Here is a 55,985-nt window from a genome sequence, read left to right as displayed (position 1 = left end):
CCAGGCAGACGGTCTCGATCTCCGGGCGGATGAACTGCATGGTGTCGTAGATCGCCATGAGCGAGGTGAACGAGCCGCCGGGTGAGTTGATGTAGAGCGAGATCTTCCGGTCCGGGTCGGCGGACTCCAGGTAGAGCAGCTGGGCCATGACGTCGTTGGCGGAGGCGTCGTCGATCTGGACGCCGAGGAACACGATCCGCTCCTCGAACAGCTTGTTGTAGGGGTTGGACTCCTTGACCCCGTAGCTCGTCCGCTCGACGAAGGACGGCAGCGTGTAGCGCATCTCGGGCATCAGACGGCCTGCCCGGCCCGGGCGACGACGTGGTCGACGAAGCCGTACTCCAGGGCCTCCTGGGCGGTGAACCAGCGGTCCCGGTCGAAGTCGGCCAGGATCTGCTCCTGGGTCTGCCCGGTGTGCGCGGCGATCAGGCCCGCCATCTCCTCCTTGTTGCGCCGCAGCAGCTCGGCCCGGATCCGGATGTCGGTCTCCTTGCCGCCGACGCCCGCGCTCGGCTGGTGCATCAACACCTGGGTGTGCGGCAGCACGTACCGCTTGCCCGGGGTGCCCGCGGACAGCAGGACCTGACCCATCGAGGCCGCCAGGCCCATGCCGTAGGTCGCGACGTCGCACGGGATGAACCGCATGGTGTCGAGGACGGCGAGCCCGTCGTGCACCGACCCGCCGGGCGAGTTGATGTACAGCGAGATGTCCGCCTCGGGGTCCTCCGCGGCGAGCAGCAGCATCTGACCGGCGATCCGGTTCGCGATGTCGGCGTCGACCTCCTGCCCCAGGACCACGATCCGGTGGGTCAGCAGACGCTCGAAGACCGAGTCGCCGAGCCCCGGCACCGAGGCGGTCGCGCTCATCCGCGTGGGCGGCAGGGCCTGGTCCAGCGGGGTGGCCGGCATCCGGAACGGCGGGTTCGCCTTCGGGGTCGGAACGGGCACGGTGTCCTCCTGGCGCTCGACGCTCCGCCGAGATGAACCTGAAGGCGATTCCGCGGGCGGTCGCATCGCCCTGAGGTTCATCTCGACCTGGTGTGGTCGACGCTAGGACCGGTCGGCCGCCGGACGGCCCGGCTTTCACCCGGGGCGGACGGCGTTCGCCCCGGGTGAACCGGCCCGGCGGCGAGCACGAGCGGGGCGGTGCCCGCGGATCAGGGCGTCTCCCGGGGTGGGAATCGGCGGGCCGAGACGGTCTCCTGCGCGATCCGGCGCAGGGCGGCGATCAGCCGGTCGCCCAGCACGGTCCCGACCAGCGCGGTCTCCACGCGCTCCTCGACGTCCGACAGGGCGGAGACGGTGTCGAGGTCGGCCTCGGCGATCGCGGCGACGGCCTCGGCGAAGGGCTCCAGCACGGAGTCCAGGCGGGTGCCGGTGACCCGCGACATGGTGGCGACGACGTCGATCACGGCCTGGCGGGCGGGCGCGCCGGGGCGGTTCGCCCAGCCGTGCCTCACGAGCAGCTCGTCCACCCGCGCCTCCGCGGTGCGTTGTGCCTCGTCGTACGGGGCCGGTGTCGACGCCGGGTCGCCTGCCTCGATCGTCATGCCCAGGGTGTCGTGCAGCGGGACCGCGGGATCGTCGACGGCGGCGAGCGTGGCCCGCACCGCGGCGATCGACAGCCCGCCGACCTCCACGAGCGACCGCACCAGGGCCAGCCTGCGCACGTGCCGGTCGCCGTAGTCCGCCTGGTTCGGCGACGTGGTGACCTCGCCACGGGGCAGCAGGCCCTCGCGGACGTAGTACTTGATCGTCGCGACCGGGACCCCGGTCGTGCGGCTGAGCTCGGCCATGCGCATGGCCGATACTGTAACTATCGGATAGCGTCGCTGTTCACTCGTGTCGCGCGCTCCCGGATGGACCGGTTCACCGCCCGGCCGAACGCGGTCACCACCCCCTGCACCGTGATCGGCTTGAGTCGGGACAGGGCGGCGGCGAGCCTGCTGCGCTGGTCGGCGGGCCGCCCGGCGTCCCGGTAGGGCTGCAGGACCTGCTCCTGGAACAGGGCCATCAGGTCGTCCGCCAGGGCCGCGGTGTGCCGGTCGATGATCTCTCGGGAGCGGGCCCAGAACTCGACGGGCAGGTCCACGTCCAGGGGGTCCATGGCAGCGGCGAGGGCGACCTGGCCCTGCACGCGGAACCGGTCGCCGTCCAGCCGCTCGACCACGCCGTAGGCGATCAGCCGCTCCATCGCCTGCTCGTCGAGCGGTCGGCCCGCGCGCTCCTCCAGCCCGGCGCGGTCGACCTCGTCGAGCTGCTCGGGCGCCCAGGGGGTCAGCAGGGCGAGCTGCAGGGCCAGCTCCTCGGGGCCCGCGGTCGGGGGCAGGCGCTCGAGGTGGCGCTCGATCGCCGTCAGGGTGAACCCGAGCGCGCTGAGCTCGGCGACCAGCATCAGTCGGGCGACGTGGTCGGGGCCGTACAGGCCGGTGCGACCGCGCAGCCGCGGCGGGGGGAGCAGCCCGCGACCCGCGTAGTACCGGATGGTCCGGACGGAGGTGTCGGTCCGGAGGGCGAGCTGGTCGACCGTCAGGAGCTCGGGTTCGGCCATGTGATCCAGGCTAGCCGACGGCTTGCGCTATGTGACAGTCCTGCTGTAACAAAGGTGGTGACGAGGACTGTCCCCACCCACGAGAGGGTTCGCATGAGCGAGATCCCCGAGGCGTACATCTACGACGCGATCCGCACACCACGTGGCCGGGGCAAGGCGTCCGGCTCGCTGCACGAGGTCAAGCCGATCTCGCTCGTGGTCGGGCTGATCGACGAGGTGCGTGCCCGCTTCCCCGAGCTGGACCCGAACACCATCGACGACCTGGTGCTGGGCGTCGTCTCGCCCATCGGCGACCAGGGCGGCGACATCGCCAAGACCGCCGCCATCGCCGCCGGGCTGCCGGACACGGTGGCGGGCGTGCAGCTCAACCGCTTCTGCGCCTCGGGCCTGGAGGCCGTGAACACCGCGGCGCTGAAGGTGCGTTCCGGCATGGAGGAGCTGGTCCTGGCCGGCGGCGTTGAGGCCATGAGCCGCGTCCCCATGGGGTCGGACGGCGGCGCGTGGGCGATGGACCCCGACACCGCCTACACCACGGGCTTCGTGCCGCAGGGCATCGGCGCCGACCTGATCGCCACGATCGAGGGGTTCTCCCGCGAGGACGTCGACACCTTCGCGGTCGAGTCGCAGACCCGCGCGGCCAAGGCGTGGGCGAACGGCTACTTCGCCAAGTCCGTGGTCCCGGTCAAGGACCGCAACGGCCTGACCGTGCTGGACCGCGACGAGCACGTCCGCGCGGGCGCCACGCTGGAGAGCCTGGCGGGCCTGAAGCCGTCGTTCGAGATGATGGGGCAGGACGGCGGGTTCGACGCCGTCGCGCTGCAGCGCTACCACTGGGTCGAGAAGATCGACCACGTCCACCACGCGGGCAACAGCTCCGGCATCGTGGACGGCGCCGCGCTCACCCTGATCGGCACCGAGGCGGCGGGCACGGCGAACGGGCTCACCCCGCGCGCCCGCATCGTCTCCACCGCGCTGTCCGGCGCGGACCCGACGATCATGCTCACCGGTCCCGCGCCCGCCAGCCGCAAGGCGCTGGCCAAGGCCGGGCTCACGGTCGACGACATCGACCTCTTCGAGATCAACGAGGCGTTCGCCGCGGTGGCCCTGCGCTACATGCGCGACATGGGGATCTCGGCCGAGAAGACGAACGTCAACGGCGGCGCCATCGCCATGGGCCACCCGCTCGGCGCCACCGGCGCCATGATCGTCGGCACGCTGCTGGACGAGTTGGAGCGCCGCGACCTGCGGCGCGGCCTCGCCACGCTGTGCGTCGGTGGCGGCATGGGCATCGCGACCATCATCGAGCGGGTCTGAGGGGAAATCTGTGTCTGACAAGGCAGTCCGCTGGGCGAAGGACTCCGACGGCGTCGCGATCGTCACGCTCGACGATCCGAACGCGAGCGCCAACACCATGAACGACGCCTACAAGCAGGCCATGGGTGAGGTGATCACCGAGCTGGAGGCGGCGCGCGACGAGCTGACCGGCGTGGTGATCACGTCCGCCAAGAAGACCTTCTTCGCGGGCGGCAACCTCGACGACCTGTCCTCCGCGGGCCCGGACGACGGCCCGGCGGTGTTCGAGAACGTCACCGAGGTCAAGGCGCAGCTGCGCAGGCTGGAGAAGTTCGGCAAGCCCGTCGTCGCGGCGATGAACGGCACGGCGCTCGGCGGCGGCCTGGAGATCGGGCTGGCCTGTCACCACCGCGTCGGGCTGGACGCCCGCGGGGTCGTGTACGGGCTGCCGGAGGTCACCCTCGGGCTCCTCCCGGGCGGTGGCGGCGTCACCCGCATCACCCGGATGCTCGGCATCGCGAACGGCTTCATGAACGTCCTCGCGCAGGGTCAGCGGCTCAAGCCCCAGAAGGCCCTCGAGCTGGGGATCATCGACGAGCTCGCCACCTCCACGGAGGAGACGATCACGCTCGCCAAGGCCTGGATCGCGGCGAACCCGGAGGCGGCCCAGCCGTGGGACAAGCCCGGCTACAAGATCCCGGGCGGGGCGCCGTCGAACCCGAAGCTGGCCGCGATCCTCCCGGCCTTCCCGGCGAACCTGCGCAAGCAGCTCAAGGGTGCGCCGATGCCGGCGCCGCGCAACATCCTCGCCGCGGCCGTCGAGGGCGCGCAGGTGGACTTCGACACCGCCCTGCGGATCGAGGGCCGCTACTTCGTCGACCTCGTCGTCGGCCAGGTCAGCAAGAACATGACCAAGGCCTTCTTCTTCGACCTGCAGGCCATCAACGGCGGCAAGTCCCGCCCGGACGGGTACGACAAGTACACGCCGCGCAAGGTCGCCGTGCTCGGCGCCGGGATGATGGGCGCGGGCATCGCCTACGTCTGCGCGCAGGCCGGCTGGGAGGTCGTGCTCAAGGACGTCTCGCTCGAGGCGGCCGAGAAGGGCAAGGCGTACTCCGAGGGCCTGGTGGCCAAGGGCGTCAAGCGCGGGAAGGTGACGCTGGAGAAGGGTGAGGCCCTGCTCGAGAAGATCACCCCGACCGCCGACTACAACGACCTCGCCGGCTGCGACATCGTCATCGAGGCCGTGTTCGAGTCGGTGGAGCTCAAGCAGGAGGTCTTCCGCGAGGCCATGAAGGTGATCGAGCCGGACGCGCTCCTGTGCTCGAACACCTCCACGCTGCCGATCACGGAGCTCGCGGCCGGCATCGAGCGGCCCGGTGACTTCATCGGCCTGCACTTCTTCTCGCCCGTCGACAAGATGCCGCTGGTCGAGATCATCAAGGGCGAGCGGACGTCGGACGCCACGCTGGCCAAGGCCTTCGACGTGACCCTGGGCATCCGCAAGACGCCGATCGTGGTCAACGACTCGCGCGGCTTCTTCACCTCGCGGGTCATCGGGACGTTCATCAACGAGGGCGTCTCGATGCTGGCCGAGGGCATCGACCCGCAGACGATCGAGCAGGCGTCCTCGCAGGCGGGCTACCCCGCGCCGGTGCTGCAGCTGATGGACGAGCTGACGCTCACCCTGCCGCAGAAGATCCGCAAGGAGTCCCAGGCCGCCGCCGGGGACGCCTGGGTGGCCCACCCCGCGGACGCGATCGTCGACACGCTGGTCGACCTCGGCCGCACGGGCAAGTCCGGCGGCGCCGGGTTCTACGAGTACGTCGACGGCAAGCGCGTCGGGCTGTGGAAGGACCTGCGCTCGACGTTCCACGCCACCAACCACGACGTGGACCTGCACGAGCTGTCCGAGCGGATGCTGTTCATCGAGGCCATCGAGACGCAGCGCTGCTTCGACGAGGGCGTGCTGGAGACCGTGCCGGACGCGAACATCGGCTCGATCTTCGGCATCGGCTACCCGGCCTGGACCGGTGGCGTCGTGCAGTACGTCGAGGGCTACCCCGGCGGCGTCGCGGGCTTCGTGAAGCGCGCGGACGAGTTCCGCGACAAGTACGGCCCCCGCTTCGACGTGCCGAAGTCCCTCCGCGAGCGCGCCACCGCCTGATCCCCCGTGAGTGGCGATAGTCGCCATGGCGACTATCGCCACTCACGGGTCGGTCGCGTCGTCTCCTCAGGAACCTTTCAGGCGAATCGGGCAAACTGCAGCCCGTGGCCGACTGGATTTTCTCGATCGTCGACCGTCTCGGAGCCGCCGGGGTGGGGTTCCTGATCTTCCTCGAGAACGTGATCCCGCCGATCCCGTCCGAGCTGATCCTGCCGCTGGCGGGCTTCCGCGCCCGCACCGGCGCCGTCGACGCCTTCTGGGTGTGGCCCGCCGCCACCGCGGGGTCGGTACTCGGGGCCCTGGTGCTCTACGGCGTCGGGGCCTGGTTGGGCTACGAGCGCCTGCACCACCTGGCGGGGAAGAAGTGGTTCGTCCTGTCGAGCCAGAAGGACCTGGAGAAGGGCTACGCCCTCTTCGAGCGGCACGGCGGCAAGATCGTCCTGCTGGCCCGGTGCGTCCCGCTGATCCGCAGCCTGGTGTCGATCCCGGCAGGCCTGGCGAGGATGCCGCTGTGGCGCTTCACCCTGCTCACCACCCTCGGCAGCGCCGTGTGGAACGGCCTGTTCATCGGCCTCGGGTGGGTCCTGGGCGAGAACTGGGACCAGGTCGAGGGATACGTCGACCCCGTCTCGAAGGTGATGCTCGTCGTCGGCGTGCTGGTCGTGGTCTGGCTCGTCCTGCGCCGGATCCGGGCCCGCAGCGCCTATCAGGGTCAGCATCGGCGCTGACCGGGTTGCCGTCGTCGCCGGAGAAGGACACGATTCCTGGTCGGGCCGAGCGAAGGGCGGATGTGAGTGACCACCGAGCAGGAGTGGACGGAGGACCGCGACCTCTTCGTGGCCGCAGGCGGTGCGGACACCGGGCCGTTGGCGGACGAGTTCGTGCGCCTCGGGGAGAGCCTGTCGCGGGTCTCGACGGTGTCCGAGGTGCTGCACCAGGTCGTCCACGCCGCGCGGGCCGTCGTGCCGGGGGCGGACCTGGTGAGCGTGACGCTCCGGGACTCCGCGGATCTCTTCCGCACCCCCGTCGAGACCGACGCCCTGGCCACCCGGCTCGACGAGCTGCAGTACCGGTTCGACGAGGGGCCCTGCGTGGCGGCGACGCGCAAGGGTGGGCTGGGCGTGGTGCACGAGCCCGCGCTGGCCGACGCGCTGCAGTTCCCCCGGTGGGCGCCCGCCGCCCTGGAGCTGGGGGTGGGCGGGGTGCTCGCCGTCGGGCTGTTCCCGCAGGGTGAGACGCCCCGCATGGGTGCGCTGAACCTGTACTCGCTGACCCCGGGCGCGCTCGACGCGAAGGACCGGGACCTGACCCTCGTGCTGGCGGCGTACGCGTCGACCGCACTGGCGGCGACCCAGTCGTGCGAGGCGGCGGAGCTGGAGGCGGCCCAGCTGCGCGAGGCGCTGCGCAGCCGGGACGTGATCGGCCAGGCCAAGGGCATCCTCATGGAGCGGCGCGGGATCACCGCGCAGGAGGCGTTCGACATCCTGCGGCGGACCTCCCAGGACCTCAACGTGAAGCTCGCCCAGGTCGCGGAGACCCTCGCGGCCCGGCGCGGGGAGCTGTGAGCACGGCCCGCCGGGGCGTCTGACAGCCTGAGGGCGTGCTGCGGGCCGAGGGGATCCACAAGCGGTACCGACGGAACCCACCCGTGCTCGCGGGCGTGGACCTGGCCCTCGACGGGCCGGTGGTCCTGTCCGGGGCCAACGGCTCGGGCAAGTCGACGCTGCTGCGGATCGTGGCCGGGTGCACCTCCCCGACCGCCGGACGGGTGCGGGGCCGCCCCCGCGTCGTCGGGTACCTGCCGGACCGGTTCCCCGCCCAGCTCCGCATGCCGGCGGGGGTCTACCTGCGTCATCTCGCGGCGATCCGCGGCACGAGGGCCGAACCGGAGCTGCTGGACGCGCTCGGGTTCGCCGGGCCGCGCGAGGAGGCGATGGCGCGGCTGTCGAAGGGCAACGCACAGAAGGTCGGGCTCGCCCAGGCGCTCGGTGGCGACCCCGGGCTGGTGGTGCTCGACGAGCCGTGGGCGGGGTTGGACCGTGCGGCCGCGGACCGCCTGCCGGTGTTGCTGGCGCGCCTGGACGTGCCCGTGCTGGTCACCGACCACACCGGCCGCGCGGCCCGGATCCCCGGGGCGCGGCACGTACGGCTGGTCGACGGCGTGCTGACCCCGGAGTCGGTCCCAGCGCCGGCCGACGCGGACACCGGCCCGATCGCGGCGGCCGCGGTGGCGGTCGTGCTGCGCGCGGCCGACCCCGCGGCCCTGCTCGTCGAGCTCGGCCTCCCCGGCCGGGTCGACGCGGACCGGGCGTGGCTCACGCTCCCGGCCGGCGAGGTCGACGCCGTGCTGCTCGCCACGCTGCGGCGCGGTGGCTCGGTCGTGTCGGTGGGTCCGGCGTGACCTCGTTCGCCGTCGCCCGCTACCTGCTCTCCGACGTCTGGCGTGCGCAGCGGGTGCTCATCCCGATCGTGGCGCAGCTCGCGGTGCTCGCGGTGCTCTTCGGCGGCGATCCCGGCGCGCTGCCCGCCCCGTGGGCGGCCTCGTCGCTCGCGCTCTACCCGGTGGCGACCTGGCTCGCGGTGGCCGTCGCGAACACCGAGGACCCCGTGCAGCGCAGCGTGACCGTCGCCGCGGCGGGCGGGCCGGGGCCCGTCGTGCGGGGGACCGTGCTCGTGGCGTTCGCCGGGGTCGTCCTGCTCACCGCGCTGTCCGTCGGTGCGGGGTCGGTGGTGGCCCCCGGGGCGAGCGCCGCACATGTCGTCGAGGGGGTGCTGGCCCATCTCGCCGCCGGGGTGACGGGCACGGCGGTGGGCCTGCTCGTCGCGCGGCCGCTGGTCGCCCGCATCGGGTGGTCGCTGCTCATCGGGCTGATCGTGGTGCTCTGCACCGCGGTGCAGCCGTGGCTCCCGCCGGTGGGAGCGGCCGTCGCGGCGCTCGCCGACGACCGTGGGCCGAGCGCCTTCCTCGTGCCGCTCGCGGTGGCGTTCCTGCTGGTCGGAGCCGCCTCCGGGGTGGCGATCGGCGTCGCGCGCCGCCGCTGACCGGTCCCGCCGCTTGACATCGCGGGTGCAGTGGCTGCATGGTTACCTACATGAGTAACGAACCAACGGACCCGGACCGGGTGGTGCGGTCGCCGTGAGGGACGACGGGAAGCCCCTCTTCCAGCAGATCGCCGAACAGATCGAGAACTCGATCGTCGACGGCACGCTGCCGGAGGAGGGTCAGGTCCCGTCGACCAACGAGCTGGCCGCGTTCCACCGGATCAACCCGGCGACGGCGGCCAAGGGCGTGAGCCGGTTGGTCGCCGACGGGGTGCTCTACAAGCGGAGGGGGATCGGGATGTTCGTCAGCACCGGGGCGCGGACACAGCTGCTGGAGCGGCGCCGCGAGGAGTTCGCGAGGGGCTACATCGCCCCGCTGCTGGCGGAGGCCCGCAAGCTCGGCATGGACGCCGAGCAGATCAAGAAGATGATCGACGTCTGGGGGGACGACACATGACTGCCGTCAGGATGCGGGGGGTCACCAAGCGCTACGGCGACGTCACCGCGCTCGACGCCGTGAGCCTGGAGCTCCGGGAGAACACCATCCATGGTCTGCTCGGCCGCAACGGCGCGGGCAAGACCACCATCATGCAGATCCTGACCGGTCAGAACATCGAGACCGCCGGGCAGGTCGAGGTGCTGGGGGAGCACCCCTACGAGAACGCGCGGGTGCTCGACCGGGTCTGCTTCATCCGCGAGGCGCAGCGCTACCCGGACGGCTACCGGGTGCGGGACGCGCTGCGTGCCGCGGCGATCCTGTTCCCGAGCTGGGACGCGGCCTTCGCCGCCGAGCTGGTCGAGGACTTCGCCCTGCGCCCGAAGCAGGGCATCAAGAAGCTCTCCCGCGGTCAGCTCTCCGCGGTCGGAGTGATCATCGGGCTCGCGTCGAGGGCGCCGCTGACCTTCTTCGACGAGCCCTACCTCGGGCTCGACGCGGTCGCCCGGCAGCTGTTCTACGACCGGCTGCTCGCGGACTACGCGGAGCACCCGCGCACCGTGGTGCTGTCCACCCACCTGATCGACGAGGTCAGCGACCTGATCGAGCACGTCGTCGTCGTCGACCGCGGCCGGGTGGTGATCGACGAGGACGCGGACGTCCTGCGGGGTCAGGCCGTCACCGTCACCGGCCCGACGGCGGCGGTGCAGGCCTTCGCCGCGGGCTACACCGAGCTGCACCGCGAGCAGCTGGGGGGCTTCCTGCGCGTGACGCTCCAGGGTGCGGGCCCCGACCCGCGGCTGCGCGCCGAGGGCCTCGAGTTCGAGCCCGTGTCCCTGCAGCAGCTGGTCGTGCGGACGACCCAGCAGGCGCGGGGCGACCTCCACGACCGGAAGGTGGCCGTCTGATGAGTACGAGCACCCTCGCCCTCGACGCGCCCCTGCGACGCCACCGCGTCCTGGCCGCGGCGCGGATCCAGAACGTGAACAAGGGCCTCTCGCTCGGGATGCCGTGGGCGATCCTGGGGTCCGCCTTCGTGGTCAACCTCCTGATCTGGTCGCTGATCCCGGAGAGTCCGAACGAGCCGCGGATCACCGGCGGCGTCCTGTCGATCTACATCTTCGTGCTGATCGGCCAGGCCTTCACGGTCGTGCAGTGGTTCCCGTTCGCGCTCGGGCTGTCGGTGACGCGCAGGCACTTCCTGCTCGCGGCCGCGGGGCTCACGGTGGTGGAGGCGTTCGGTCAGGGGCTGGTGTTGACCCTGCTGCGCGCGGTCGAGGAGCTGACCGGCGGCTGGGGGATCGACCTGACCTTCTTCGGCGTGCCGTACCTGGTGCAGGAGAACTGGTTCCTGCAGTGGCTCGTCTACTCCGTGCCGTTCCTCGGTTTGGCGGGGCTGGGGCTGGTCTCGGGCGCGATCTTCAAGCGGTTCGGCCAGGCGGGCATGTGGGTCGCCACGCTCGTGGTGGTCCTGGCGGTCGGGCTCGGCGCGGCCCTGTTGACCTGGCGGCAGGGGTGGGGCGCGTTCGGCTCGTTCCTGGCGGGTGTCCCGCCGCTGACCGCGCTGGCGCTGGTGCCCGCGGTCCTGGCGGTGGTCCTCTGGGGCGTGACGTACCTGCTGCTGCGGCGGGCCCAGCCGTGACCGGCCGCCGGGCCCGCCCGCTGGGGGGTGGGCAGGCCCGGCCCGGTCGTCACGCTGCGGAGCCGTGCGGTGGGCACCGCAGCGTGACGTCGGGGGGCGGGTGGTGCGCGTAGAGCGCATCCTCCTGGGCGCGCCAGTCCGCCGCGTGCGGCGCGTAGCCCGACCAGTCCGACCGGGACCGCAGCCTGCGGTCCCGGTCGGACTCGGGGCACTCGAGCCAGACCGCGGTGGAGGTGAAGGGCCGCAGCGCCGCGGCCCCGGAGCCGCAGCCCTCCACCAGCACGATCGGCGCCACCGGCTGGACCCGCGCGGACCCGCGTTCCCCGCGGGCCCAGTCCCACGGCCACCAGCGCGCGGGCTCGCCGCGCCACAGCGGCGCGGCGATCCAGTCCCGGGCCAGGGGTACGGCCGCGGCCAGCCCCGACCAGCCCGGGTAGAGCTCCTCCATCGACAGCACCGGCGCACCGAGCTCGGCGCCCAGCCGCTCCGCGAGGGTGGACTTGCCCGCGCCCGAGCGGCCGTCGATCGTCACCAACCGACAGCCGCCCGGGCCGGGCGCGCGACCGGCCACCAGCTCGACGAGGCTCATCCCGCCATTGTCGTGCGCGGTAAGTGGTGCTCTGGCACCACTTACCGCGCACGGGCGGCGTAGCCGCGTGCCGCGTCGAGGGCGAGGAAGGCGACCAGGCTGATCCCGAACAGCGGGGCGAACCAGCCGATGGCCACGGCGGCCAGCACCACCAGGAAGCCGGCGGGTTGGCTGAGCAGGCGGAACCGGCCGCGCGGGACGAGCGGCGAGGGCAGCCCGCCCCGGGTGGGCCTGCGCAGCCACCACATCCGGTAGCCGAGCACGATCACCGTGACGAGCCCGACCGCGAAGGCCAGCAGCAGGAGCTGGTTCGCGATCCCGAAGAGCGTGCCCATGTGGGCGGCGATGGTCCAGGTCGTCAGCTTGGCCATGAAGGGCCAGTCGGCGAAGCGGACCACGTCGGTCACCGCGCCGGTGGTGCCGTCGACGGCGACCTTGTCGGCCTCGGTCGGCAGGCTCGCCTCGATCTCGGTGACGGTCCAGGCGGCACCGGCCGACTCGGGCGCGGCGATCTCGGTGGCGGCGGCGTCGATACCGGCCGTGCGGGCGGCGGCGAGCACGAGGTCGAACGTCGCCGGGGCCGCCACCACCGCGGGGAGCGGGGCGGCCGCGCTCCCGCCGCCGTGCCCCGCGTGCTCTCCCGCGTCCTCGGCGCCGGTGTCGAGCGCGGGCGTGGTCCACCCGAGCTCGCCGCGGATCGTCGAGATGGTCGCGCCGGCGTAGGTCGACCAGGTCAGGCCGGTGGCCGAGAGGAACAGCATGCCCAGCACCAGCCAGACTCCCAGGGCGCCGTGGCGACCCACCAGCCTGCGCCTGCCCCGGACCCCGGGCTCGGGCCGGAGGAGGTCGGCCACCCGCCGCGCACGCCTCGTGCGCCACCGGGCGACCCACAGGACGAGGCCGCCGAGGCCGACGAACCACAGCCAGGACGCCGCCAGCTCGCTGTAGATCCGGCCCGGCTCGCCGAGCAGCAGGTTCCGGTGCAGCTCGCTGAGGGTGGTGCGCAGCGGCAGCGCTCCCGAGCCGCCGTAGGTCGCGAGCTCACCCCTGACCTCGGCGGTGACGGGGTCGACGAACACCGTCCAGCGCTGCGACGGGCCCAGGTCGTCCCGGTGGAACAGCACCCGGGTGGTGGCGCCGGGCTCGGGTGCGGTGCGGACCGCGTCGAGCTCACCGCCGGGGTCGACGGCCAGCGCCGCCTCGACCTGGACGGCCAGCGGCAGCTCGGGGCCGGTCGAGGCGGTGGTGAGCTGGTCGGCGTAGACCCACTGCTCCAGCTGTGGGGCCAGCGCGTAGAGCGCGCCGGTGATCGCCGCGACCAGGATGAACGGGGCGGCGAAGAGGCCGGCGTAGAAGTGCAGGCGCCGCGCGAGCCCCTTCCACGCTCCCTTCTGAGTGGTCGGTGGCGGGGTGGGAGCGTGCGGAGGAGTGGTCTCCTCGGGTTCGGACACGATGGACACGGCGGATCTCCTGAGCTGCGGGCGACGGCGAGCGGCCGCGCGCACGGGGAAGGCGTGGGCGGCCTGCCTGGCCTGAGGTGTGGGGGCGCTCCTCCGTGCGCGGAGGGGCGTGCGGGGTCGCGGCGCACCGGGATGCGGACGAGGGGTCGTCCGTCGGTGTCGTCGCTCAGGCGGGCAGCGGGGGACCGCGGTGGACGATCGCGTGGCGCAGGAGCGCGCCCGCCCCGAGGACGGGGGTGAGGCGCGGGCGGACCCGCGCCGCGGGCGTGCGCGGCCGGGTGCCGACGAGAAGGGCGGCGACCAGCGCGGCCAGCATCGCCAGCGCGCGGACGGCCAGGGCCCGGGCGCGCTGTTCCCCGCGGCGCAGCCAGGCGGCCGCCACGGCGGCGGAGGCGAGATGGGCGACGAGCATGAGCCCCGGGCCCGCCCCGTCGTCGTGCGCGGCGTGCCCGGGCCCGGTCGGTTCGAGGAGGGCGAACACCGCGTGGGCGACGAGCTGGAGGGCGAGCTGCGCCGCGGCGAGCCGCTCCCAGCCGCGCTCGTCGCGGGCGAGCCACCAGGCCGGGGCGACCAGCGCGAGCGCCGCCAGCGCGATCCCCGCGGCCCCCGGCGACCCGCCGCCCAGGGCGTGTCCGGCGACCGCCGTGCCGAGCGCCGCGGCGGTGACCCCGACCGCCCGGGCCCCGCGAACGCGCGGCAGGGCGCGCGAGCGGGGCGGGCGGGACGGCACGGAGGACCTCGCGGTGTCTGCGGTGAGCGGCACGACGTCGGGCCCGGGGCGCGAGACCGGTCACCGGAGGTGTCCGACCGGTCGCGCGGTGCGTTCGACCCTACGTGGCGGCACACAGAGGGGACAAGCGTCGCGAATCGCGAGAGCCCTCACGCGTGCGCGACGCCGGAGATCTGCGTGTTGAACGTGACGAACGGCGTGTGGAGCCGATGGGGCCGGACCTCGACCCGGGCGAACCCGCCGCCGCGCACCGCCGCGGCCAGGTCGCGCTCGCACGAGCAGCCCTCGAACGTCCAGCCCCACGGCCTGCGCAGCCCCCGTTGGAGCACGCGGGTCGGGGTGCCCGCGGGTGCGGCGACGTGTTCGACGAAGCGGTACGTGCCGCCCGGCCGCAGGATCCGCCGGACCTCCGCCAGCACCGCCGCGGGGTCGGCCACGGTGCAGAGCAGGAGCGAGGAGATCACGCAGTCGACGGCGTCGTCGGGCAGCCCGGTGCCCTCGGCCGTCCGTTCGCGCAGGTCGAGCCGCACGCCGTGGCGCTCGGCGGCCGCGCGCAGCCTGCGGTGCATGGGCCGGTTGGGCTCGACGGCCACGAGCGACGACCCGGGGGACAGGTACGAGACGTTGGCACCGACCCCCGGGCCGAGCTCGACGACCGTCGACGGCAGGCCCGCGAACACCACCTGCTTGTAGGGCCGCAGACTCCGTTCGAGGGTCGGGCCGAGGGCGCTGAAGAAGGCGGCGTTGAAGCGGCCGCGGGCGGGGTTCACCTGGTAGGACATCGTGGTCACCCGGTCAGCCTGCGCCGCCGCCCCGCACGGATCAGGCGGGGAAACACCCCACTTCCGCCGCGTACCAGGCCGCGATCCGGGCGCGCGAGCGGAACCCGAGGCGCACGAGGATCCGCTCGACGTGACCCTCGGCCGAGCGCTCGTCGATCCCCAGGCGCTCCGCGATCTCCCGGTTGGTGCAGCCCGCGCTGACCAGCGCCGCCACCTCGCGCTGACGGGCGGTCAGCCCCTGTCGCCTGCCGAGCGGGAGTCCGAGGAACCGGCGGATCCGGCGGACGAGCTCCTCCCGGTCACCCGCGTAGGGGAGGTGGGAGCGACCGGTCAGCAGGGCGAGCTCGGCGCCGTCGATGCCGGCCGCGAGGGCCTCGGCCTGCGCGACGGGCGCGGCGCGGTCGCCGCGCCGGTGGATCACCAGGGTGGGGGCGCGGACGCGGCCGAGGTCGGCGCGCACGTCCAGGGAGTAGCTGAGCTCCAGCAGCTCGCGGGCGGTCGCGGCCGGTGAGCAGGCGCGTTGGTAGCGCGCGGCCTCGGCCCGCGTGGCGGGATCGGCGTCGGGGGCGAAGAGGTCGGTGAGGACCTCCGAGCCGAGACCCCAGTGGGCGTCGATCAGCCCGAGGACGTGGTCGCGCACCGGCGGCGGGGAGAGCTCGGCGCCGTGCGCCCACCCGCCGTAGAGCACCAGGCGGCGGACCGTCGCGGGGTGGCGCGCCGCCCAGGCCACGGCCACCGGGGCACCCATCGACGTCCCCATCAGGTCGAACGGCTCGTCCAGTGTGGAGGCGACCGCGGCCAGCTGGTCCAGCTCGGACCGGAGGGAGGCCGGCCCGCCCGTCGCAGGGGACAGCCCGCACCCGGCCCGGTCGTACCGGACGAGCCGCCGTCCTCGGCCGAGTGCCTCGTAGAAGGCCCGCTCGGCCCCCTCCCAGCTCAGCTGCAGGTGCGAGAGCCACCCGGTGACGTAGACCAACGGCCTGCCCGCGCCGACGACGGCGTGGGCGATGCCCGCGACCTCACCCAGCCGTTGCTCCACGCCACGATTGTGCGCGCGTCGACGCCCGGCCGGCGTGTGTGCCCCGCGATCCGGGCCGCCGGTTCTAGACTTCCGCGGTGGTGACTCGCAAGGCCCGGATCGGCGCGCGGCGCCGCAGGCGGGTGGCCGCGGCCGTCAACGACCTGACCGACGCGCAGTGGGCCGCGCTGCGCGAGGCCTGGGGCGGGTGCGCCTACTGCGGCGCGCTCGACGACGCTCCGCAGCGCGACTGCGTCCTGCCCATCTCGCGGGGCGGGCGCTACACCGTCGAGAACGTCGTCCCGGCCTGCCGCTCGTGCAACGCGAGCAAGTGCAACGCCGAGGTCACCGGCTGGATGCGCCGCAAGCGGCTCGACGAGAACGCCTTCCTCCGCCGCTACGTCGAGGTCCGAGCCGCGCTCGCCGTCGAGCCGGATCCCGTTCCGTGACCCGAGCCCCTTGTGGTCGGCGGTGGGCTCGGCCTGGGCCGGGAGGACGGGTACCGGGCCACGTGCTGCCGTGAGCCGCCCCGGCGCTCAGGCGGGGGCGAGTCGGAACGTGAAGGTGAGCTCGCGCCGCTCCTCGCCGTCCGGGCCGGTGACCGGCGTGAAGTCGACGACGAGGTCGTCCTTGACCCCGAAGACCGCGTCCGAGTCCAGATAGCGCCCGCCCCGCACGAACAGCTGGGTCACCAGCTGCTGGTGGCCGGGCGAGCGGATCAGGAAGTGCAGGTGGGGGGCCCGGTAGGGGTGCCGCCCGGTCGCGGTCAGCATGCCGCCGACCGGCCCGTCGTCCGGGATCGGGTACTCCGACGGGAGGATGGACCGGAACCGCAGCCTGCCCTCGGCGTCCGTGCGCAGCCGCCCGCGCAGGACGGGGCCGTCGAGGTCGGGGAGCTGCACGTCGTAGAAGCCGTTGTCGTCGGACTGCCAGACGTCGACGACCGCGTCCGGCACCGGCCGGTCGGCGGTGTCGGTGACCAGGACGTCCACGGACAGCGGGACGCCGGGGGCGCCGCGGCTGATGTCGCTGCCCTGCGCCAGCTCCGGCGGCCCTTCGACGTAGAAGGGGCCGAGCACCGCGGACGGCGTGCTGTCGGGGGTGCGGGAGTTCGTCAGCAGGTCGACCACGCTGGACAGCCCGAGGGTGTCCGAGAGCAGCACGAACTCCTGGCGGGTGTCGCTGGTGATGTGGCCCGCCCGGGTGAGGAAGTCGATGCCGTACTGCCATTCGAGCTGGGTGAGGTCGTTGTCGACGGCGAAGGCGTGCAGGCGCCGCACGAGGTCGGTCAGCAGGTGGCGCAGCCGCGGATCCGGCGTGTCGGCGAAGCTCTCGACGACCTGCTCGGTGATGCGGGCCGTCGCCGCTGTCGCCGCCGCTGTCGAGCCCCCCGCGGGGCGCTCGCCCGCCCAGGCCCGGCGCAGGAGCTCGGCGAGCCCGTCCCGGGTCAGCGGGGCGGGGTTCGGGTACGGCGTGGCACTCGCCAGGTCGGCCGCCCGGTCGAGGTCGGTCTCGGCGAGCCCGAGCTCCCGCAGCGACGTCGGCCCGCCCGCCTGGCTGATGAGGTCGAACACCGCGGTCGGGGCGTCCTGCCCGGTCGCCGCCCCGAGCGCCTCGGCGATGCGCCGCATGGCCTCCGGGGCGGCGTCGGCGTTGTAGGCCATGGCGTGGGGGAGGACCACGGTGTGGGTCGGGGCGTGCGGGAGGTCGAAGCTGCCGCCGAGGGTGTGGCAGAGCTTGTGGTGCAGGCCCATGCCCACCGAGCCGAGGCAGGTCCCGGCGAGCCAGGCCCCGCGCAGCAGGTCCGAGCGGGTGTCGAGGTCACGGGGGTCCGAAGGCAGTGCGCGCAGCCCGCGGGCGAGCAGCTGGATCGCCTGGAGGGCGAGGGCGTCGGTGACCGGTTCGGCGTCCGGGGAGTACAGGGCCTCGACGGCGTGCGCGAGCGCGTTGACGGCGCTGGTCACCGACATCGCGACGGGCAGGTCCGCGGACAGCTCGACGTCGTAGACGACGGTCTCGGGCAGGATCTCCGGCGCCGAGCGGGTGGTCTTGACACCGTCCGCGGTCTCCCCGAGGACCGGGGTGACCTCCGAGCCGGCGTAGGTGGTCGGGAGCACCACCTGGTCCACCCCGGTCCGGACGGCCAGGGCCTTGGCCAGCCCGGTGGTGGAGCCGCCGCCGACGGCGACGACGCAGTCGGCCCCGGCCTCGCGCAGCACCTCGAGCGCGGTGGTCGTCACCTCCACCGGGGTGTGCATCGCGGCACCGTCGAACCGGGCCACGGCGAGCGGCCCGAGGGCCTTCTCGACCCGGTCCCCGAGCTCGGCGAGCTCCGGTGAGGCGAGCACCAGCGCCCGGGTGCGGCCGAGCCGCTCCACCTCCTCGGGGACGGTCTCCAGCGTGCCGCGGCCGAACACGATCCGGGCCGGGTGGACTGTGCGGACGAAGCTCGTCACCACGGAGGTGCCTCCTTCTCGGTGCGCGGTCAGGACCGGGAGAGTAGCTGGGCGAGGGCCTCGGTGAGCGACTTCTCGGGATCGGCGGGCAGCTCGTGGGCCCGCCACCCGACGTGCGCGTCCGGCCGGACGAGCACCGCGCCGGACTCGGCGACCTCGCGCAGCCGCGCCCAGTCGTCGTACACGTCGGTGTACTCGCGGCCGGGACCGATGACGTGGGCGTCGATCTCGATGCCGAGCGTCCGCGCGGCCCCCGCGGCGGCCTCGGCCCAGGCCTGCCCGGAGATGCCGGTCAGCACCGTGAACCGGCCCTTGCCGGTGATGTCGTGCGTGCTCACCTTGTGGCCGCCCCGCCCGAGCCAGCAGTGCGGCAGCCGGGCGCCCGGCCAGGTCGTCGGGTGGTAGTACAGCTCCGGGTCGCGGTCGTGCTCCGGCTCGGGCGTGTCGTCGCCGACGACCGCGCCGGAGCGGTACCGCTGGCCCAGCTCCACGCCGTGGGCGTTGAACTCGTAGTCCTTCAGCTCGAGGGCCTCGCGGAGCGCGATCCGCTGCGCGGCCGCCTCCGGGGTGTCCTCCGACCGGGCGCGCATGCTCGCCAGCTGCGCGGCGGGGTCGTCGGAGTCGGTGAAGCCCAGCGCCTCGAAGATGGGGCCGAACTCCTCGATGGACTTGTTGGCGCGCAGCACGATCTGCTTGCCGACGGGTGCGCGCTCGGCGTCGTAGCTGTCCAGCAGCTCCTCGCCCGCCTCGCCGGAGAGGACCGCGGCCAGCTTCCACGCCAGGTTGTAGGAGTCCTGGATCGAGGTGTTCGAGCCGAGCCCGTTCGACGGCGGGTGCCGGTGGACGGCGTCCCCGGCGCAGAAGACCCTGCCCGCCCGGTAGCGCGTCGCGTACATCTTGTTGTTGCCCCACAACGAGGTGGAGCGGATGGTCACCGGGACGGTGTCGTCGCCGACGAGGTCGTGGACGATCTTGGTCGCCATGGCGTCGTCGACCTCCGGCGGGGCCTGGTCGATGTCGTAGCCCCAGACGACGAGCCACTCGTCCCACGGCCGGACCATCCGGACCAGGCCCATCCCGATGCCGCCGATGTTCGAGCCCGGCTGCAGCACCCAGTACAGGACGCTCGGCCGGTGCTCCACGAACTTCGTCAGGTCCGCGTGGAACACGATGTTCATGCTGCCCGCGAGGTCCATCCGGCCCTCGAACGGCAGGCCGACGTCCTTGGCCACCTGGCTGCGGCCGCCGTCGGCGCCGATCACGTACTTGGCCCGGATCGCGTAGGTGTGTCCGGACAGCCGGTCCCGGACCGTCACCGTCACACCCTCGTCGTCCTGGGCGAGGGAGAGGTACTCGGTGTCGAACCGGATGCGGCTGCCGCGTTCGGCGGCGTGGCCGATCAGGATCGGCTCGAGCAGGGTCTGCGGGAGGTCGCAGTTGTCCGACGGGCTGGCCAGGGTGTAGTCGGCGCGCCGGGCCGGATGCGTGCCCCACGTCCGCACCCGGCCGATCTCGTCGCCGACCAGGCTGGTGCAGAACACCGTGTCGCCCATGAGGGTCGACGGCGTGCCCTGCGCCCGGATGTCGTCCTCGATCCCCATGTCGCGGAGGATCTCCACCGTCCGCTGGTTGGTGATGTGGGCGCGGGGGGTGTTGGCCGTCCAGCGGTACTTGGTGATGACGATGTGGTCCACGCCGTAGGTCGCCAGGAAGAGGGCCGCGGACGCTCCGGCCGGGCCGCTCCCGATGACGAGCACGTCCGTGCTGAGGATCTGTTCGGGACTGTCCTGCGTTGCGCTCACGCCGCCTCGTCTCTGGGGTGCGATGTCGTCCGGCAACTCTGTGCCTCAGCTCACAAGACAGGCTATGGACGGCCGATTCATTCGTCCAATACCGATTCGGGAGTACTCGTATAGCGTCAGCGTATGGATCTGCGGGATCTGGAGTGCTTCCTGGCCGTCGCCGAGGAGGGCTCGATCAGCCGGGCCGCCGCCGCGCTGCACATGACCCAGCCGCCGCTGACCGTGCGTCTGCAGGCCCTCGAGCGCGAGTTGGGCACCGCGCTGCTGGTCCGCCACGGGCGGGGCGTGACCCTGACGGCGGCCGGGCGGCTGCTGGCCGAACGCAGCCGTCGGCACCTGGCGGACCTCGCGGCGACCTCGGACATGGTGCGGGCCGTCGGCTCGGGAACGCGGGGAGCGCTGCGGGTGGTCGTCGGCCACACGGTCTCGCCGCGGCTGCTGCCGCACCTGACCGGCAGCGCGACCCTGGGGCCGGACGTCGACCTCCGGCTCAGCGAGGTCACCGACGTCGACGTGGTCGAGCGGGTCCACCATCGCGAGGCCCACGCGGGGCTCCTGCACCTCCCGCCCGCGGTCCCGGGCGGCACCCGCCACGTCCACGGTCGGGCCCAGGGGCTGGAGGTGGCGGTGGTCGCCCGGGAACCGCTCGTCGCGGTTCTCCCGGAGGGGCACCCGGCCGCGTCCGACGAGCGGGTCGACCTCGCGAGCCTGGCGGGCCCGCGCGTCGTGCTCGCCGACTCCGCCGGGGAGGGGTTCGCCGCCCACGCCCGCGCGGTCTGGAGGCTCGTCGCCGGGGACGGGCGCACCGTCGGGGCCCGCCACGAGGCGGGTTCGATCATGCACGCGCTCGCTCTCGTCGAGGCGGGCGTCGGGGTCACCCTGCTGCCCGCGCAGTACGTGGGGCCTGCCTGGAAGGGGCTCGTGGCCCGACAGCTGCGCCGGCACACGGCCGTGGTGGAGACGGCCGCGCTCTGGCGGCCGGACGAGGACTCGCCGGTGATGCGGCGGTTCCTGCGGTCCGCGCTGTCCACCCCCGAACCCGACGTGCTGGGGCCCGAGCACGGCAGGCGCCGACCCGAGTCCCCCTCGATCTTCCTCTAGGAATTCTAGCCACGAACAGAAATTCGGCGCGTCGCGTGCTAGTGTCCGGCATCACTGTTCGACCTGCGCGAGGAGGCGCCGGTGGCCCCCCAGACCCCGCCGTCGGGCGTCCTGCGGGCCCTCACGAGGCTCGACGGGGTGGACGTGGCGTTCGCCGCGACGGTCGATCCGCGCGCCGGCACGTTCGTCCTCGACCGGTTCGAGGGTGCCCGCACCGATCACCTGCGGGATGTGCGCAGCCTGCACGGGCACGGCCTCGGCGGTCGGTGCATCGCCCTGCGGCGCCCCGTGTTCGTGGAGGACTACTCCGCGGCGCGCGGCATCACCCACCAGTTCGACCGGCAGGTCGCCGCGGAGGGGCTGCGCGCGATCCTCGCGGTGCCGGTCCTCGACGGATCGGGGCGGGTGGCGGAGGTCGTGTACGGCGCCGCACGGCGGTCGACCGCCTTCGGGCAGCGGCTGATCGACCGTGCCGTGGACCTGGTCGGTCGGGCGGGTGGCGGTCGCGCCGCCGTGATCGAGCGCGCCGCCCCCGGTGGCGCCGACCCGCGCGAGCTCGCGGCCGCGCTGTCCGCGATCGCGGACGAGATCGCGGACCCGGGGCTGCGGCGCAGGCTCCGGGAGGTCGTGGCGGGGGTGGCGCCCTCGCCGGACGACGCACCCGAGCCGCAGGTCCACCTGTCCCGGCGGGAGCTCGACGTGCTCACCGAGGTGGCGCTCGGGTACGGCAACCGCCGCATCGGCGAGCGGCTCGGGCTCACCGAGTACACCGTGAAGTCCTATCTGAAGAGCGCCATGCACAAGCTCGACAGCGCGACCCGGGGCGAGGCGGTGTTCCGCGCCCGGGGCGCGGGCCTGATGCCCTGAGCCGCCCGACCGGCGGGTCACCCACGATCGAGGGTGTCGCCGAGGGGGCGGCGTTCCTAGCCTCGTCCTCACCTCCGGCAGAGCAGCCGGGGCGGCGAGTGGCGAGGAGGCAGCGATGGACGTTCCGAGCATGATGCGCCAGTCGACGGCGTTCCACAGGGATCGGATCGCGGTGATCACCGAGGAGACCACCCTCACCTTCGGGGAGATGTGGACCCGCGGGGTGCGGCTGGCGAACGCACTGCGCGATCTCGGGATCGAACCGGGGGATCGGGTCGCGGGCCTGGAGGACAACACCCTCGCCGCCGCGGACCTGTTCCTGGGCGCGGCGATCGCGGGTGCGGTGCGCGTGCCCCTCTACGCCCGCAACTCCGCGGAGTCGCACGCCCACATGGTCGGCCAGACCGGCACCAAGGTCGTCCTGGCCGATCAGGCCTACGCCGACACCGTGGTCGACCTGCCGAGCACGGTGGAGAGCGTGGCGCACGTGGTCGTGCGGGACGACGGCTACGAGAAGTGGCTCGCCGACCAGTCGGACGTCGATCCGGAGATCGACGTCGACTCCGACGCCTGGTACATCATCCGGCACTCGGCGGGCACGACCGGGAAGCCGAAGGGGATCGGCTACACCCAGCACGACTGGCTGGTGAACTGTCGCAACTGGTTCTACCGGCTCCCGAACCTGCGGTGGGGCAGCGTGGTGGGCCACGCGGGGCCGATCTCCCACGCGTCGGGCTACCTGTTCCTGCCCGCCTGGCTGCACGGCAGCACGAACCTGCTGTTCGGGGCGTTCGAGCCGGGCAAGGTGCTCGACCTGATGGAGCGGCACGCCGTCACCCACATGTTCGCGCCCCCGTCGATGGTGCAGATGCTCGCGGCGGATCCCACCGCGAGCGAGCGGGACCTGCCCGCCCTGGAGTGCATCCTCGTCGGCGGCGCGCCGATCACCGACGCGACGGCCCTCGCCGGGCGGGCGGTGTTCGGAGACGTCTTCTATCAGGTGTTCGGCCAGACCGAGGCCGTCCCGCTGACGGTGATGACCCCCGCCGAGTGGTTCGGCGAGCACGCGGGGTCGACGCCGATGCGGTCGGCGGGCCGCGTGCTCCCCTTCGCCCGGGTGCAGGTGCGGGACGAGGAGGGCACCGTCCTCCCCCTCGGGGCGGAGGGTGAGCTGTGGGCCCAGGTGGAGGGGCAGATGCGGGAGTTCTGGGGGGACCCGGAGCTCACCGGGACGCGGCTGGTCGACGGCTGGATCCGCACCCGGGACATCGGTCGGATCGACGAGAACGGCTTCGTGTACATCCTCGACCGGGCGGACGACATGATCGTCTCCGGCGGGTTCAACATCTGGCCCGCGGAGCTCGAGACGATCATCAACGACCACCCGCAGGTGATCGAGGTGGCGGTGTTCGCCGTCCCCCACGAGAAGTGGGGCGAGACCCCGATGGCGATGTGCGCCGTCGCCGAGGACGCCACGGTCACCGAACAGGAGATCATCGACCTGGTCCGGGACCGGGCGGGGTCCTACAAGAAGCCGGGCCGGGTCGCCTTCACGACCGACCCGCTGCCGAAGAGCGTGGTGGGCAAGCTGCTGCGCAAGTCGCTGCGGGACCGGTACTGGACCGACGGGCAGCGGGTCAGCGGCGCCTGACCACCACCGCAGACGGACGAGTGACTACTCGGGAACGGAAGAACGACATGACCACGACCTACGCCGGGCCCACCACCAGCGGGTCCCTGACGGGCGGCTTCGAGCTGCCGTGGGCCTTCGAGTCGGAGCACCTCCAGTGGCGGGACACCGTGCGCCGCTTCGTGGCCGACCGGGTCGAGCCCGGCGCCGCCGAGCGCAGCATCGCCTCCCGCTTCGACCCCGACCTGGTGCGCCGGGCGGGCGAGCTGGGGATGTTCGGGCTGCTCGTCGACCCGGAGTACGGCGGGGCGGGCGCGGACCTGCGCACGCTGTGCCTCACCGTCGAGGAGCTGGCCACGGTCGACTCCTCGCTGGCCGTCACCGTGCACGTCCAGACGATCTGCGCCGCACTGCTGCAGCACCTCGCGAAGGACCGCCCCGAGCTGCTGCGCGAGATCCTGCCGTCGGCGGCGACCGGCGAGACCTTCATCTCCATCGGGCTCACCGAGCCCTCCGGCGGGTCGGACGCCGGGAACATCGCGACCACGGCCCGGCCGGACGGCGACGGGTGGATCATCAACGGCGCCAAGCAGTTCATCACCAACTCGGGCACCCCGTTCTCGAAGTACGTGATCCTGATGTGCGCGGTCGGGGAGAACACGAACGGGCGGCCCCCGGTCTCGGCGTTCCTGGTCCCCCTGGACGCGCCGGGCGTGACCGTGGGTGGGCGCTACCCCAAGCTGGGCTGGCGGTCCTCCGACACCCACCCGCTGTTCTTCGACGAGGTGCGGGTCCCCGCCGAGGCGCTGCTGTCCGAGCCCGGCCGCGGCTACCGGGACGTGTTGGAGTTCCTGACCTGGGCGCGGCTGCCGATCGCCGCGATGAGCGCCGGACTCGCGTCCGGGTGTCTCGCGGACACTCTGCGTTTCGTGGAGGAGCGCGCCTCCTTCGGCAGGCCACTGGGGGCCCATCAGGGCGTGGCCTTCCAGGTCGCGGACATCGCGGCGCTCGCGGCCACCGCGCGCACGCTCACCTACGACGGCGCGTGGAAGTACGACCACGGCCTGCCGATCAAGGAGGCAGCGGCCACCGCGAAGCTGGTGGCGTCCGAGGCCGCGGTCAAGGCCGCCTCCGTCGCCACCCAGCTGCAGGGGGGCTACGGCTTCATCGAGGAGACGGCGAGCACCCGCCACTACCAGGACGCCCGCATCCTGACCGTGGGTGAGGGGACCTCCGAGGTGCAGCGCATGCTGATAGCGCGTTCGCTGGGCCTGTCCGTCTGAGCCCCACCCCGACCCTGGGAGACCCCTTCGTGATCGACGTCGTCGACGACCAGCTGCTCTCCTCCCTCGAGGAGGCGGACCCGGCGGTGCCCTGGCACACGCCGGGGGTCTACGCCGTGACCGAGGGGGTCTTCCGGATCCCCCTCCCGCTCCCGGACGAGGGCCTGCACTCGGTCAACGTCTACGCGGTGGAGGGGCCGGACGGGCTGACGCTGGTGGACTCGGGCGAGGCGAGCGCGGCGAGCCGTGCGGACCTGGTGCGCGCGCTCGCCGCCCTCGGCCACGGTGTGCAGGACGTCCGGCGGATCCTCGTCACCCACGTGCACCGGGACCACTACACGCTGGCGGTGGCGCTGCGTCGGGAGACCGGGCTCGAGCTCCACCTCGGGCGCGGCGAGCAGGCCTCGCTGCGGCTGGTCGCCGACCCCGCGCGGGGGATGCTCCGGACCCAGCTCGACATGCTCGTCGAGTGCGGGGCCGGCGCGCTGGCGGCCGAGCTCGCCCCGGCGGAGGACCCGTTGCCCGCGTCCATCTGGGAGGACCCGGACCACTGGGTGGACGAGGGCCCGGTCCGGGCCGGGGCGCGGGTCCTCGACGCCCTCCCGACGCCCGGGCACACGGCCGGACACCTGGTGTTCCGGGACGCCGCGGGCTCGATGCTGTTCGCGGGGGACCACGTCCTGCCGCACATCACCCCGTCGATCGGCTTCGAGCCCGCCCCGCCCACGTTGCCGCTGGGCGAGTACATCCGCTCGCTGCAGCTGGTGCGCGCGCTCCCGGACACGCGGCTGCTGCCCGCGCACGGGCACGTCACCCGGAGCGTCCACGACCGGGTGGACGCGCTGCTGGCCCACCACGACGACCGGTTGGAGTCCACCCTCCTCGCCGTCCTGCCGGGTGAGGGCGCCACGGCGCACGAGGTCGCGGGCAGGCTGGTGTGGACGAGGCGGGCCCGCCCGCTGAGCGGGCTCTCCCCGGTGAACCGGATGCTGGCCGTGCTCGAGACCAAGGCCCACCTGGATCTGCTGGTGGTGCGGTCCCTGCTGCGCTCGGAGCTCGTCGACGGCGTGCGCCGCTACGCCCGCCCCTGACCGACCCCCGGGCCGCGGTGGCCCACGATCCGGAGCGCGAAGTCGCCGTAGAGCGCGGCGACGTCCTGCGCGCTGTAGGTGCCGCGCGGGTCGAACCAGGCCTTCGCGTTGTTGCCCATCTCCAGGATGGCGAAGGACGCGACCCGCGGCTCCACGACATCGAACAGGCCGGCACTGCACCCCTGCTCGACGATGGTGAGCAGCCGGCCCGCGTAGGCGTCCCGCTTGTCGATGATCGCCTGTCGGTACGGCTCGTCCAGGCTGCGGATCTCGGTGTTGCACACCGTGACCTCGGCCGGGTTCTCGAGGAAGTCCAGCACCGTGACCTCGGTGGCCCGCCGGAGCTGGTCCGCCAGGTCCGCGACGCCCTCCAGCGCGACGGCCAGTGCGGCCAGGGCGCGGTCCATGGCGACGTTCATGATCCCGTAGAGCAGGTCCTGCTTGGACGGGACGTGGTTGTACAGGCTCGGTGCGGACACCGCCAGGACCTGCGCGATGTCCTTCATCGACGTGCCGCGGTACCCCTGGCTCGCGAACAGGTCGCGGGCCGCGTCCTGCACCGCCTGCGGGGAGACCGCCGTTGACTTCACCACGCGGCCAGACTACCTTCCCCAGCGTCGTGAATGAACGTTAATTAATGCCGGGTCGGCGAGCCGCCGCCCGGTCCCGCGAGCGGTCGCCCCTGCCATGCGCCCGCCCTCGGGCCCTTGAGGACAGAGACGTCATCGGGTCGGGACGAGGAGAACGCAGACATGGCGAGTGAGACGAGACCGGACGAGACGAGCACCGCGCCGGGAGTGGGCGGGCCCCGCAGGCCGCCGATGCGGCGGGTGGCCTTCTCGGTCCTGATCGGCACGACCATCGAGTGGTACGACTTCCAGCTCTACGGCGCGGCGGCCGCCCTGGTGCTCGCGCCGCTGTTCTTCCCCTCGGCCGACCCGCTGGCCGGCACCCTGCTCGCCTTCTCGACGTTCGCGATCGGGTTCGGGGCGCGGCCGATCGGCGGGATCGTGTTCGGCCACTTCGGCGACCGGATCGGGCGCAAGAAGGTGCTGGTCCTGTCGCTCACCATGATGGGTGTCGCGACGTTCCTGATGGGGCTGCTGCCCACCTACGCCCAGATCGGCGTGTGGGCGCCGATCCTGCTGGTGCTGCTGCGTGTGGTGCAGGGGCTCGGGGTCGGCGGCGAGTGGGGCGGTGCGGTGCTGACCGCGGTCGAGTACGCCTCGCCGCGCAAGCGGGGCTTCTACGGCAGCCTGCCGCAGGTCGGCGTGCCCGCGGGTCTCGTGTTGTCGACCGGTGCGTTCCTGCTGGTGACGATGCTCCCGGAGGAGCAGTTCCTCAGCTGGGGATGGCGGATCCCGTTCCTGATCAGCATCGTGCTGGTGGCCGTCGGCCTGGTGATCCGGATCCAGCTCGAGGAGACGCCGGTCTTCGCCAAGGTGCAGGTGCGCAAGGAGCGCGCGCGGGTGCCGCTGCTGACCGCCGTGCGCACCTACCCCGTCCAGATGCTGCTCGCCATCGGCTCGATGATCAGCACGGGCGCCTACTTCTACATCGTGAACACCTACTCGCTGAGCTACGTGAGCTCGGCGAAGACGATGAGCCGCGGCGAGCTGCTCGCCGCGATCATGCTGTCGGGAGTGGTCGCGGCCGCCGCGCTGCCGTACTTCGGTGCGATGAGCGAGCGCTTCGGCAGGCGCCGGATGATCCTCGTGGGCCTGGGCGCGATGGCGGTGTGGATCTACCCGACCATCCTGGCGGTGCAGAGCGGGAACCCCGGGCTGGTCATCGGCGCCTACGTGCTCGGCGCGGTGTTCTTCAGCGTGAGCTACGGCCCGCAGGCCACGTTCATCGTGGAGATGTTCGACGCCCGGGTGCGCTTCAGCGCCGCGTCGACCAGCTTCCAGATCGGCGTGCTGCTGGGTGGCGCCTGCGCGCCGCTCGTCGCGGCCGCCCTGGTCCAGAGCACCGGCACGGTGCTGTCCGTGGCCGTCTACGTCTGCCTGGTCTCGCTCGTGTCGTTCGCCTGTGTCCTCGGCGTCAGCCGGGCGACGCTGGCCCGCGGCAGCGCGGACCTGGACGGCGAAGTGGAGGAGAAGGAGGTGTCCGGGTCGTGATCACGACCTATCTCGACGACATCGCGGTCGGCGACACGTCGACGTCGCGGCGGCGCACCATCACCGAGACCGACCTGGTGCAGTTCTCGATGTTCAGCGGGGACTGGCACCCGATGCACACGGTGGTGCCCTACGCCGAGGCCGATCCCCGCTTCGGCGGGCGCATCGCGCACGGGGCGCTGGTCCTGTCGGTGGCGCTCGGGCTGGTGGAGTTCTGGCCGCCCGCCATGCGCGCCTTCTACGGCGTGGACCGGCTGCGCTTCGTGAACCCGACCCGGATCGGCGACACGGTGCACGTCGAGACCGAGGTGCTCGCGGTGCGTCCGCGCGCGGACGGCCACGGCGTGGTGACCTACCGGTTCGCGGTGGTCGACGAGGAGGGCCGCGAGCTCTGCGTGGCCGAGCTGCTGGCGCTGGTGGCGAACCGTCCCGGGGAGGCGGACGATGGCTGACCGGCCGCTCCACGTGGTGACCGGCTCGACGTCCGGCATCGGACGGGCCACGGCCCGGCTGCTGGCCGCGGACGGTGCCGAGGTGGTCGTCGTCGGCCGGACCGGGGAGCGGGTCGAGGAGACCGTCGCCGAGCTGGGGCCCGCCGCCTCCGGTGTGGTGGCCGACCTCCTGCGCCCGGAGGGGATCACCGCGCTGGCGGACGCGCTCGCGGACCGTCCGCTCGACGGGCTCGTGCTCAGCCACGGCGGCGACCAGGTGCCCGGCATCTTCACCGCCTCCGACCCGGACCGCTTCGCCTACCTGGCCGAGGCGATGTTCCTGACCAACGCCCGGCTCTGCCACCGTCTGCTGCCGTCGCTCTCGGCCGGGCCGGGGCGCACCGAGGGCGGACGGATCGTGGTCGTGACCTCCGACGCGGGCCGGGCGCCGACCGTCGGCGAGGCCGTGATCGGGGCGTTCGCGGCGGCGAACCTGATGTTCGTGCGCACGCTGGCCCGCGAGGTCGCCCGGCAGCGGGTCCGGGTGCACGCCGTCGGTGTGAGCCTCACCGAGGACACCGAGAGCTACGACCGCGTGATGGGCGCGAGCGACTTCAGCCGCAGGCTGTTCGAGAAGGCGGCGGCCCGGATGCCGTTCGGGCCGGTCCGGGCGGCGGACGTCGCCGCGACGGTGGTCCACCTGCTGGGTCCGGACTCCGCCCCCACCACCGGCCAGGTCGTCTCGGTCAACGGAGGGCTGACCACGTGATGCACGTCCACCCCTACACGGAGCGCACGATCGGCCGGGTGCTCGCGGAGAAGGCCCGCCGGGTCGGGGACCGGCCGTTCCTGCACTGGGCGGGCCGGACCACCACCTACGCCGAGGTCGACCGGCTGACCACGGCGTACGCGCGCGGGTTCGCCGAGCTCGGGATCACCAAGGGCACCACGGTCGCGGTCATGCTGCCCAACTGCCCGGAGTTCCTCTGGGCCTGCTGGGGGCTCGGGCGGATCGGCGCGGTCGCCGTGCCGCTCAACACCGCGGCGAAGGGCGAGCAGCTCGCGTACTACCTGCGCCAGTCAGGGGCGGAGTGGGTGTGCGCGGACGCGGAGTACCTCGACACCCTCGGCACCGCGATGGTCGGGCTGGACCTGCGTGGCGTGGTGGTGCGCGGCGAGGGCGGTGAGGTGTCCGTGCCGCGGCACTCCCTCGCGGACGTGGCCGCCGCGTCGGACGCCCCGCTCGAGCTGTCCTACGAGGTCGGCCCCGCGGACCCCGCGCTGATCATGTACACCTCCGGGACGACCGGGCCGTCGAAGGGCGTGGTCTGCCCGCACTCGCAGGGCCACGCCGTCGGCGAGCAGATGGCGCGCCACTGCGAGTACCGCTCCGACGACGTCCTCTACACCTGCTTGCCGCTCTTCCACGGCAACGCGATCTGGTACACCGTGCACGCGGCACTGTGGGCGGACGCGTCGGTGGCGCTCTACGAGCGGTTCTCGGCGCGGGCCTTCTGGACCCAGATCCGCGAGTCCGGCGCCACCGCGTTCAACGCGCTCGGGGCCATGGCCAACATCATCTGGCAGCTCCCGCCGTCGGCGGAGGACCGGGCGCACTCGGTGCGCACCGCGATGGTCGTGCCCACGAGCCCGCAGCTCGTCGACGGCTTCCGCGAGCGCTTCGGGATCACCGTGACCTCGGTGTTCGCCATGACCGAGAACTGCGCGGTGACCGTGCTGGGCCCGCGCGACGACCGGGCCAAGGCGGCGTCCGCCGGGCGCGTGCGCCCGGACGTCGACGTCCGGATCGCCGACGACGACGGCCTCCCGCTGGGCCCGGGCGAGGTCGGGGAGATCTGCGTGCGGCCCAACGGGCGCGGGATGATGATGCTCGGCTACCACGACATGCCCGAGGCCACGCTGGGGTCCATCCGCGACCTGTGGTTCCTCACCGGCGACCGCGGCCACCTCGACGAGGACGGCTACCTGTTCTTCGCCGACCGCAAGAAGGAGGCCATCCGGCGGCGCGGCGAGAACATCTCGGCCTACGAGCTGGAGACGATCCTCTGCCGCCATCCCGCGGTGCACGAGGTGGCCGCCGTGCCGGTGCCCTCGGAGCTGTCCGAGGACGACGTCATGGTCTACGTCGTGCGGGCCGAGGGGACCGATCCGGGCTACGCGGAGCTCGTCGAGTTCGCGGTCGACCAGATGGCGTACTACATGGTGCCCCGCTACTGGGAGTTCGTGGACGAGCTGCCCAAGACCCCGAGCCTCAAGGTCGAGAAGTTCAAGCTCAAGACGGCCGCCGTCGAGCGGAGGGAGCAGTTGTGGGATCGCGAGAAGGCCGGGATCACGGTCCGGAGGGACCGATGAGCCCGGTGGAGGTGGTGGTGCGCCCCGACGGCGCCGCCGAGATCACCCTGACCCGGGAACGGGCGCTCAACGCGTTGAGCCCGGACCTGCTGGCCGGGCTGCGCGCGGCGATCGACGAGGTCTCCGCGGCCGGTGCCCCGGCCGCGGTGGTCCGCGGGCGCGGACCGGCGCTGTCCGCGGGGGCGGACCTGCCGCACCTGCTCGGCCTGCTGGACGACCCGGCGGACGTGCGGGCGTACATCGCCTCGATCGGCGCGGCACTCGACGCGCTGGAGGCGGCCCCGTTCGTCTCGCTCTGCGTGGTCGACGGCTACGGCCTCGCCGGTGGCTGCGAGCTGATGCTGGCCTGCGACCTGGCCGTCGTCAGCAGCAGCGCGCGCCTCGGCGACCGGCACATGGAGTACGGCCTGCTGCCCGGTGCCGGGGGCTCGGTCCGGCTGCCGCGAGCGCTGCCCGCCGCACTCGCCCGCAGGCTGCTCTACACGGGCGAGATCATCGACGGCGACACCGCGGCGGCCTGGGGACTGGTCGGCTGGAGCGTCCCGCCCGCGGAGCTCGACGCCACGGTGGAGGGGATCGTCGCGCGGCTGGTGCGGCACAGCCCCACCGCGCTGCGCACGATGAAGGAGCTCGAGGCGGCGGGGCGGGAGCGCACGCACCGCGCGGCGCTGGACCACGAGCTGGACGTGGCCGTGCAGTACATCGCGGGCCACGCGGACGTCCGGGAAGGCCTGGCGGCCTTCCGGGAGAAGCGCGAGCCGCGCTTCGGAACGACGAAGGAGGAGAGCCGATGACGCGTCTGGCGCAGCGGCGGGACCGGACGGGCCGGGTGGTGACCGGGCTCTGGTTCGAGGAGCTGACCGCGGGGCTGGTGGTGGACCACGCGATCCGGCGCACCGTGACCGAGACCGACAACCTGCTGTTCACGACGATGTCGATGAACCCCGCGGCGCCGCACCTCGACGCGGAGTACGCCGCCGGGTCCGAGTTCGGCAGGCCCCTGGTGAACAGCATGTTCACGGCCGCGCTGGTCGTCGGGATCTCGGTGCCCGAGCTGACCCTGGGCACGATCGTCGCCCAGCTGGGGCTCGACGACGTGAGGTTCCCCGCGCCGGTGTTCGTCGGCGACACGATCCGGGTCGAGTCCGAGGTGATCGAGGCCCGTGCGTCCCGGTCCCGCCCGGGGGCCGGGCTCGTGGTGCTGGAGCACCGCGCCCACAACCAGCGGGACGAGCTGGTGTGCCGGATGCGACGCACGGGGCTGATGCACCGCGACCCGAACGGCGACTCGAACGGCGACTCGAACGGCACGGAGGACAAGGCATGACCGCCGAACTCGTCGGAAGTCCGGGCGACGCGGCGAAGGTCCGCGCCGCCCAGACCGCAGCCCACGCGGGCATGGACCCGTCGCGCTGGCCCGCCAAGCTCCCCGTGCGGGACCGGTTGGCGGTGCTGCTCGACCCGGGCAGCTGGGTGGAGGACGGCCTGCTCGCCAACGCGGGCAGCGACGGCCTCCCCGCGGACGGTGTGCTCACCGGCGTCGGGCGGATCGACGGACGCAAGGTCGCGGTGATCGCCCACGACTACACCGTCAAGGCGGGCAGCTGGGGCGAGCTGGGCTGCGAGAAGCAGATCCGCATCCTCGAGCGCGCCGACCGCGACCTGTTGCCGGTGGTCTACCTGGTGGACTCCGCGGGCGGGCGGCTCAACGACCAGATGGGCTTCTTCCCCGGCCGCCGCGGCGCCTCGCGGATCTTCCACCTGCAGGTCCGGCTGTCCGGACGGGTGCCGCAGATCTGCTGTCTGCTCGGGCCGTCCGCCGCGGGTGGGGCCTACATGCCCGCCTTCACCGACTGGGTCGGCATGGTGCGCGGCAATGCCTCGATGTACCTGGCCTCCCCGCGGATCGCGGAGAAGGTCACCGGTGAGGTCACCACGCTGGAGGAGATGGGCGGCGCGGCCATGCACGCCGGCGTCTCCGGTTGCGGTGACGAGGTGTTCGAGACCGACGGCGAGGCGATCGCCGCCGCCCGGCTGCTGGTGAGCTACCTGCCGGACTCGTTCCGCGAGAAGCCCGCCCGCGCCGAGGCGTGCCCGCCCGGGCCGCGGGACTGGCCCGCGGACCTGGTGCCCACCGACCCCAACACCGCCTACGACGTGCTCGACGTGATCGAGCGGATCGTCGACGCGGACTCCTTCTTCGAGATCAAGTCGCGGTGGGCCACCGAGATGGTCACCGGCTTCGGGCGGATCGAGGGCGAGGTCGTCGGGCTCGTGGCCAACCAGCCCTCCGTGCGCAGCGGCGCGATCTTCGTCGACTCCGCGGACAAGGCGGCCCGCTTCATCACCCTCTGCGACGCCTTCAACATCCCGATCGTGTTCCTCCAGGACGTCCCCGGCTTCATGGTCGGCGTGGCGGTGGAGCGGCAGGGGATCATCCGGCACGGCGCGAAGATGGTCACGGCGATGGCCTCGGCCGAGGTGCCGCGGTTCACCGTGGTGCTGCGCAAGGCCTACGCCGCCGGCTACTACGCCATGTGCGCCCCGGGTTTCGAGCCGCGCGCCACGATCGCCCTGCCGACCGCCACGATCGGCACGATGTCCCCCGAGGCGTCGGTGAACGCCATGTACGCCAACCGGATCGCTGGCATCGAGGACCCCGCCGAGCGCGCGGAGTTCCTCGCCAGGCGGGTGGCCGAACAGGAGGCCGAGATGAACCTGCTGCGGATGGGCAGCGACCTCGTCGTCGACGCCGTCGTCGAGCCCGAGGACCTGCGTGCCGAGCTGGTCCGCAGGCTGGCCGACGCCGCGGGCTGGGAGCGGACCCCCGGCCGCCGCCACCACCACGTGAGCCCGGTGTGAGCGGCATGCGCAGCGTGTTCGTCGCCAACCGCGGGGAGATCGCGGTCCGGGTCGTCCGGGCCTGCCGTGACCTGGGCCTGCGGTCGGTGGCCTGCTACGCCGACCCGGACGACGGTGCCCCGCACACCCGGATCGCCGACGCGGCGGTCCGGCTCCCCGGCTCCACCGCCGCCGAGACCTACCTGAACGCCGCGGCGGTGGTCGCCGCCGCCCGGGCCGCGGGCGCCGACGCGGTGCACCCCGGCTACGGCTTCCTGTCCGAGAACGCGGACTTCGCCGAGCAGGTGATCGCCGCCGGGCTGACCTGGGTCGGGCCGAGCCCGGCGGCGATGCGGGCGTTGGGGGACAAGGTGTCCGCCCGCGCCGTGGCGCGCGAGGTCGGAGCCCCGATGGCCGCGGGCAGCACGCGCCCGGCCACCGGGCCCGCCGAGGTGGCGGCCTTCGCCGACGAGCACGGTCTGCCGGTCGCGATCAAGGCCGCGCACGGCGGCGGCGGCCGCGGGCTGAAGGTCGCATGGACCCGCGAGGAGATCCCGGACCTCTACGAGTCCGCGGTCCGCGAGGCCCGCCAGGCCTTCGGCGCGGGGGACTGCTTCGTCGAGCGGTTCCTGCCCCGCGCGCGCCACGTCGAGGTGCAGGTCCTGGCGGACGCCCACGGGACCGTCGCGGTCCTCGGCACCCGGGACTGTTCGCTGCAGCGCCGCCACCAGAAACTGGTGGAGGAGGCCCCGGCGCCGTTCCTCGACGACGACGTGCGGGAGTCCCTGCACGAGGCCGCCGCCGCGATCTGCCGGGCCGCGGACTACGTGGGCGCCGGCACCGTCGAGTTCCTCGTCGGCGCGGACGGCACGGTGTCCTTCCTCGAGGTCAACACCCGGGTGCAGGTCGAGCACCCGGTGTCCGAGGAGGTCACGGGCGTGGACATCGTCGTCGAGCAGCTGCGGGTGGCCGCGGGGGAGAAGCTCGACGAGTCCGGGGTGCTGCCGATGCGCGGCCACGCCCTGGAGTTCCGGATCAACGCCGAGGATCCGAGCCGCGGCTACGTCCCGTCGCCCGGCACCATCACCCGGCTGCGGCTGCCCGGCGGGCCGGGCGTGCGGGTGGAGTGCGGCGTCGACGAGGGGTCGGTCATCGGGGCCGGGTTCGACTCGATGATCGCCAAGATCGTCGTCCGGGGTCGGGACCGGGCGCAGGCCCTGGCCCGGGCCCGGCGCGCGCTCGCCGAGACCGAGGTGGAGGGCGTGCACACGGTGCTCGCCCTACACCGCGACCTGCTGGAACGCCCCGAGTTCGCAGGCGATGCGCTCACCGTCCACACCCGCTGGCTCGAGGAGGAGTACACGCCCCCGGCCACGCCGGTCGACCCGAGCGCCGTCGCCGGGCGGGTGCGGATCGGACGCAGGCTGTTGCCCGTCTCGCTGCCGGGGCTGCCGCAGGCCACCGGGCCCGCCGCCGAGTCCTCCCGGGCCGCGCTCGCGGGCACCGGCGAGGCGGGTGCCGCGGGCGCGGCCGGGAACGTGCTGGTCAGCCCGATGCAGGGCACCGTCGTCCGGGTGTTGGTCGAGGAGGGCGACGAGGTCGCGGCGGGCGCCGTCGTGGCCGTCGTCGAGGCGATGAAGATGGAGAACCCGGTGCGGGCGGGTGTCGCGGGCGTCGTCGTCGACCTCGCCGTGTCGGTGGGCGAGTCGGTCGCGCAGGACGCCCCGGTGGCCCGGATCGAGGAAGCGGTCCCGGCGTGAGGGTCCGCAGCCTGCTCTTCGTGCCCGCGGACCGGCCGGACCTGCTCGCGAAGGTCGGGCGGGTGCACCCCGACGCGGTCGTCGCGGACCTCGAGGACGCCGTCGCCCCCGCCGCGAAGGACGCGGCGCGGGCGACCGTCCTCGCGGCGCTCGCCGCCGAGCGGCCGGGGGCCGACCTCGTGCTCGTGCGGGTCAACCCGCCGGGCACGGAGTGGTTCGCGGCCGATCTCGAGGCGTGCGCGGCCGGGCGGGTCGACGGGATCGTGCTGCCCAAGTACGAGCGGGTCGAGGACCTCGAGGCGGTGCGGGCGGCGCTGCCGTCGGGCGCCCGCGTCCTGGTCGGGATCGAGAGCGGCCTCGGTGTCGCGGACGCCCGCCCGCTGCTCGCCGCGGGCCCGGACGCCGTCTACTTCGGCGCCGAGGACTACGTCGCCGACCTCGGCGGCAGGCGCACGGCCGCGGGCACGGAGGCGCTGTACGCGCGCAGCGCCGTGGTCCTGGCGGCGCGGCTGGCCGGAGTCCCGTCGATCGACGAGGCCGTGGTCGACGTGCGGGACGACGAGGCCTTCCGGCGCAGCGCCGCGCTCGGTCGGGACCTCGGCTACCAGGGCAAGATCTGCGTCCACCCGCGCCAGGCGGAGCTCGCCGCCGCGCTGTTCGCCCCCACGGCCGAGGAGGTCACGGCGGCCGAGGAGGTGCTGGCGGCGGCCGCGACCGGTGTGGCCGTGGTGGACGGCCGCATGGTGGACGCCGTCCACGTCACGATGGCCCGCCAGGTGCTGAGCCGCGCCGGGCGAGGCGATCCGCCTCCATGACCCCGACCTTCCCCACCCCCCGGCCGACCGGCGGGACCCATCCTCACAAAGGAGTGAACGATGCCCTTCGTCCCGGCCAATGACGGTGTCCTGCTGCACTACGAGTCGACCGGCAGCGGTCAGCCCCTCGTGCTCGTGCACGGGTGGACGATGAACGGCCGGTTCTTTCAGAAGAACGTCGCGGCGCTGTCCGAGAGCTACCGGGTGATCACCGTCGACGCCCGCGGGCACGGCCGTTCCGGAAAGGAACTGGTCCATCTGACGTTGGAGCAGGTGGCCGAGGACCTCGAGAAGGTGTTCGCCGAGCTCGATCTGCGCGATGTCGTCCTCGCCGGCTGGTCGCTGGGCATGGCGATGGTCTACAACTACCTCCATCGCTTCGGCACGGAGCGGCTGGCGGGTGTCATCGACATCGACATGACGCCGTACCTGTTCTCCGACGAGACCTGGCAGCACGGTGTGTTCGGCAACCTCGACGCGCGCGCCTCGCTGGACGTCCAGTATCAGATGATCTCGGACCGCGTCGGGCTCATGGCCACGCTGGTGCCCGCCATGTTCGCCGCGGGCTCGACCCCCGATCCCGAGACGCTGGCGTGGTGGTCGGACGAGTCGACCACCGTCCCCGACCTGACCGCGCTCGCCATGTGGGTGTCGGTCACCAGCCAGGACTGGCGGCCGCTGCTCCCGAAGATCGACGTCCCGGTGCTGCTCGCGCACGGACGGCGCAGCCAGATCTACCCCACCCCGGTCTGGGAGGCGCTCACGGAGCTCATCCCGCAGACGTCGCTCGCCCTGTTCGACGAGAGCGGGCACTCCCCGTTCTGGGAGCAGCCGGAGCAGTTCAACACCGCTGTCCTGGATTTCGTCCGCTCGCTCTGAGCGCACGGAGCCCGGGTCGTCCCATTTCCTCCAAAGAGTGGCGTGTTTCGGGTCGGTTCGCGCCCGCCTGAACGACCGGTCGCGAGAAGACAACGGAGTCGACACCACCGGAGGGGCACATGTCGGAGAGAACGAGTAGAGGGCGAAGGCGGGGCTTCTGGCGGGCGACCGCCATGACCTGCGTGGTCGGGGTCTGTCTGACCCTCGCCTCGGGATGGGCGCAGGCCCAGCCGACCGGGTCGCAGCCGCTCAGCGGCTGACGGGCGGCGCTACCGGACGGGCAGACCTGCGGCGGGGGCGACGGTGCGTCCGATCGCCCTGCGCCGCAGGTCTGCCCACCGCCGGTGGCCCCGGGCACGCGGGTTCCGCCGCGGGTTGCCACACTGGGTCGGTGCGACCAGGCCCTCCCGACGCTTCGGAGAACCGAGTCGCTCGCAAGCGAGCCGCGCGCCGCAGGCTCGTCGAGCACACGGCCGCCGAAGTCTTCGCCGAGCGCGGCTACGAGGGCGCGGGATTCGACGAGATCGGCGCCCGGCTGGATCTGCGCGGGCCCAGTCTGTACCACTACTACTCCTCCAAGGAGGAGCTCTTCCTCCGGACCGTCGAGAACGCGCAGGCCGAGGTCCTCGACCGGCTCCGGGCCATCACGGCGCGCGATCTGCCCGCGGAGGAGCGGCTGCGGCTGCTGTTCGCGGAACAGGCGATCATCGAGTTCCGGGACTTCCCCGCACTCGCCCCGCTCTTCCTCATGTCGGTGCCGGTGCCGGCGATCGCCTCCCGGCTCGCCGAGCTGCGCCGCGAGCACGGCCAGGTCTTCCGGTCCCTCGCCCAGGAGGTTGCCGAGCGGCACGCCGTGCCCCGCCGACGGGCGACCATCGCCGTGCTCCTGGCGCTGGGCGCGCTGGGCAACCTGCACTCCTGGTACCGGGCTGACGGCCCGCTGACCCTGGAGGAGATCGCGGCGGAGGTCGCGGACATCCTCCTGCAGCCCTTTCTCGCGGCAGACTGAGCGCACCCTCTCGGCAGAGGGCGTCGCGGGGAAGGGCCCCGCAGCCGACCCCTCGGGAGCGAGACAGTGGACCAGCAGGCCAGAGCCGCCGCCCTCGTCGACGTGTTCGTCTACGTCGTCGTGCTCAACCTCTTCGTCGAGTACCTGCCCGGCGTGGTCACCGAGACCTTCACCGTCTCGCTGCTGACCGCGGTGCTGCTCAAGGTCGTGCTCGAGGTCGTCCTCCTGTTCAAGGGCCGCGCGGTCGACCGCTTCCGGGCGGCCGAGACCCTGCCCGGCCGGATCGGTGCCGGGCTGCTGCTGTGGCTGGTCCTGTTCGGCAGCAAGTTCGCGGTGCTCGAGCTCGTCGACCTGGTCTTCGGTGACCGGGCGGACCTGGGCGGATTCCTGGCGGTGTCCTCGCTCATCGTCGTGCTGATGGCGGCGCGGGGGCTCGTGCGGCGGCTGCTGACCCCCGTGGACGAGACCGGCGGGAGGCCTGCGCGCTGAGGGCGAAGTCGGGGTCACGGGTCCGAGCGGCCCGCCGAGTGCTCCTCTACTGCCGGGGTGCCCTCCGGGCGGCAGACCGCCGGGCCGCTCGAACGGGTCCCGACGATCGCGGCCGGTGTGCCGAGCTCACCGGCCGCGACCCCTCTCAGCACCCGGGGCCGTCTGTGCCCCGACGACCCGAGGTGCTGCACCTGGCGCCGCCCCACCGGGGTCGACGTCGTCGCCGAGCTGCCGTCAGGGCTGCCTCTGCAGCGGGGTCGTCTCGCAACGAGCAGCCGGCACGGCCGTGTATGCCGGAGTCCGGGTCAGCGCCTGCCCGAACGGGTGTAACAGCTCGGACGTTCCCAAGCGGTGTCCGTGGACGAGGACGGCCGCGAGTATGTCCGCCGCCCTCATCTCCCCGGTCCGAGGGGGCAGGATCAGCAGGGTTCGGCCGCCGTGCGAACCCTGAACCCGCACCGTGTGCCGGCCGGCCGACGCGCTCATCGCGACCGGACCGGCCGCGGACCGCAGCCGGTCGGCCTCGCTCCAGTCCGCAGGGTGGAAACCGACCCGGGTCAGGGTGCCGAGCACCTGGGCGAGGGGGCCCATCAGAGACGGGAGCTCCGACGCCAGCACGCAGGTCCGAGGCCACCACGCCCCATCGATCCTCCCGGTCGCAGGTCCGCCGCGCAGCCTCACCCGCGGCGGTTCCGGCCGGTCGTCGAGCCCGGCGTCCACAACGGAGGGACGCACGGCGGTGGTCGTCGACGTCATGTCGATGCTCCGGATCCCCGGGACGCAGGGCCCGGCACAGCCGCTCATCGACAACGACCCGGGCTCCGACGCCCAGGCGCGGAATGCTCCCGACGGGGTGACGTTACACCGCTGAGCCGCGCTGTGTGGGCAGCGTGAACCCGTGGTACACCGGTCGTCAGTCGGCGAAGACCTCGCGCAGCTGCTGCTCCTGCTCGGTGCTGAGGTTGGTGAACAGCAGCTCGGCGGGGACGCCCTCGAAGGCCTCGGCGATCCGGTCCTGCACCGCGCCGGAGCTGAGCACGAACAGGGCCGAGGTGCCGGGGGTGACCTGTTCGCGCGTCTTCTTGATGAACTCGTCGTCGATCCCGTAGTCGGAGAGCTTGCCGGTCAGCGCTCCCGCGGCGGCGCCGATCGCCGCGCCGAGCAGGGGCATCAGGAAGATCAGGCCGAAGAGCATGCCCCAGAACATGCCGCCGAGCGCGCCCGCCCCCGCGAGGTCGTGGAGCTGGCGGGTCTTGGGCTTCTTGGCGCCGTCCTTCCAGGACACGGTGGCGGCGTCGTGCACGGTGATCAGCTGCTTCTGGGCGAGCCCGGAGAGGGTCGTGACGGCGTCGTCGGCGCCGGTCGAGGTCGGGAAGCGCCAGACGGTGAGCGTGGACATGGGTCCTCCTGGTCGGGTTGCGGAGGCGTCAGCGTCTCCGCGCGGGCCGACCGCGGGCCTCCCGCACGGCGGGTGAGAGTTCAGTCCTCGACCCGCTGCACCGCGACGACCTCCAGACCGAGGTCCTGGATGAGGGCGAGCAGCCCGTGCAGGTGGGCGTCGTCGACAAGGGTGCCGCGGACGATGGTCTCCGGCGGGGCGTCGGCGACAGTCAGGCCTTCGAAGGCCTCTCGGGTGCCCGGGGCGAGATGCCCGGCGATGCGGAGCTCGTAGCGGTGCGACGTCATCGTTCCTCCGTTCCGAGGGCCCGCGGGTCCGGAGCCGCGGGCGGCTCGGCGGGTGTGTCGGGGACCGGCTCGGGGGCCGGTTCGGGGGCCGGTTCGGGGACCTTGCTCGCGAGGAGGGCGTCGAGCCACTGCGCCCGGGGGTCGGCGTCGACGAGCAGCACCTTGACGAGCAGGGTCAAGGGCACGGCGAGGACGGCGCCGAGGGGGCCGAGCAGCCAGCCCCAGAAGACCAGCCCGACGAGGGTCACCGACACCGAGAGACCGACGGCGTCCCCGACGAACTTGGGTTGGACGACCGAGGTGAGCACGAAGTTGACCACCAGGAACACGGCCACCACGACGAGGGCGCTGCTCCATCCCCCGGTGAGCAGCGCGAGCAGCACCGGGGGCACCAGCCCGATCCAGAACCCGATGTAGGGGATGTAGTTGGTGATGAACACCAGCACGCCCCAGAGCAGCGCCAGCGGCACCCCGAGCAGGCTCAGGATCACCGCGTCGACGAGGCCGGTCACCAGCCCGACGATCGTGGTGACCACCAGGAACCGGCGGGTGCCGACGGCGAACTCGCGCAGTGCCACCGCGACGTGCGGCCTGCTCGCCGCCACCGCCTGCATCCGCGGCCCCGCCCCCGAGGCCTCGATGCCGAGGAAGAGCAACAGCGACAGCAGGAACACCAGGTTCCCGGCGAGCCCGGTGAGGCCCGCGAGCAACCCGGTGGCCAGCCCGACGAGCCGGCCTGCGTCGATCCCGGCGGCGAGCGCACGCAGCTGCTCCACCCCGATCCCGAACCGGCCGAGGAGGGCCAGCCCGGAGTCGACGACCGCGCCGAACTCGGCGGCGTACCCGGGGAGGACGGTCGCCAGCCGGGCCAGCGAGTAGACGATCACCGCCGACAGGACCAGGAGGACCAGGTAGATCGCGACGACGAGCAGGGCGACGGCGAGCCATCGTGGCGCACCTGCCCGGAGCAGGCGTCCGTGGAGGGGATGCACCATGATCACCAGGACGAGGGCCAGGAAGACCGGCCCGATCAGCCAGGACGCCGCGGCGGTGCCTGCGGCGATCACCACGGCGGCGGCCAGGGTCAGGAGCACGCTGGTCGCGCGGGGCAGGGTCATCGGGGCTCCGTGGTCGGCGCGGCGATCGGTTCACCGGGCTCGGTGGGGTCGTCATGCTCCGTGGGGTCGGCTGCCGGAGACCTCACCCCGGGCGGAGGAGAAGTCGCCAGCCAGGCCGCCAGCGAGAGCAGCACCCGGGCCCCGGCGAACAGGAAGGCCAACACGGCCAGCACGGAGCTGAACACCCCCACCGCACCGGACGTCGCCCCGACCACCACGGTGGTGAGCACGGTGATCACCTCGAGGACCACCGCCCCGACGGCGGCGACGGGGGCGACCCGCCGCAGCGGCAGCATCCGCCCGGGGAGCCTGCCGAGCAGCCCGGTGAGGACCGCCCACGAGATCGTGATGCCGAGCAGGACCCCCACCGCCGTCGCGAGGGCTCCGGGCACGAAGCGGTCGAGCCCGCCCGCGACGGTCACCGTGGCCGCGACGGACAGCGGCAGCGCCACCAGCAGCATCAGCAGCGACCCGAGATCTCGCAGCAGCCGCCGCGGGGACGCGGGCGGGCGGATCGGCAGCTCCCACATCGCCGCGATCGCCTCGCGGACGACGGCGATCCACGCCGTTCCGGCCCAGAGGGCGGCGACCGTGCCGATCGAGGCGACCGGCGCTCGGCTGGCCACCGCGGACTCCACCACCGGCCGGACGACCTCGGCGACCGCGGCCGGGAACGCGCCGACCAGCTGGTACTCCAGCTCGGCCAGGAGGTCCGGCCGGGCGTGGAACAGGAAGCCCGCTGCCGAGAACAGCACCATGAGCAGGGGGGCCGCCGCGATCACCGTCGCGAAGGCGACCGCGGAGGCGAGGTGGTTGCCGCGCTGGGCGAGGTAGCGCCGCCCGGCCCGACGCACCCGGACGGTGGCGGGCAGCGCGGCGACCCGCTCGCGGAGGCTCATCTAGATGATGATCCAGCCTGTCGCCAGTCCGACGATCCCGGCGATGGCCCCGAGCGTGACCAGCGCGGCCAGCCCCCACTCGACGGGGGTGAACGCCCGGAGGCCCTGCTCGCGACGGGCGCGGACGTAGAGCAGGGTCCCGGGGGCGTAGACGATGCAGGACATCAGCAGTACTCGGGACCCGCGGCGACCACGAGGAACACCGTGTACACGGTGGCGAGCACCGCGACGACGACCTGCCGCACGGGTCCGCCGATGCGGACGGCGTAGGCGGCGGCGAGCAGGTAGGGGATCAGCGAGAGCGAGGTGCAGAGCTTGAGGGTGAAGGTGAACGCGTCGTCGGAGAAGAGGGTGAGCAGCAGCACGACCTGGCTGAGCCCGCTGGTCAGCAGCAGTGCCGGGGCGGGCACGTCCTTCGCGTTGACGCGGGCGAGGAAGCGGGGCATGTCGGAGTTGCGGGCGGCGGCGAAGAGGACCTCGCCCGCCATGAGCGTCCAGGCCAGATAGGCGCCCAGCACCGAGACGACCACTCCGATGCTGATGAACGCCGCGCCCCAGGGCCCGACCACGGACTCCAAGACCCCGGCGACGGACGGTTGCCGCAGCCCGGCCAGCTCGCCGCGGGGGAGCACGCCGTAGGACAACAGCGACACGGACGCGAACAGGGCCAGCACCGACAGGAAGCCGACGACCGTGGCCCGGCCGACGTCCTCGCGGCGCTTCGCGTAGCGCGAGTAGACGCTGGCGCCCTCGACGCCGAGGAAGACGAACACGGTGACCAGCATCGTCGAGAGGATCTGGGAGCCCAGCCCCTCGCTGTAGCCCTGGCCGCCCGCGAAGTTGGCCGCGAACACGTCGGCCTTCAGGGCGAACACGAGGATGACGACGAAGGTGACCAGCGGGACGATCTTGGCGATCGTGACGATCGTGTTGATGCCGGTGGCCTCGCGGACCCCGCGCAGGATCAGCAGCGCGAACGCCCAGAGCCCGACCGAGGAGATCGCGACGGCGAGGAGGGTGTCTCCCTCGCCCAGCGCGGGGAACACCGCGCCGAGGGTCGACTTGATCAGCACCCAGTAGGTCACGTTGCCCACGCAGGCGCTGGCCCAGTAACCGAACGCGGACAGGAAGCCGGGGTAGTCGCCGAACCCGGCCTTGGCGTAGGCGTAGACGCCGGCGTCGAGCTCGGGCCTGCGCAGCGCGAGGTTCTGGAAGACGAACGCCAGCATGAGCATCCCGGCGCCGGCGATCGCCCAGGCGAGGAGCGCGCCGAGGCCGCCGGTGGTCTGGGCGAAGTTGCGGGGCAGGGAGAACACCCCGGCCCCCACCATGGACCCGACGACCATCGCGGTCAGGGCGGGCAGCGCCAGGGTCGCGGTCGAGCTGCGCTGCTCAGCACCCGTGTCCCCGCTCACCGGGACCGGACCACCGGGTCGCTGGAGACCTGGGCCGGGACGGCGAGGACGATCTCCTCGCCCGTGTCGAGCCGGAACGCCACCGGCAGGGTGGTCCCCGCGGTCAGCCGGGCGGCCAGACCGTCGACCTCGAACCGGGAGGCGTCCTGTTCCTGCATCGAGCGGGTCTCGCCCGGGTCCAGGGCGATCGCGACCCGGTCCTGGGCCCCGTCCGCGCCGACGAGCGAGACGGCGGCGGCGCCGGTGCTGGACACCCCGGTGACGGTGACGCGGTCGGCCCCGCGGTTCACCAGCGTCAGGTGCAGCGGGACCCGTGCGCCGGGCTGCCAGCCCTCGCGCGGCGGTGTCGCCAGGTGGACGTGGAGGAGCTGCAGGTCGCCGACCTGCCCGTAGTTGCTGTCCCGGGTCTTGAGGAACTCGCCGGTCTGCACCGCGCAGCCCGTCGCGAGGAACGCGACCAGGGCGAGTCCAATGACCCACCCGGTCACATCGGTAGCGCGACGCCTGTCGCGGCCCTGCGGTCGTCGGTTCACCCGCGGACGATGGCCGTCACGGGCGCGGGGGACCGTCACCCCCGGCGGGGGAGATCTCGCGAAGCAGGCCCAGCCGGGCCGCCGCGTCGACGGCGTCCCGGCGCGACGCCGCTCCGAGCTTGGTGTACAGCGCCTTGACGTGGGTCTTCACCGTGTTCGGGGAGATCCCGAGTTCTCGAGCGATCTCGGCGAGCGGGCGCAGGGAGGGCAGGTGGAGCAGGACCGCGTGTTCGCGCGCGGTCAGCGCCGGGAGCGCGTCCGCCCCGCGGCGCTCACGTTCCGCCAACGCCTCCGCGGCGAGCTCGTCCAGGTCGCCGAGTACGCCCAGGCGCGCTCGCATGAGGTCGGCGACGGCGGTGGGCACGGTGACGAGCGGCCGCAGGACGCCGACCTCGTCGGCCGTGCGCAGCGCGGCGGTCAGTGCCCGCTCGGCCCGGGCCCGCCGCCCGGTGGCCAGCGCGATCGCGCAGTCCAGCAGCCGGGCCTCGGCCGGGGTCCAGGACAGCTCGGCGGGGACGGAATCGTCCAGGACCGGGCGGAGCAGTCGCTCCGCCGCATCGAAGCGGCTGATCCCGGCCGGACCGGCGGCACGCATGACGGCGAGCTCGGCGGTGCCCTCGAGCCGGGCGGCCGACCACGAGACCACCGACTGCGCCTCGTCGCGGCGACCGAGCTGCACGGCCATCCGGTGCGCGAGCATCGCCACCAGCGCCAACTGCTCGGTCCGGGCCCGTTCCACGACCGTGGTGGTGCGCGCGCGGTGCATCAGGTCGGCGGCGGGCTCCCGGCGGCCGAGGTCGAAGCGGGCGGCGGCGCGCAGGGCGTCGATGAACGGCGTCAGGACGAGGGCGGGACCCAACCGAGCCACGAACAGGTCCGCTCGGAGGAGCCCGTCCAGGGTCTCCTCCGGCAGGCAGCGCATCAGCGCGGCGTAGGCACTGAGCACGGCGGCGAGGGCGGCTCCGTCGGTGTCCTCCCATCGTCCTGTGCTCGTACCGAGGGCCGCCGCCGACCGCGCGAGGTCCGCCATCTCGTCGAACCCACCGCGCAGGCCGGTCGCCGCAGCGAGCACCGCAGTGGCCCTGGCCCTCCCGAAGTCGTCGACCCGCCCGTCGTCGAGCACCGGGCGGATCAGGCGCTCGGCCTCGTCGGCCCGACCCGCCGCGATGGCGGACTCGGCGGCGAGCAACCGGTCCGACCAGGTGCCGCGCAGTCCGGCGAAGCCGACGGACTCCGCATGCCCACCATGGAACAGCCGGTCCTCGGTCAAGGCGAGGCGGGTTCGGGCGAGGGCCAGGACGGCGGCGGGGTCGTCGTCGGTGGAGCCCGCGATCAGTGCACCGGCCCGGTCGATCGCGTGCCGGGCCGCGTCCAGCTCGCCGCGGGTGAGATGGGCGAGGGCGAGCACCGCCAGCAGCGTGGCGTCGCGGTCGGGGACGGCCTCCATCGCGGCGAGCACCGCGGCCCCGTGCCCGCCCTCGACGAGCTCGACGCCGGTCTCGCGCAACAGCGCCGCCAAGGCGGGCACGTCCCGGGCGGCGCGGAGATGGCGGACCGCCTCCTCGGGAAGCCCGTGGTCGAGGTACCAGCCCGCGGCCCGCTGGTGCAGCTCCGTGACCCGCTGCGGGCGGGTGCGGCGCAGGCTCGCCTGCATGTGGGAGCGCAGCAGCGGATGCACCCGGTACTGCGCCCTGCCCGGTCCGTAGGCGGTGACCAGGCCGGAACCGTGTTCGAGGGCATCGAGCTCGGCGACCCCTTCCGCGCTTCCGGACAGGGCGGCGACCAGCGAGGACGGCAGCTGGTCGCCGATGCTGACCGCGTGGAGCACCTCCACGGTGGACGGGGGCAGCCGCTCCAGGACCTCGGTGACGAGGTAGTCCGCGATGGCGCGGTCGTTGCCCGCCAGGTCGGCGAGGTAGGCGTCGGCGTCGTCCGCCTCGGCGAGGGACCGGGCGGCGAGCCGGACGCCCGCGGGCCAGCCCCCGGTCTGCTGCACGAGGACCTCGAGCTGCGACGCGGTGAGCCGCACGCCGAGCTTGTCGAGGAGCGCCGCGGCCTCGCCCGGGTCCATCGCCAGGTCGATGGCCCGTAGCTCGTGCAGCCGCCCGTCGAGCCGCAGCCGTCCGAGGTGCAACCGAGGGTCCCGTCGGCTGAGCATGATGAGCCGGACCGTGGGCGGCAGCCGTCTGACCAGGTGTTCCACGACCACACGGGAGCCGGGGGGTGGCTCGTGCACGTCGTCGAGGACGAGGGTCACCGGGCGTGGGAGGACGCGCAGCGCCGAGTCGACGGCGGCGACGAAGGACGCGTTCGCGGTCGGCGACCCGGGCACGACGAGCGACTGCAGCGGGTTGTCCGGCCCGACCACCGAGGACAGGGCTGCGAGCACGCCGGACCAGAGCCGGGACTCGTCGTCCGCGCCGTCGAGGGACAGCCAGGCGACCTCGCCGCGATGGGCGGCGGCGAACTCCGCCAGCACCGTCGTCTTGCCGTGTCCGGCGGGTGCACTGACCAGGACGACCGGGGCGTCGTCTCCGTCCAGCGCCGCGACGAGCCGTGGCCGGTGGACGTGGAGCGGGGACAACCGGGGGACGGCCAGCTTCGCCGACACGATCCGTGCTTTTCCGTCGAGCATCAGTGCCTCCGCGGCCCGCTTCTTGAGCCGCTGGTTGGTCGGTATGTCGGGAAGCGGCGTTACCGCCGCGAGTCCTCCCCCGCTACGGGTGAGCCCCGGACTCCACCGGACCTTCCACGATCGGCGCGCCCACCCCCTGTCCGAGGAGCACCCCTGTGAGCACAGCCCTCCCCTCTGCCGGCTACGGAGTCCACTCCGAGGTGGGCGCCCTCCGCAAGGTCCTCGTCTGTGCCCCGGGGCGGGCCCACGAGCGGCTCACGCCGTCCAACTGCGACGACCTGCTCTTCGACGACGTCCTGTGGGTGCAGAACGCCCGGCGCGACCACTTCGACTTCATGGCCAAGATGCGCGCCCAGGGCGTCGAGGTGGTGGAGCTGCACAACCTGCTGGCCGAGACCATGGACATCCCCGAGGCGCGGACCTGGCTGCTGGACCGCAAGATCGTCGCGAACGAGGTCGGCCTGGGCCTGGTCGCCGAGACCCGTGCCTTCCTCGACGAGCTCGACTCGCGCGCGCTGGCCGAGTTCCTGATCGGCGGGCTGTCGACCCGCGATCTGCCCGCGGACTTCCGGCCCGGCTACCTGGCGCTGGCCCGGGAGTCGACCGGCGTCACCGAGTACCTGATGCCGCCGCTGCCCAACACGCTCTACACCCGCGACACCACCTGCTGGCTCTACGGCGGCCTCACCCTCAACCCGCTGTACTGGCCCGCCCGGCACGACGAGACCCTGCTGATGAAGGCGCTCTACACCTTCCACCCGGACTTCGTCGGCTCGTCGGTGTGGTGGGGCGATCCCGAGCAGGAGTGGGGCCTGGCCACCATCGAGGGCGGGGACGTGATGCCCATCGGCAACGGCGCCGTCGCGATCGGGATGAGCGAGCGCACCTCCCGGCAGGGCATCACCCAGCTGGCTGCGGCGTTGTTCGAGGCGGGCGCGGCGAACCGGGTGATCGTGGCGGGGATGCCGAAGCTGCGGGCGGCGATGCACCTGGACACCGTGTTCACCTTCGCCGACCGGGACATCGCGACGGCCTACCTCGACATCGTCGACGGCATCCACACCTTCTCGCTGCGGCCCGGCGACAAGGAGCCGGTCGAGGTGACCGAGGAGAAGCGGTCGTTCACCGAGACCGTCGCGGACGCGCTGAACCTCTCCGAGCTGCGGGTGATCGGCACGGGCGGGGACGAGTACGCGGGCGAGCGCCAGCAGTGGGACAGCGCGAACAACCTGGTCGCGGCCTCGCCCGGCGTGGTGTTCGCCTACGACCGCAACACCACGACCAACGCGCTGCTGCGCAAGGCGGGTGTCGAGGTGATCGAGATCGTCGGGGCGGAGCTCGGGCGCGGACGCGGCGGCGGGCACTGCATGACCTGCCCGATCGTCCGTGACGCCGTGGAGTTCTAGGTGAACCTCGCGGGCGAGCCGTGGGTGCTGTTCCTCGCGCTGTTCGCGCTCTACAGCCCGCTGGCGGCACTCTCCTCGTACTTCCCGATCGTCTCGAAGCTGACCGGGCGCGACCAGTTCCGGCTCGCCGTCGCCCTCTTCCTCAACGTCACGATCTTCGGGCTGGCCGCGTTGTGGGTCGGCGAGCCCCTGCTCGAGCTCCTGGGCATCAGCACGGCCGCGCTCACCGTGGTGGGTGGGATCGCACTGCTGTACGAGGGAATCCCGCTGATGCGGGGGATCTCCCCTCCCCCCGAGGAGGAACCCGAACCCACCGCACACCCCGCCGACGGCGGGGGCGTCGCGGTGGCCACCACGCCGGACACGTGGCGGAAGTACGCCTTCGTACCGGTCACGTTCCCCTTGACCGTCGGCGGCACCACCTTCGCGTTCTTCGTCGCGGCCCGCGCCGACGCCACCTCCGTGCTCGACGTCGTCGGGCTCTCGATCGCGGGAGTCTGCTACGCGGCGGTGACCGGGGCGACCCTCTACGCCTCGGCCCACGTGCAACGCCGGGCGAGGCCGGCCACCCAGGCGTTCCTGGAGCGGATCGCGGGGATCCTGCTGACCGCGATCGCCGTGATGATCGCGACGAGCGGGGGGACCCGGCTCGTCGTCGAGGTACTGGAAGGACTCGGGAGATGACCGTCGGACCTGTCGAATGGGTGGCGCTCGCCTTCCCCGGTGACACCGTCGACCCCGCCGTCGTGCCGGCGATGGCGCGGCTCGTCGAGGCGGGGGCCGTGCGGATCCTGGACCTGGTGATCGTGTCCCACAGCGACTCGGGCGAGGTCCGGGTCAGTGAGTACGACGAAGCCCCGGAGCCGCTCCGGTCCGCCCTCGACGTTCTCGACGGCGACGTCCTCGACCTGGTCGGGGAGGTCGACCTGCCGGTGATCGCGGCCGAGCTCGCGCCCGGCAGCACCGCCCTGGTCGTGGTGTGGGAGAGCCGGTGGGCCGCCGAGTTGGCGCAGGCCGTCGTCGCGGCGGGCGGCGAGCTGTTCACCCACGACCGCATCCCGCGGGACACCGTGCTGGCCGCTCTGGACGGGGTGACGTCGTGAGGCGGCTCGGACGCGGCAGGCGCGGACCCGGCCTGCTCGGCACGATGGCCCGCACGGCGGTGATCGCCGGAACGGCCACCGCGGTCTCGGGCACGGTCGCGGCGGGCCAGGAGGCGGCGGCACGGGATCGGGCGGAGCTCCACGCCCGGCGGGCGGCGGACGTCGGGGCGGCCTCGGCCGCCCAGCCGCCCGCCCCCCAGTCCGTCGACGAGATGCTCGACCGGCTGACCCGCCTCGGCGAGCTCCGCGCGGCCGGGATCCTGGCCGAGGAGGAGTTCGCCGCACAGAAGGCGCGGATCGTCGGAGCCTGATCCCGCCCGAGGCCGAGACAGCGCACTCGCAAACCCCCACCCGACCATCCTGGAGCGCCGCCGTGGACCGACTTCCCAGGAGCCACCGTGATCGTCGGTGCTCCTCTACTCTCGCGCCGTGACCGAGAAGGCGCCGCAGGCGCTCGTGGATCTCTACCGCGATCTGCACACTCATCCCGAGCTGTCGTTCGCCGAGACCCGCACCGCCGCCGTCGTGGCCGCCCGGCTGCGCGCCCTCGGCGCCGAGGTCTCGGAGGGGGTGGGGAGGACCGGGGTCGTCGGTGTCCTGCGCAACGGAGACGGCCCCACCGCCCTGCTGCGCGCGGACATGGACGGCCTGCCGATGCTCGAGGCGACCGGTCTGCCCTACGCCAGCACGGCGCGCGGGACCGACCCGGACGGGAACGACGTCCCGGTGGCCCACTCGTGCGGGCACGACATGCACGTGACCTGCCTGCTCGGTGCGCTCCAGGAGCTCGCCACGGACCGGGCGGCGTGGCGGGGCACCGTGCTGGCGGTGTTCCAGCCCGCCGAGGAGATCGGGCAGGGCGCCCAGGCCATGATCGACGACGGCCTGTTCGACCGGTTCCCGGTGCCGGTGGTGGTGCTCGGCCAGCACGTCGCGCCCCTGCCCGCCGGGTGCCTGGCGATCCGCTCCGGACCGGCGTTCGCCGCGGCGGACGCCGTCCGCGTCGTGCTGCACGGCCGCGGGGGCCACGGGTCCCGACCCGAGACGACGGTCGACCCCGTCGTCATGGCCGCCGCGACGGTGATGCGCCTGCAGACGATCACCTCGCGGGAGATCTCCGGCACCGACACCGCCATCGTGACCGTGGGTGCCCTGCGCGCCGGGACCAAGGAGAACATCATTCCGGACGACGCCGAGCTGCTGATCAGCGTGCGCAGCTTCGAGCCCGAGGTCCGTCGCCGCACCCTCGACGCGATCACCCGGATCGCGAACGCCGAGGCCGCCGCCTCGGGCGCGCCGCAGCCCCCGGACATCACGACGCCCTACGGCTTCCCCGCCGTGGTGAACGAACCGAGCGCGGTCGAGCGCACCAGGCCGGCGCTGGAGGCCGTCGTCGGCGCCGCGCGGGTCTTCGATCCCGGCCTGGTCACCGGCAGCGAGGACGTCGGCATGCTGGCCACCGCCGCCGGTGCGCCGTGCGTGTACTGGCTGCTCGGCGGCGCCGACCCCGCCGCCTTCGCCGGCGCGGGTTCCCAGGCCGAGCTCATCGCCCGGGTGGCGCAGCAGCCGTCCAACCACTCCCCGCTGTACGCCCCGGTGATCGAACCCACGCTCACGGTCGGGGTGCGTGCGCTCGTCGCCGCGACGCAGGAGTGGTTGCCCGCCTGACGCGTTCCCGACCGGCAGGCCAGATCAACCGCTCCCACGCTGATCAGTCGAGGGGGTGTGGACTCACAGTGGTAGCCGACGCACGCGCATCGTCTCCTCGCCGATGACGAGGACGCAGCCGGCGTCGAGGTCGTCGGTGACGAGGGGGAGGTTGGCGACGAGGATGTCGGCCATCTCCTCGACGCGCTTGTTTGCGACCCGCCGCACAAGCACGACGGACGGCCCGGTCGCATGGGAGGCGGCGAGGAGCGCGCCGAAGTCGGTGTCGGCGCTGACGAGGATGCGGTGATCGTCGCGTGCCGTCTGGAGGACCTCGGGATCCAAGGCAGCGCGCAGCCCCAACGCACTGATGTGGACGACGTCCCATCCCTCGCGGACGAGGATCTCGCCGAGTCGCGCCGACAGGTTGTTGTCGAGCAGCAGCCTCATGCAGGGTGGCGCAGCGGAATGGAGCGCTCGCGGAGTGCTTCTGCGGCGTAGCGAAGGGCCTCCGCGACGTCCTCAGGAGTGAGGTCGGGCAGGTCCGTGCAGATCTCGTCGACGGTCATCCCGTCGGCGACCATTGACACCACCGTCGCGACGGGGATGCGCAGCCCACGGATCGTCGGCACCCCGCCCATGAGGTCGGGAATTACGGTGATCCGGTTGAACGCCATGGCGACAGGATAGTGCTCGGCGGTGTCGGCGCAGGCGAGCTCGACGCCCAGCGGCGCCGACGCTGGTGTCGCCCGCGGACCGGTCGCCGTCGCTCGGCGGAACATACTTGTGGGTGCGTCAGAGCGGGTGCTCGCCCAGTAGGGCTGTCCCCCGGCGCCCAGTGGATTCGCTCCCATCTGGCTCCCACGCCCGAGAACAAGATCGTCCGCACCCATGCTGACCTTGTGCCCCCGGCAGGATTCGAACCTGCGACACCCGCTTTAGGAGAGCGGTGCTCTATCCCCTGAGCTACGAGGGCCTGCGGTGAGCCTACCGTGGCTTTCTCCTGCTCCTCCCCGCGCCCTTCGGGGGCCTGGGGCACATCCGGCGCGGGGTCGGGAGGTGAGGCAGAAGGGTGGCCTGCCGGGTCCAGGAGGACGCGCCACCGCCCGTCGCCGGGTTGATGGTCCGGTGTGGCCGCGCCGAGTCGCGGGCCGACTCTGCGAGCCCATCGATGTCGTCGGCGCGGAAGTCGAGGTGCAGCTGCGTCCTGACCAGGCCGATGCGGGGCCCGGTATCGGTCGACCTTCTGCAACCCCAGTGCACGATCGGCTCCTCGGGGTCGGCAAGCCTCTCCGGAGCCGCGCGGGCGGACCGTGCTCGGCAGGGACGCCGTCGTCGTACTCGTGTCCGCTCTCCGAACCGTGTTGCGGTGTGTTTGCGCCGGCGGTCGGGGCGTCGCGGGATCCGGGTGGGGCCGGCTAGCGTCGGATCGTGATCGTCGAGCAGGTGGTGCGGTTCGTCTCCGGGCGGCGTGCGCGGGTGGTCGCGATGGGGGAGCCGATGCACGGGCCGGAGGCCTTCCCGGCCCTGCGCAACGCCATCCTGGAGGCGCTGCCGGACTGCGCGGCGGTGGCCATCGAGTCGGACTCCTTGGCGGGGTTGGCCATCGACGAGTTCGTCCGGGGTGGGCCCGGTGACCTCGACGAGGTGGTGGGCGGGCTGAGTCCGGCCTTCCGGGGGATCGCGGCGAACCGGGCGTTGATCGCCGGGCTCCGGGAGTCGCGGGGCGTGCGGTTCGCGGCGATCGACGTGCCGGTGGGGTTTCGCGGCGGGGAGAGTCCGCGGCGGTCCGCGCGGCTGCTGCACGAGGCCGCGGGACGGCCCGGGACCTGGGCACGCCTCGACGCCCTGATCGGAGACGACGATCTCTGGACGCGGCCGATCGCCGTCCCCGCCGAGCTGCGCGACCTGGCGGCGGAGCTGGTCTGGCGGATGCAGGTCGCGCTGCCGGAGGTCGATCCCGGAGCGGCCCGGGCCGGGGAGCTCGCCGCCCGCACCGTCGGCGGCCTGCTCGCGTATCACGCCGCCGTCTCGGGGGGTGGGTTGTCCGCACAGGAGCGACTGGTCACCGGACTCGGGATCCGGGACCGGGCGATGGCCGAGAACGTGTTCACCCTCGAGCGCACGGCGGGCCAGGTCCTGCTGTTCGCGCACAACGAGCATGTGCGGCGCGGGCGGGCGCGCGTGGACTGGGACGGCCTGGACCTGCGATGGACCTCCGCCGGAGCCCACCTCGCCCATTCCTTCGGGGCCCGCTACGTCGTGTTCGCGACGGCCGTCGGCACGGCCCCCGACCACGGCGTCGGCGAACCGCCGCCCGGCACCCTGGAGGGCCTGCTCGCGCGCGATCCCACGCCACGGCTGGTGCCGACGAGCGAGATCGACACGACCGGGCTGGTGCGGCGCCCGTCGCAGCCGGGCTACCTCTCCCTGGACCCGGCCACCCTGACGGACGCGGACGCGGTGCTGTTCCTGCCGACGGTCTGACCCCTCGTGCGCGGCGATAGTCGCTCCGGCGACTATCGCCGCGCACGGTCAGGCGTCGACGCGGTCCGGGGCGCCCTCGCTCTCGGAGCGGGGGTCCGGGATCTCGGGCGACGGGTGGCGACGCTCGAGGGAGGCACCCTCCACGTCGACGTCGGGCAGGATGCGGTCGAGCCACCGGGGCAGCCACCACGCCGCGTCGCCCGCGAGGTGCATGACCGCCGGGATGATCAGCATCCGGACGACGAACGCGTCGAGCAGGACGCCGATCGCCAGGCCGAAGCCCATCGGCCGGACCATCGCGAGGTGGGAGAACACGAACCCACCGAACACCGAGAACATGATGATCGCGGCGGCGGTGACCACGGCGCGGCCCGCGTGCAGGCCCTCCATGACCGCGTGGCGGGCAGGCGTCCCGTGCGCGAACGCCTCCCGCATGCCGGACACCAGGAACAGCTGGTAGTCCATGGCGAGTCCGAAGAGGACGCCGACCAGGATCGTCGGGAGGAAGTTCAGCACCGGGCCCGGGTCGTGGACGCCGAAGACGCCGCCCAGCCACCCCCACTGGTAGATCGCGACCACCGCGCCCATGGCGGCGAAGTAGGACAGGACGAACCCGACCGTCGCGGTGACCGGCACCAGGATGGAGCGGAACACCAGGATCATGATCAGCAGGGACAGCCCGACGACGACCCCGAGGTAGAGCGGCAGCGCGGCGGCCAGCTTGGCCGAGATGTCGATGTTGCCCGACGGCACGCCCGCGACCGCGAACCCGTCGGCGCGCAGGGTGTCGACGAGCTGCTCGGTCGACTCGGCGGTCGGCCCCTGGTCGGGGACGACCTGGTAGACGGTGAAGTCCGCGGTGGCGGCGATCTGGGCGACGCCCGCCACGTCCGGCACCGCGCCGATGGCGGAGGCCACCGCGACCTGCGACGCGGGGTCGACCGGCCCGTCCGCGACGACGACCAGGGTGCCGTTCTGGCCCGCCCCGAACTTCTCGGCCACCACCGAGTACGCCTGGTACTGCGTGGAGTCCTGCGGCTCCGAGGACCCGTCCGGCAGGCCGAGGCGCAGCGACAACGCGGGCAGTGCGACGACCACGAGCAGGCCGATCCCGACGACCGTCCGCACGACGGCGCTGCGCGTGCGCATCGGGGGGACCGGTGCGGCGTGCGCGCTGGACCGGGTGCCGCGGACCTTGCGCGGCAGCACCCGCAGGCCGAGCAGGGAGAGCAGTGCGGGGGTGAGCGTGACGGCGACGAGCACCGCGATCGCGACGCACCCCGCGGCGACGGTGCCCATCATGCCGAGGAACGGGATGCCGGTGACGTTGAGCGCGGCGAGCGCGATCACGACGGTGAACCCCGCGAACACGACGGCGTTGCCGGACGTGCCGTTGGCCAGCGCGATCGAGTCCTCCACCGCCATGCCCGCCCGGAGCTGCCTGCGGTGTCGGTTGAGGATGAACAGCGAGTAGTCGATGCCGACGGCGAGGCCGAGCATGAGGCCCAGGATCGGCGTCACGGACGTCATGTCGACGACGCCGGACAGCGCCATCGCCCCGGCCACGCCCACCCCGACCCCGATGAGCGCGGTCAGGATGGGCAGCCCGGCCGCGAGCAGCGTGCCGAGCATGACCACCAGCACGATCCCGGCGATCACCACGCCGATGATCTCGCCGGGGCCCGCCAGCCCGTCGACGCTCTGGGTGAGCTCGGAGGACACGTCGACCACGACGCCCGGGATGTCGGTGCCCCGCACCGCGGCCACGACCGCGTCCTTGGTCGCGGTCGTCACCTCCATCTGCGGGGCGGTGAACGCGACGGTGGCGATCGCGGCGCTGCCGTCGGCCGAGACGGTGCGGATGCCCTCGGCCAGGCGCAGCTGCGTCTCGCCGAGCTCGATCTGCGGGGCCTGGGCGGCGAGCTGGGCGCGGCCCGCGTCGATCTGCTGCTGCTGCGGGGCGAGCGCGGCGGCAGGCGCCCCGGCGGCGCGGGCGGCGTCGAGCTGGGCCTGGCCCGCGTCGAGCTGGGCCCGCGCCTGGTCGAGCTGGGCCCGTCCGGCCGCGAGCTGCTGCGCGCCCTGCTCGCGCTGCGCGGCGATCGCGAAGGGGTCGACCACCTGGCGGACGCCCTCGACCTGCCCGGCGCGGGCCAGCACGGCGGAGATCTCCTGGCGCTGCGCCGCGGTGAACGGCGAGCCGTCCGCGGTGTGCAGCACGACCAGCCCGACGCCGCCACCCGCCTCGGGCAGCTCGGCCGACAGTCGCTGCGAGACCTCGTCCGTCGGGGTGCCGGGGATCGTGATCGCGGTGGTCAGCGAGCCGCCGAACAGCGCGAACCCGGCCACCGCCGCGGCCAGCAGGGCGATCCACGCGGCCACGACCCGCCAGGCGTGGCGGG

57 protein-coding genes and 1 tRNA gene (2 of these 58 cut by a window edge) are annotated in these 55,985 nt (G+C 73.2%); 33 read left to right on the top strand and 25 right to left on the bottom strand.

Annotated elements, in window-relative coordinates:
• From L3X23_RS21700 to L3X23_RS21685, 4 genes are all read right to left on the bottom strand, one after another.
• Positions 1 to 292, bottom strand: partial view of an ATP-dependent Clp protease proteolytic subunit gene (locus tag L3X23_RS21700; RefSeq protein ID WP_237194079.1) — the 5' end (the start) only. It extends 326 nt beyond the left edge of the window; the window shows 292 of its 618 coding nt (coding positions 1–292); it begins with the start codon at positions 290 to 292; the stop codon falls past the left edge of the window.
• On the bottom strand, positions 292 to 867 hold the full coding sequence (locus L3X23_RS21695) for a ClpP family protease (RefSeq protein WP_237198090.1): 576 nt from the start codon (positions 865 to 867) through the stop codon (positions 292 to 294). Before L3X23_RS21695 ends, L3X23_RS21700 begins: the two co-directional genes overlap by 1 nt.
• 290 nt (positions 868 to 1,157) lie before the next feature.
• Positions 1,158 to 1,802: a MerR family transcriptional regulator gene (locus L3X23_RS21690; protein ID WP_237194076.1), complete on the bottom strand. Its 645-nt coding sequence runs from the start codon at positions 1,800 to 1,802 to the stop codon at positions 1,158 to 1,160.
• A 14-nt stretch (positions 1,803 to 1,816) separates the two neighbouring features.
• The gene (locus L3X23_RS21685) at positions 1,817 to 2,551 is read right to left on the bottom strand and encodes a MerR family transcriptional regulator (protein ID WP_237194075.1); all 735 of its coding nucleotides are present in this window, start codon (positions 2,549 to 2,551) and stop codon (positions 1,817 to 1,819) included.
• Positions 2,552 to 2,644: 93 nt separating this feature from the next.
• Between L3X23_RS21685 and L3X23_RS21680 the strand changes: the two genes are divergently transcribed.
• From L3X23_RS21680 to L3X23_RS21640, 9 genes are all read left to right on the top strand, one after another.
• The gene (locus L3X23_RS21680; protein ID WP_237194074.1) at positions 2,645 to 3,865 is read left to right on the top strand and encodes an acetyl-CoA C-acetyltransferase; all 1,221 of its coding nucleotides are present in this window, start codon (positions 2,645 to 2,647) and stop codon (positions 3,863 to 3,865) included.
• Between the two features lie 10 nt (positions 3,866 to 3,875).
• Positions 3,876 to 6,011, top strand: a complete 2,136-nt coding sequence (locus L3X23_RS21675) for a 3-hydroxyacyl-CoA dehydrogenase NAD-binding domain-containing protein (protein ID WP_237194073.1) — start codon at positions 3,876 to 3,878, stop codon at positions 6,009 to 6,011.
• Between the two features lie 104 nt (positions 6,012 to 6,115).
• Entirely contained in the window at positions 6,116 to 6,739 is a 624-nt protein-coding gene (locus L3X23_RS21670; RefSeq protein ID WP_237194072.1) for a DedA family protein, read from the top strand.
• A gap of 66 nt (positions 6,740 to 6,805) precedes the next feature.
• Complete coding sequence (locus tag L3X23_RS21665) at positions 6,806 to 7,576, top strand: ANTAR domain-containing protein (RefSeq protein WP_237194071.1); 771 nt, start codon at positions 6,806 to 6,808, stop codon at positions 7,574 to 7,576.
• Between the two features lie 35 nt (positions 7,577 to 7,611).
• Positions 7,612 to 8,412, top strand: coding sequence for an ATP-binding cassette domain-containing protein (locus L3X23_RS21660; protein ID WP_237194069.1), 801 nt, complete (start codon positions 7,612 to 7,614; stop codon positions 8,410 to 8,412).
• Positions 8,409 to 9,053 carry a hypothetical protein gene (locus L3X23_RS21655; protein ID WP_237194067.1) on the top strand — a complete coding sequence of 215 codons (645 nt, stop codon included), beginning with the start codon at positions 8,409 to 8,411 and terminating at the stop codon, positions 9,051 to 9,053. The genes L3X23_RS21660 and L3X23_RS21655 overlap by 4 nt, the downstream gene beginning before the upstream one ends.
• A 94-nt stretch (positions 9,054 to 9,147) precedes the next feature.
• Complete coding sequence (locus tag L3X23_RS21650; RefSeq protein ID WP_093084726.1) at positions 9,148 to 9,510, top strand: GntR family transcriptional regulator; 363 nt, start codon at positions 9,148 to 9,150, stop codon at positions 9,508 to 9,510.
• Positions 9,507 to 10,397 carry an ATP-binding cassette domain-containing protein gene (locus L3X23_RS21645; RefSeq protein WP_237194065.1) on the top strand — a complete coding sequence of 297 codons (891 nt, stop codon included), beginning with the start codon at positions 9,507 to 9,509 and terminating at the stop codon, positions 10,395 to 10,397. The genes L3X23_RS21650 and L3X23_RS21645 overlap by 4 nt, the downstream gene beginning before the upstream one ends.
• Positions 10,397 to 11,131, top strand: coding sequence for a hypothetical protein (locus tag L3X23_RS21640; protein ID WP_237194063.1), 735 nt, complete (start codon positions 10,397 to 10,399; stop codon positions 11,129 to 11,131). The genes L3X23_RS21645 and L3X23_RS21640 overlap by 1 nt, the downstream gene beginning before the upstream one ends.
• Before the next feature lie 49 nt (positions 11,132 to 11,180).
• On the opposite strand, the gene L3X23_RS21635 is transcribed toward L3X23_RS21640, so the two are convergent.
• From L3X23_RS21635 to L3X23_RS21615, 5 genes are all read right to left on the bottom strand, one after another.
• Positions 11,181 to 11,720 (bottom strand): (d)CMP kinase, encoded by a 540-nt coding sequence (locus tag L3X23_RS21635; protein WP_237194061.1) that lies wholly within the window; start codon positions 11,718 to 11,720, stop codon positions 11,181 to 11,183.
• A gap of 41 nt (positions 11,721 to 11,761) precedes the next feature.
• Positions 11,762 to 13,180: a PepSY domain-containing protein gene (locus L3X23_RS21630; RefSeq protein WP_237194059.1), complete on the bottom strand. Its 1,419-nt coding sequence runs from the start codon at positions 13,178 to 13,180 to the stop codon at positions 11,762 to 11,764.
• Positions 13,181 to 13,346: 166 nt separating this feature from the next.
• Positions 13,347 to 13,910, bottom strand: coding sequence for a hypothetical protein (locus L3X23_RS21625; RefSeq protein ID WP_237194057.1), 564 nt, complete (start codon positions 13,908 to 13,910; stop codon positions 13,347 to 13,349).
• A 149-nt stretch (positions 13,911 to 14,059) separates the two neighbouring features.
• The gene (locus tag L3X23_RS21620) at positions 14,060 to 14,692 is read right to left on the bottom strand and encodes a class I SAM-dependent methyltransferase (protein WP_237198089.1); all 633 of its coding nucleotides are present in this window, start codon (positions 14,690 to 14,692) and stop codon (positions 14,060 to 14,062) included.
• A gap of 40 nt (positions 14,693 to 14,732) precedes the next feature.
• On the bottom strand, positions 14,733 to 15,731 hold the full coding sequence (locus L3X23_RS21615) for an alpha/beta fold hydrolase (protein ID WP_237194056.1): 999 nt from the start codon (positions 15,729 to 15,731) through the stop codon (positions 14,733 to 14,735).
• Between the two features lie 77 nt (positions 15,732 to 15,808).
• Here L3X23_RS21615 and L3X23_RS21610 point away from each other — a divergent pair, with 77 nt between their 5' ends.
• On the top strand, positions 15,809 to 16,159 hold the full coding sequence (locus L3X23_RS21610) for an HNH endonuclease (protein WP_237194055.1): 351 nt from the start codon (positions 15,809 to 15,811) through the stop codon (positions 16,157 to 16,159).
• Between the two features lie 87 nt (positions 16,160 to 16,246).
• Here the strand turns inward: L3X23_RS21610 and L3X23_RS21605 are convergent, their stop codons facing one another.
• Together L3X23_RS21605 and L3X23_RS21600 are read right to left on the bottom strand one after the other, a co-directional pair.
• Positions 16,247 to 18,166 carry a maleylacetate reductase and hydroxyquinol 1,2-dioxygenase domain-containing protein gene (locus tag L3X23_RS21605; protein ID WP_237194054.1) on the bottom strand — a complete coding sequence of 640 codons (1,920 nt, stop codon included), beginning with the start codon at positions 18,164 to 18,166 and terminating at the stop codon, positions 16,247 to 16,249.
• Positions 18,167 to 18,195: 29 nt separating this feature from the next.
• A complete protein-coding gene (locus L3X23_RS21600) occupies positions 18,196 to 19,968 on the bottom strand; it encodes an FAD-dependent monooxygenase (RefSeq protein WP_237194053.1) in 1,773 nt (590 codons plus the stop codon).
• Positions 19,969 to 20,091: 123 nt separating this feature from the next.
• Here L3X23_RS21600 and L3X23_RS21595 point away from each other — a divergent pair, with 123 nt between their 5' ends.
• The 5 genes from L3X23_RS21595 (at position 20,092) to L3X23_RS21575 (ending at position 25,940) form a co-directional block, all read left to right on the top strand.
• Positions 20,092 to 21,069: a LysR family transcriptional regulator gene (locus tag L3X23_RS21595; protein ID WP_237194052.1), complete on the top strand. Its 978-nt coding sequence runs from the start codon at positions 20,092 to 20,094 to the stop codon at positions 21,067 to 21,069.
• Positions 21,070 to 21,150: 81 nt separating this feature from the next.
• Positions 21,151 to 21,936 carry a LuxR C-terminal-related transcriptional regulator gene (locus tag L3X23_RS21590; protein WP_237194051.1) on the top strand — a complete coding sequence of 262 codons (786 nt, stop codon included), beginning with the start codon at positions 21,151 to 21,153 and terminating at the stop codon, positions 21,934 to 21,936.
• 115 nt (positions 21,937 to 22,051) lie between these two features.
• Positions 22,052 to 23,587 (top strand): class I adenylate-forming enzyme family protein, encoded by a 1,536-nt coding sequence (locus L3X23_RS21585; protein ID WP_237194049.1) that lies wholly within the window; start codon positions 22,052 to 22,054, stop codon positions 23,585 to 23,587.
• Positions 23,588 to 23,634: 47 nt separating this feature from the next.
• Positions 23,635 to 24,849 carry an acyl-CoA dehydrogenase family protein gene (locus L3X23_RS21580; protein WP_237194047.1) on the top strand — a complete coding sequence of 405 codons (1,215 nt, stop codon included), beginning with the start codon at positions 23,635 to 23,637 and terminating at the stop codon, positions 24,847 to 24,849.
• Positions 24,850 to 24,878: 29 nt separating this feature from the next.
• Complete coding sequence (locus L3X23_RS21575; protein ID WP_237194045.1) at positions 24,879 to 25,940, top strand: MBL fold metallo-hydrolase; 1,062 nt, start codon at positions 24,879 to 24,881, stop codon at positions 25,938 to 25,940.
• Here L3X23_RS21575 and L3X23_RS21570 read toward each other — a convergent pair.
• Complete coding sequence (locus L3X23_RS21570) at positions 25,925 to 26,533, bottom strand: TetR/AcrR family transcriptional regulator (RefSeq protein WP_237194043.1); 609 nt, start codon at positions 26,531 to 26,533, stop codon at positions 25,925 to 25,927. The genes L3X23_RS21575 and L3X23_RS21570 overlap by 16 nt on opposite strands.
• A gap of 159 nt (positions 26,534 to 26,692) precedes the next feature.
• Here L3X23_RS21570 and L3X23_RS21565 point away from each other — a divergent pair, with 159 nt between their 5' ends.
• From L3X23_RS21565 to L3X23_RS21510, 12 genes are all read left to right on the top strand, one after another.
• The gene (locus L3X23_RS21565) at positions 26,693 to 28,060 is read left to right on the top strand and encodes an MFS transporter (RefSeq protein ID WP_237194041.1); all 1,368 of its coding nucleotides are present in this window, start codon (positions 26,693 to 26,695) and stop codon (positions 28,058 to 28,060) included.
• A complete protein-coding gene (locus L3X23_RS21560; protein ID WP_237194040.1) occupies positions 28,057 to 28,512 on the top strand; it encodes a MaoC/PaaZ C-terminal domain-containing protein in 456 nt (151 codons plus the stop codon). The genes L3X23_RS21565 and L3X23_RS21560 overlap by 4 nt, the downstream gene beginning before the upstream one ends.
• Positions 28,505 to 29,260 carry an SDR family NAD(P)-dependent oxidoreductase gene (locus tag L3X23_RS21555; RefSeq protein ID WP_237194039.1) on the top strand — a complete coding sequence of 252 codons (756 nt, stop codon included), beginning with the start codon at positions 28,505 to 28,507 and terminating at the stop codon, positions 29,258 to 29,260. Before L3X23_RS21560 ends, L3X23_RS21555 begins: the two co-directional genes overlap by 8 nt.
• Positions 29,260 to 30,864, top strand: coding sequence for an AMP-binding protein (locus tag L3X23_RS21550; protein WP_237194038.1), 1,605 nt, complete (start codon positions 29,260 to 29,262; stop codon positions 30,862 to 30,864). The genes L3X23_RS21555 and L3X23_RS21550 overlap by 1 nt, the downstream gene beginning before the upstream one ends.
• Positions 30,861 to 31,658: an enoyl-CoA hydratase/isomerase family protein gene (locus L3X23_RS21545; RefSeq protein WP_237194037.1), complete on the top strand. Its 798-nt coding sequence runs from the start codon at positions 30,861 to 30,863 to the stop codon at positions 31,656 to 31,658. The genes L3X23_RS21550 and L3X23_RS21545 overlap by 4 nt, the downstream gene beginning before the upstream one ends.
• Positions 31,655 to 32,191: a MaoC family dehydratase gene (locus tag L3X23_RS21540; protein ID WP_237194036.1), complete on the top strand. Its 537-nt coding sequence runs from the start codon at positions 31,655 to 31,657 to the stop codon at positions 32,189 to 32,191. The genes L3X23_RS21545 and L3X23_RS21540 overlap by 4 nt, the downstream gene beginning before the upstream one ends.
• Positions 32,188 to 33,726: an acyl-CoA carboxylase subunit beta gene (locus tag L3X23_RS21535; RefSeq protein WP_237194035.1), complete on the top strand. Its 1,539-nt coding sequence runs from the start codon at positions 32,188 to 32,190 to the stop codon at positions 33,724 to 33,726. The genes L3X23_RS21540 and L3X23_RS21535 overlap by 4 nt, the downstream gene beginning before the upstream one ends.
• A gap of 5 nt (positions 33,727 to 33,731) precedes the next feature.
• Positions 33,732 to 35,465, top strand: coding sequence for an acetyl/propionyl/methylcrotonyl-CoA carboxylase subunit alpha (locus tag L3X23_RS21530; RefSeq protein WP_237194033.1), 1,734 nt, complete (start codon positions 33,732 to 33,734; stop codon positions 35,463 to 35,465).
• Positions 35,462 to 36,280, top strand: a complete 819-nt coding sequence (locus tag L3X23_RS21525) for a CoA ester lyase (protein WP_237194031.1) — start codon at positions 35,462 to 35,464, stop codon at positions 36,278 to 36,280. Before L3X23_RS21530 ends, L3X23_RS21525 begins: the two co-directional genes overlap by 4 nt.
• 60 nt (positions 36,281 to 36,340) lie before the next feature.
• Entirely contained in the window at positions 36,341 to 37,159 is an 819-nt protein-coding gene (locus L3X23_RS21520) for an alpha/beta fold hydrolase (protein ID WP_237194029.1), read from the top strand.
• Positions 37,160 to 37,550: 391 nt separating this feature from the next.
• Positions 37,551 to 38,168, top strand: coding sequence for a TetR/AcrR family transcriptional regulator (locus L3X23_RS21515; RefSeq protein ID WP_237194027.1), 618 nt, complete (start codon positions 37,551 to 37,553; stop codon positions 38,166 to 38,168).
• A 66-nt stretch (positions 38,169 to 38,234) separates the two neighbouring features.
• Entirely contained in the window at positions 38,235 to 38,657 is a 423-nt protein-coding gene (locus L3X23_RS21510) for a hypothetical protein (RefSeq protein ID WP_237194025.1), read from the top strand.
• Between the two features lie 234 nt (positions 38,658 to 38,891).
• Here L3X23_RS21510 and L3X23_RS36665 read toward each other — a convergent pair whose 3' ends face one another.
• The 9 genes from L3X23_RS36665 to L3X23_RS21470 all read right to left on the bottom strand — a co-directional run bounded on the left by L3X23_RS36665 (position 38,892) and on the right by L3X23_RS21470 (position 46,943).
• On the bottom strand, positions 38,892 to 39,413 hold the full coding sequence (locus L3X23_RS36665; RefSeq protein ID WP_374204887.1) for a DUF5994 family protein: 522 nt from the start codon (positions 39,411 to 39,413) through the stop codon (positions 38,892 to 38,894).
• A 157-nt stretch (positions 39,414 to 39,570) separates the two neighbouring features.
• Positions 39,571 to 40,056: a DUF1269 domain-containing protein gene (locus tag L3X23_RS21505; RefSeq protein WP_237194022.1), complete on the bottom strand. Its 486-nt coding sequence runs from the start codon at positions 40,054 to 40,056 to the stop codon at positions 39,571 to 39,573.
• 80 nt (positions 40,057 to 40,136) lie between these two features.
• Positions 40,137 to 40,343 carry a hypothetical protein gene (locus L3X23_RS21500; RefSeq protein WP_237194020.1) on the bottom strand — a complete coding sequence of 69 codons (207 nt, stop codon included), beginning with the start codon at positions 40,341 to 40,343 and terminating at the stop codon, positions 40,137 to 40,139.
• Positions 40,340 to 41,461 (bottom strand): AI-2E family transporter, encoded by a 1,122-nt coding sequence (locus L3X23_RS21495; protein ID WP_237194018.1) that lies wholly within the window; start codon positions 41,459 to 41,461, stop codon positions 40,340 to 40,342. The genes L3X23_RS21500 and L3X23_RS21495 overlap by 4 nt, the downstream gene beginning before the upstream one ends.
• Complete coding sequence (locus L3X23_RS21490) at positions 41,458 to 42,360, bottom strand: YhjD/YihY/BrkB family envelope integrity protein (protein ID WP_237194017.1); 903 nt, start codon at positions 42,358 to 42,360, stop codon at positions 41,458 to 41,460. The genes L3X23_RS21495 and L3X23_RS21490 overlap by 4 nt, the downstream gene beginning before the upstream one ends.
• Positions 42,361 to 42,525 (bottom strand): hypothetical protein, encoded by a 165-nt coding sequence (locus tag L3X23_RS21485; RefSeq protein ID WP_237194015.1) that lies wholly within the window; start codon positions 42,523 to 42,525, stop codon positions 42,361 to 42,363.
• The gene (locus tag L3X23_RS21480) at positions 42,525 to 43,775 is read right to left on the bottom strand and encodes a basic amino acid/polyamine antiporter (protein WP_237194013.1); all 1,251 of its coding nucleotides are present in this window, start codon (positions 43,773 to 43,775) and stop codon (positions 42,525 to 42,527) included. The genes L3X23_RS21485 and L3X23_RS21480 overlap by 1 nt, the downstream gene beginning before the upstream one ends.
• A complete protein-coding gene (locus tag L3X23_RS21475) occupies positions 43,772 to 44,263 on the bottom strand; it encodes a hypothetical protein (protein WP_237194011.1) in 492 nt (163 codons plus the stop codon). The genes L3X23_RS21480 and L3X23_RS21475 overlap by 4 nt, the downstream gene beginning before the upstream one ends.
• Positions 44,264 to 44,324: 61 nt before the next feature.
• A complete protein-coding gene (locus L3X23_RS21470; protein ID WP_237194009.1) occupies positions 44,325 to 46,943 on the bottom strand; it encodes a LuxR C-terminal-related transcriptional regulator in 2,619 nt (872 codons plus the stop codon).
• Positions 46,944 to 47,098: 155 nt separating this feature from the next.
• Here L3X23_RS21470 and L3X23_RS21465 point away from each other — a divergent pair, with 155 nt between their 5' ends.
• From L3X23_RS21465 to L3X23_RS21445, 5 genes are all read left to right on the top strand, one after another.
• Entirely contained in the window at positions 47,099 to 48,349 is a 1,251-nt protein-coding gene (locus L3X23_RS21465; protein WP_237194007.1) for an arginine deiminase, read from the top strand.
• Positions 48,350 to 49,033 carry a MarC family protein gene (locus tag L3X23_RS21460; RefSeq protein WP_237194005.1) on the top strand — a complete coding sequence of 228 codons (684 nt, stop codon included), beginning with the start codon at positions 48,350 to 48,352 and terminating at the stop codon, positions 49,031 to 49,033.
• On the top strand, positions 49,030 to 49,452 hold the full coding sequence (locus L3X23_RS21455) for a DUF6325 family protein (RefSeq protein WP_237194003.1): 423 nt from the start codon (positions 49,030 to 49,032) through the stop codon (positions 49,450 to 49,452). Before L3X23_RS21460 ends, L3X23_RS21455 begins: the two co-directional genes overlap by 4 nt.
• On the top strand, positions 49,449 to 49,763 hold the full coding sequence (locus L3X23_RS21450; RefSeq protein ID WP_237194001.1) for an SHOCT domain-containing protein: 315 nt from the start codon (positions 49,449 to 49,451) through the stop codon (positions 49,761 to 49,763). Before L3X23_RS21455 ends, L3X23_RS21450 begins: the two co-directional genes overlap by 4 nt.
• Before the next feature lie 118 nt (positions 49,764 to 49,881).
• Positions 49,882 to 51,120 (top strand): amidohydrolase, encoded by a 1,239-nt coding sequence (locus L3X23_RS21445; protein ID WP_237193999.1) that lies wholly within the window; start codon positions 49,882 to 49,884, stop codon positions 51,118 to 51,120.
• 63 nt (positions 51,121 to 51,183) lie between these two features.
• On the opposite strand, the gene L3X23_RS21440 is transcribed toward L3X23_RS21445, so the two are convergent.
• The 3 genes from L3X23_RS21440 to L3X23_RS21430 form a co-directional block, all read right to left on the bottom strand.
• Positions 51,184 to 51,549 (bottom strand): DUF5615 family PIN-like protein, encoded by a 366-nt coding sequence (locus tag L3X23_RS21440; protein ID WP_237193997.1) that lies wholly within the window; start codon positions 51,547 to 51,549, stop codon positions 51,184 to 51,186.
• Positions 51,546 to 51,776, bottom strand: coding sequence for a DUF433 domain-containing protein (locus tag L3X23_RS21435; RefSeq protein WP_237193994.1), 231 nt, complete (start codon positions 51,774 to 51,776; stop codon positions 51,546 to 51,548). Before L3X23_RS21435 ends, L3X23_RS21440 begins: the two co-directional genes overlap by 4 nt.
• A gap of 226 nt (positions 51,777 to 52,002) precedes the next feature.
• Positions 52,003 to 52,075, bottom strand: a tRNA-Arg gene (locus L3X23_RS21430).
• 455 nt (positions 52,076 to 52,530) lie between these two features.
• On the opposite strand from L3X23_RS21430, the gene L3X23_RS21425 reads away from it, so the two are divergent.
• A complete protein-coding gene (locus tag L3X23_RS21425) occupies positions 52,531 to 53,586 on the top strand; it encodes an erythromycin esterase family protein (RefSeq protein ID WP_237193992.1) in 1,056 nt (351 codons plus the stop codon).
• 48 nt (positions 53,587 to 53,634) lie between these two features.
• Here L3X23_RS21425 and L3X23_RS21420 read toward each other — a convergent pair whose 3' ends face one another.
• Positions 53,635 to 55,985, bottom strand: partial view of an MMPL family transporter gene (locus tag L3X23_RS21420; protein WP_237193990.1) — the 3' portion only. The gene runs 37 nt beyond the window's last position; 2,351 of the gene's 2,388 nt are visible here — the last part of the coding sequence; its start codon lies off the right edge, out of view; its stop codon occupies positions 53,635 to 53,637.

Source organism: Pseudonocardia sp. WMMC193, assembly GCF_021728735.1.
GTDB classification, from domain to species: Bacteria; Actinomycetota; Actinomycetes; order Mycobacteriales; family Pseudonocardiaceae; genus Pseudonocardia; species Pseudonocardia oroxyli.
Note: the sequence above shows the minus strand (reverse complement) of the source record. Positions and strands in the feature narration are given on the sequence as shown.

Excerpts from the sequence above, each read along its gene's own strand:
- L3X23_RS21695 (WP_237198090.1), bottom strand. The coding sequence starts at position 867 with ATGAGCGCGACCGCCTCGGTGCCGGGGCTCGGCGACTCGGTCTTCGAG.
- L3X23_RS21690 (WP_237194076.1), bottom strand. The coding sequence starts at position 1,802 with ATGCGCATGGCCGAGCTCAGCCGCACGACCGGGGTCCCGGTCGCGACG.
- L3X23_RS21685 (WP_237194075.1), bottom strand. The coding sequence starts at position 2,551 with ATGGCCGAACCCGAGCTCCTGACGGTCGACCAGCTCGCCCTCCGGACC.
- L3X23_RS21680 (WP_237194074.1), top strand. The coding sequence starts at position 2,645 with ATGAGCGAGATCCCCGAGGCGTACATCTACGACGCGATCCGCACACCA.
- L3X23_RS21645 (WP_237194065.1), top strand. The coding sequence starts at position 9,507 with ATGACTGCCGTCAGGATGCGGGGGGTCACCAAGCGCTACGGCGACGTC.
- L3X23_RS21640 (WP_237194063.1), top strand. The coding sequence starts at position 10,397 with ATGAGTACGAGCACCCTCGCCCTCGACGCGCCCCTGCGACGCCACCGC.
- L3X23_RS21635 (WP_237194061.1), bottom strand. The coding sequence starts at position 11,720 with ATGAGCCTCGTCGAGCTGGTGGCCGGTCGCGCGCCCGGCCCGGGCGGC.
- L3X23_RS21620 (WP_237198089.1), bottom strand. The coding sequence starts at position 14,692 with ATGTCCTACCAGGTGAACCCCGCCCGCGGCCGCTTCAACGCCGCCTTC.
- L3X23_RS21595 (WP_237194052.1), top strand. The coding sequence starts at position 20,092 with ATGGATCTGCGGGATCTGGAGTGCTTCCTGGCCGTCGCCGAGGAGGGC.
- L3X23_RS21585 (WP_237194049.1), top strand. The coding sequence starts at position 22,052 with ATGGACGTTCCGAGCATGATGCGCCAGTCGACGGCGTTCCACAGGGAT.
- L3X23_RS21580 (WP_237194047.1), top strand. The coding sequence starts at position 23,635 with ATGACCACGACCTACGCCGGGCCCACCACCAGCGGGTCCCTGACGGGC.
- L3X23_RS21565 (WP_237194041.1), top strand. The coding sequence starts at position 26,693 with ATGGCGAGTGAGACGAGACCGGACGAGACGAGCACCGCGCCGGGAGTG.
- L3X23_RS21555 (WP_237194039.1), top strand. The coding sequence starts at position 28,505 with ATGGCTGACCGGCCGCTCCACGTGGTGACCGGCTCGACGTCCGGCATC.
- L3X23_RS21550 (WP_237194038.1), top strand. The coding sequence starts at position 29,260 with ATGCACGTCCACCCCTACACGGAGCGCACGATCGGCCGGGTGCTCGCG.
- L3X23_RS21545 (WP_237194037.1), top strand. The coding sequence starts at position 30,861 with ATGAGCCCGGTGGAGGTGGTGGTGCGCCCCGACGGCGCCGCCGAGATC.
- L3X23_RS21540 (WP_237194036.1), top strand. The coding sequence starts at position 31,655 with ATGACGCGTCTGGCGCAGCGGCGGGACCGGACGGGCCGGGTGGTGACC.
- L3X23_RS21535 (WP_237194035.1), top strand. The coding sequence starts at position 32,188 with ATGACCGCCGAACTCGTCGGAAGTCCGGGCGACGCGGCGAAGGTCCGC.
- L3X23_RS21530 (WP_237194033.1), top strand. The coding sequence starts at position 33,732 with ATGCGCAGCGTGTTCGTCGCCAACCGCGGGGAGATCGCGGTCCGGGTC.
- L3X23_RS21520 (WP_237194029.1), top strand. The coding sequence starts at position 36,341 with ATGCCCTTCGTCCCGGCCAATGACGGTGTCCTGCTGCACTACGAGTCG.
- L3X23_RS36665 (WP_374204887.1), bottom strand. The coding sequence starts at position 39,413 with ATGACGTCGACGACCACCGCCGTGCGTCCCTCCGTTGTGGACGCCGGG.
- L3X23_RS21505 (WP_237194022.1), bottom strand. The coding sequence starts at position 40,056 with ATGTCCACGCTCACCGTCTGGCGCTTCCCGACCTCGACCGGCGCCGAC.
- L3X23_RS21500 (WP_237194020.1), bottom strand. The coding sequence starts at position 40,343 with ATGACGTCGCACCGCTACGAGCTCCGCATCGCCGGGCATCTCGCCCCG.
- L3X23_RS21495 (WP_237194018.1), bottom strand. The coding sequence starts at position 41,461 with ATGACCCTGCCCCGCGCGACCAGCGTGCTCCTGACCCTGGCCGCCGCC.
- L3X23_RS21490 (WP_237194017.1), bottom strand. The coding sequence starts at position 42,360 with ATGAGCCTCCGCGAGCGGGTCGCCGCGCTGCCCGCCACCGTCCGGGTG.
- L3X23_RS21485 (WP_237194015.1), bottom strand. The coding sequence starts at position 42,525 with ATGTCCTGCATCGTCTACGCCCCCGGGACCCTGCTCTACGTCCGCGCC.
- L3X23_RS21470 (WP_237194009.1), bottom strand. The coding sequence starts at position 46,943 with ATGCTCGACGGAAAAGCACGGATCGTGTCGGCGAAGCTGGCCGTCCCC.
- L3X23_RS21455 (WP_237194003.1), top strand. The coding sequence starts at position 49,030 with ATGACCGTCGGACCTGTCGAATGGGTGGCGCTCGCCTTCCCCGGTGAC.
- L3X23_RS21440 (WP_237193997.1), bottom strand. The coding sequence starts at position 51,549 with ATGAGGCTGCTGCTCGACAACAACCTGTCGGCGCGACTCGGCGAGATC.
- L3X23_RS21435 (WP_237193994.1), bottom strand. The coding sequence starts at position 51,776 with ATGGCGTTCAACCGGATCACCGTAATTCCCGACCTCATGGGCGGGGTG.